At 72.1% G+C, this 57204-nt stretch carries 48 protein-coding genes and 1 riboswitch (2 of these 49 only partly in view); of the genes, 30 read left to right on the forward strand and 18 right to left on the reverse strand.

All coding sequences use genetic code 11. The annotated features are described in order from the left end of the window. The 5 genes in view from tsaB to AB0J57_RS24765 are tightly spaced (at most 43 nt apart) and all read left to right on the forward strand, a layout consistent with a single transcriptional unit that may run on beyond the window. A protein-coding gene (gene tsaB, locus AB0J57_RS24745; RefSeq protein ID WP_366130458.1) for a tRNA (adenosine(37)-N6)-threonylcarbamoyltransferase complex dimerization subunit type 1 TsaB crosses the window boundary here: on the forward strand, window positions 1–633 show its 3' portion. Its footprint begins 24 nt before the window's first position; the window shows 633 of its 657 coding nt (coding positions 25–657); the start codon falls outside the window, past its left edge; its stop codon occupies window positions 631–633. Between the two features lie 17 nt (window positions 634–650). Further along, complete coding sequence (rimI, locus tag AB0J57_RS24750; RefSeq protein ID WP_366130587.1) at window positions 651–1118, forward strand: ribosomal protein S18-alanine N-acetyltransferase; 468 nt, start codon at window positions 651–653, stop codon at window positions 1116–1118. Beyond that, the gene (gene tsaD / locus AB0J57_RS24755) at window positions 1111–2205 is read left to right on the forward strand and encodes a tRNA (adenosine(37)-N6)-threonylcarbamoyltransferase complex transferase subunit TsaD (protein WP_366130459.1); all 1095 of its coding nucleotides are present in this window, start codon (window positions 1111–1113) and stop codon (window positions 2203–2205) included. Before rimI ends, tsaD begins: the two co-directional genes overlap by 8 nt. Next, a complete protein-coding gene (locus AB0J57_RS24760) occupies window positions 2202–2462 on the forward strand; it encodes a hypothetical protein (protein WP_366130460.1) in 261 nt (86 codons plus the stop codon). The genes tsaD and AB0J57_RS24760 overlap by 4 nt, the downstream gene beginning before the upstream one ends. Before the next feature lie 43 nt (window positions 2463–2505). Continuing rightward, the gene (locus tag AB0J57_RS24765; protein ID WP_366130461.1) at window positions 2506–3135 is read left to right on the forward strand and encodes a hypothetical protein; all 630 of its coding nucleotides are present in this window, start codon (window positions 2506–2508) and stop codon (window positions 3133–3135) included. Window positions 3136–3234: 99 nt separating this feature from the next. Here the strand turns inward: AB0J57_RS24765 and AB0J57_RS24770 are convergent, their stop codons facing one another. Further along, a complete protein-coding gene (locus AB0J57_RS24770; protein WP_366130462.1) occupies window positions 3235–4419 on the reverse strand; it encodes a class I SAM-dependent methyltransferase in 1185 nt (394 codons plus the stop codon). Window positions 4420–4501: 82 nt separating this feature from the next. Between AB0J57_RS24770 and AB0J57_RS24775 the strand changes: the two genes are divergently transcribed. The 3 genes from AB0J57_RS24775 (at window position 4502) to groL (ending at window position 7742) form a co-directional block, all read left to right on the forward strand. After that, complete coding sequence (locus AB0J57_RS24775; RefSeq protein WP_366130463.1) at window positions 4502–5461, forward strand: polysaccharide deacetylase family protein; 960 nt, start codon at window positions 4502–4504, stop codon at window positions 5459–5461. A 228-nt stretch (window positions 5462–5689) separates the two neighbouring features. Next, window positions 5690–5998 (forward strand): co-chaperone GroES, encoded by a 309-nt coding sequence (groES, locus tag AB0J57_RS24780; RefSeq protein WP_010471835.1) that lies wholly within the window; start codon window positions 5690–5692, stop codon window positions 5996–5998. A gap of 115 nt (window positions 5999–6113) precedes the next feature. Continuing rightward, window positions 6114–7742 carry a chaperonin GroEL gene (gene groL, locus AB0J57_RS24785; RefSeq protein ID WP_366130464.1) on the forward strand — a complete coding sequence of 543 codons (1629 nt, stop codon included), beginning with the start codon at window positions 6114–6116 and terminating at the stop codon, window positions 7740–7742. Window positions 7743–7819: 77 nt separating this feature from the next. On the opposite strand, the gene AB0J57_RS24790 is transcribed toward groL, so the two are convergent. The 7 genes from AB0J57_RS24790 to AB0J57_RS24820 all read right to left on the reverse strand — a co-directional run bounded on the left by AB0J57_RS24790 (window position 7820) and on the right by AB0J57_RS24820 (window position 15241). After that, complete coding sequence (locus AB0J57_RS24790) at window positions 7820–8848, reverse strand: hydroxyacid dehydrogenase (RefSeq protein ID WP_366130465.1); 1029 nt, start codon at window positions 8846–8848, stop codon at window positions 7820–7822. A gap of 41 nt (window positions 8849–8889) precedes the next feature. Further along, on the reverse strand, window positions 8890–9810 hold the full coding sequence (locus AB0J57_RS24795) for a carbohydrate ABC transporter permease (protein WP_366130466.1): 921 nt from the start codon (window positions 9808–9810) through the stop codon (window positions 8890–8892). Further along, the gene (locus AB0J57_RS24800) at window positions 9807–10808 is read right to left on the reverse strand and encodes a sugar ABC transporter permease (RefSeq protein ID WP_366130467.1); all 1002 of its coding nucleotides are present in this window, start codon (window positions 10806–10808) and stop codon (window positions 9807–9809) included. Before AB0J57_RS24800 ends, AB0J57_RS24795 begins: the two co-directional genes overlap by 4 nt. A gap of 5 nt (window positions 10809–10813) precedes the next feature. After that, on the reverse strand, window positions 10814–12172 hold the full coding sequence (locus AB0J57_RS24805; RefSeq protein WP_366130468.1) for a sugar ABC transporter substrate-binding protein: 1359 nt from the start codon (window positions 12170–12172) through the stop codon (window positions 10814–10816). A 102-nt stretch (window positions 12173–12274) separates the two neighbouring features. After that, on the reverse strand, window positions 12275–13429 hold the full coding sequence (locus AB0J57_RS24810) for a substrate-binding domain-containing protein (protein ID WP_366130469.1): 1155 nt from the start codon (window positions 13427–13429) through the stop codon (window positions 12275–12277). 210 nt (window positions 13430–13639) lie between these two features. Then, on the reverse strand, window positions 13640–14413 hold the full coding sequence (locus AB0J57_RS24815; protein ID WP_366130470.1) for an SDR family oxidoreductase: 774 nt from the start codon (window positions 14411–14413) through the stop codon (window positions 13640–13642). Between the two features lie 156 nt (window positions 14414–14569). After that, window positions 14570–15241, reverse strand: coding sequence for an MOSC domain-containing protein (locus tag AB0J57_RS24820; protein ID WP_366130471.1), 672 nt, complete (start codon window positions 15239–15241; stop codon window positions 14570–14572). A gap of 79 nt (window positions 15242–15320) precedes the next feature. On the opposite strand from AB0J57_RS24820, the gene AB0J57_RS24825 reads away from it, so the two are divergent. Beyond that, complete coding sequence (locus tag AB0J57_RS24825) at window positions 15321–16214, forward strand: LysR family transcriptional regulator (protein WP_366130472.1); 894 nt, start codon at window positions 15321–15323, stop codon at window positions 16212–16214. A 137-nt stretch (window positions 16215–16351) separates the two neighbouring features. Here AB0J57_RS24825 and AB0J57_RS24830 read toward each other — a convergent pair whose 3' ends face one another. Beyond that, on the reverse strand, window positions 16352–16672 hold the full coding sequence (locus tag AB0J57_RS24830; RefSeq protein ID WP_366130473.1) for a WhiB family transcriptional regulator: 321 nt from the start codon (window positions 16670–16672) through the stop codon (window positions 16352–16354). A 390-nt stretch (window positions 16673–17062) separates the two neighbouring features. Here AB0J57_RS24830 and AB0J57_RS24835 point away from each other — a divergent pair, with 390 nt between their 5' ends. The 4 genes from AB0J57_RS24835 to AB0J57_RS24850 all read left to right on the forward strand — a co-directional run bounded on the left by AB0J57_RS24835 (window position 17063) and on the right by AB0J57_RS24850 (window position 21484). Then, on the forward strand, window positions 17063–17674 hold the full coding sequence (locus AB0J57_RS24835; RefSeq protein ID WP_003948568.1) for a response regulator transcription factor: 612 nt from the start codon (window positions 17063–17065) through the stop codon (window positions 17672–17674). Between the two features lie 233 nt (window positions 17675–17907). Continuing rightward, complete coding sequence (locus AB0J57_RS24840; protein ID WP_073753561.1) at window positions 17908–18495, forward strand: sigma-70 family RNA polymerase sigma factor; 588 nt, start codon at window positions 17908–17910, stop codon at window positions 18493–18495. 257 nt (window positions 18496–18752) lie between these two features. Next, window positions 18753–20255 (forward strand): IMP dehydrogenase, encoded by a 1503-nt coding sequence (guaB, locus tag AB0J57_RS24845; protein WP_366130474.1) that lies wholly within the window; start codon window positions 18753–18755, stop codon window positions 20253–20255. 104 nt (window positions 20256–20359) lie between these two features. Next, on the forward strand, window positions 20360–21484 hold the full coding sequence (locus AB0J57_RS24850) for a GuaB3 family IMP dehydrogenase-related protein (RefSeq protein WP_366130475.1): 1125 nt from the start codon (window positions 20360–20362) through the stop codon (window positions 21482–21484). A gap of 57 nt (window positions 21485–21541) precedes the next feature. Here the strand turns inward: AB0J57_RS24850 and AB0J57_RS24855 are convergent, their stop codons facing one another. Next, entirely contained in the window at window positions 21542–22783 is a 1242-nt protein-coding gene (locus AB0J57_RS24855; RefSeq protein ID WP_366130476.1) for a nucleotide sugar dehydrogenase, read from the reverse strand. A gap of 222 nt (window positions 22784–23005) precedes the next feature. On the opposite strand from AB0J57_RS24855, the gene AB0J57_RS24860 reads away from it, so the two are divergent. Beyond that, window positions 23006–24712 (forward strand): glycerol-3-phosphate dehydrogenase/oxidase, encoded by a 1707-nt coding sequence (locus AB0J57_RS24860; RefSeq protein ID WP_366130477.1) that lies wholly within the window; start codon window positions 23006–23008, stop codon window positions 24710–24712. Window positions 24713–24722: 10 nt separating this feature from the next. Here the strand turns inward: AB0J57_RS24860 and AB0J57_RS24865 are convergent, their stop codons facing one another. Next, entirely contained in the window at window positions 24723–25877 is a 1155-nt protein-coding gene (locus AB0J57_RS24865; RefSeq protein ID WP_366130478.1) for a serine hydrolase domain-containing protein, read from the reverse strand. A gap of 158 nt (window positions 25878–26035) precedes the next feature. Between AB0J57_RS24865 and AB0J57_RS24870 the strand changes: the two genes are divergently transcribed. From AB0J57_RS24870 to AB0J57_RS24895, 6 genes are all read left to right on the forward strand, one after another. After that, entirely contained in the window at window positions 26036–28660 is a 2625-nt protein-coding gene (locus AB0J57_RS24870; RefSeq protein WP_366130479.1) for a protein kinase, read from the forward strand. A gap of 138 nt (window positions 28661–28798) precedes the next feature. After that, window positions 28799–31348 carry a protein kinase gene (locus AB0J57_RS24875; protein WP_366130480.1) on the forward strand — a complete coding sequence of 850 codons (2550 nt, stop codon included), beginning with the start codon at window positions 28799–28801 and terminating at the stop codon, window positions 31346–31348. Window positions 31349–31442: 94 nt separating this feature from the next. Then, window positions 31443–33167, forward strand: coding sequence for a protein kinase (locus AB0J57_RS24880; protein WP_366130481.1), 1725 nt, complete (start codon window positions 31443–31445; stop codon window positions 33165–33167). Window positions 33168–33195: 28 nt separating this feature from the next. Then, a complete protein-coding gene (locus AB0J57_RS24885) occupies window positions 33196–35058 on the forward strand; it encodes a protein kinase (protein ID WP_366130482.1) in 1863 nt (620 codons plus the stop codon). A gap of 103 nt (window positions 35059–35161) precedes the next feature. After that, a complete protein-coding gene (locus AB0J57_RS24890) occupies window positions 35162–36823 on the forward strand; it encodes a succinic semialdehyde dehydrogenase (protein WP_366130483.1) in 1662 nt (553 codons plus the stop codon). 40 nt (window positions 36824–36863) lie between these two features. Then, entirely contained in the window at window positions 36864–38672 is a 1809-nt protein-coding gene (locus AB0J57_RS24895) for a GMC family oxidoreductase (protein ID WP_366130484.1), read from the forward strand. A 102-nt stretch (window positions 38673–38774) separates the two neighbouring features. Here AB0J57_RS24895 and AB0J57_RS24900 read toward each other — a convergent pair whose 3' ends face one another. Continuing rightward, entirely contained in the window at window positions 38775–39908 is a 1134-nt protein-coding gene (locus AB0J57_RS24900) for an LPXTG cell wall anchor domain-containing protein (RefSeq protein WP_366130485.1), read from the reverse strand. A gap of 300 nt (window positions 39909–40208) precedes the next feature. Between AB0J57_RS24900 and AB0J57_RS24905 the strand changes: the two genes are divergently transcribed. Then, complete coding sequence (locus AB0J57_RS24905; RefSeq protein ID WP_366130486.1) at window positions 40209–41888, forward strand: peptidase; 1680 nt, start codon at window positions 40209–40211, stop codon at window positions 41886–41888. Window positions 41889–42439: 551 nt separating this feature from the next. On the opposite strand, the gene AB0J57_RS24910 is transcribed toward AB0J57_RS24905, so the two are convergent. After that, window positions 42440–42733, reverse strand: a complete 294-nt coding sequence (locus tag AB0J57_RS24910) for a chorismate mutase (protein ID WP_366130487.1) — start codon at window positions 42731–42733, stop codon at window positions 42440–42442. 315 nt (window positions 42734–43048) lie between these two features. On the opposite strand from AB0J57_RS24910, the gene guaA reads away from it, so the two are divergent. Continuing rightward, on the forward strand, window positions 43049–44632 hold the full coding sequence (guaA, locus tag AB0J57_RS24915) for a glutamine-hydrolyzing GMP synthase (RefSeq protein WP_366130488.1): 1584 nt from the start codon (window positions 43049–43051) through the stop codon (window positions 44630–44632). A gap of 38 nt (window positions 44633–44670) precedes the next feature. Here the strand turns inward: guaA and AB0J57_RS24920 are convergent, their stop codons facing one another. Next, entirely contained in the window at window positions 44671–45147 is a 477-nt protein-coding gene (locus AB0J57_RS24920; protein ID WP_366130489.1) for a cupin domain-containing protein, read from the reverse strand. Window positions 45148–45224: 77 nt separating this feature from the next. Between AB0J57_RS24920 and AB0J57_RS24925 the strand changes: the two genes are divergently transcribed. The 3 genes from AB0J57_RS24925 to AB0J57_RS24935 all read left to right on the forward strand — a co-directional run bounded on the left by AB0J57_RS24925 (window position 45225) and on the right by AB0J57_RS24935 (window position 48071). Beyond that, window positions 45225–46034: a class II aldolase/adducin family protein gene (locus AB0J57_RS24925; protein WP_366130490.1), complete on the forward strand. Its 810-nt coding sequence runs from the start codon at window positions 45225–45227 to the stop codon at window positions 46032–46034. Between the two features lie 151 nt (window positions 46035–46185). Further along, window positions 46186–47403 carry a hypothetical protein gene (locus tag AB0J57_RS24930; RefSeq protein WP_366130491.1) on the forward strand — a complete coding sequence of 406 codons (1218 nt, stop codon included), beginning with the start codon at window positions 46186–46188 and terminating at the stop codon, window positions 47401–47403. A gap of 149 nt (window positions 47404–47552) precedes the next feature. Then, window positions 47553–48071, forward strand: coding sequence for a DoxX family membrane protein (locus AB0J57_RS24935; RefSeq protein ID WP_366130492.1), 519 nt, complete (start codon window positions 47553–47555; stop codon window positions 48069–48071). Here AB0J57_RS24935 and AB0J57_RS24940 read toward each other — a convergent pair. Both AB0J57_RS24940 and AB0J57_RS24945 read right to left on the reverse strand, forming a co-directional pair. Next, window positions 47978–48322, reverse strand: a complete 345-nt coding sequence (locus AB0J57_RS24940) for a hypothetical protein (RefSeq protein ID WP_366130493.1) — start codon at window positions 48320–48322, stop codon at window positions 47978–47980. The genes AB0J57_RS24935 and AB0J57_RS24940 overlap by 94 nt on opposite strands. After that, window positions 48309–49610, reverse strand: a complete 1302-nt coding sequence (locus AB0J57_RS24945) for a PspC domain-containing protein (protein ID WP_366130494.1) — start codon at window positions 49608–49610, stop codon at window positions 48309–48311. Before AB0J57_RS24945 ends, AB0J57_RS24940 begins: the two co-directional genes overlap by 14 nt. A 175-nt stretch (window positions 49611–49785) precedes the next feature. Between AB0J57_RS24945 and AB0J57_RS24950 the strand changes: the two genes are divergently transcribed. The 3 genes from AB0J57_RS24950 to AB0J57_RS24960 all read left to right on the forward strand — a co-directional run bounded on the left by AB0J57_RS24950 (window position 49786) and on the right by AB0J57_RS24960 (window position 53096). Then, a complete protein-coding gene (locus AB0J57_RS24950; RefSeq protein WP_366130495.1) occupies window positions 49786–51060 on the forward strand; it encodes a PspC domain-containing protein in 1275 nt (424 codons plus the stop codon). Further along, window positions 51057–51752 carry a response regulator transcription factor gene (locus AB0J57_RS24955; protein ID WP_366130496.1) on the forward strand — a complete coding sequence of 232 codons (696 nt, stop codon included), beginning with the start codon at window positions 51057–51059 and terminating at the stop codon, window positions 51750–51752. The genes AB0J57_RS24950 and AB0J57_RS24955 overlap by 4 nt, the downstream gene beginning before the upstream one ends. Before the next feature lie 120 nt (window positions 51753–51872). Next, on the forward strand, window positions 51873–53096 hold the full coding sequence (locus AB0J57_RS24960; RefSeq protein WP_366130497.1) for an alpha/beta hydrolase-fold protein: 1224 nt from the start codon (window positions 51873–51875) through the stop codon (window positions 53094–53096). Between the two features lie 25 nt (window positions 53097–53121). Here the strand turns inward: AB0J57_RS24960 and AB0J57_RS24965 are convergent, their stop codons facing one another. Next, window positions 53122–54144 carry an NlpC/P60 family protein gene (locus AB0J57_RS24965; RefSeq protein ID WP_366130498.1) on the reverse strand — a complete coding sequence of 341 codons (1023 nt, stop codon included), beginning with the start codon at window positions 54142–54144 and terminating at the stop codon, window positions 53122–53124. A gap of 238 nt (window positions 54145–54382) precedes the next feature. Between AB0J57_RS24965 and AB0J57_RS24970 the strand changes: the two genes are divergently transcribed. Beyond that, window positions 54383–54736, forward strand: a complete 354-nt coding sequence (locus AB0J57_RS24970; protein WP_366130499.1) for a hypothetical protein — start codon at window positions 54383–54385, stop codon at window positions 54734–54736. 24 nt (window positions 54737–54760) lie between these two features. Here AB0J57_RS24970 and AB0J57_RS24975 read toward each other — a convergent pair whose 3' ends face one another. Next, complete coding sequence (locus tag AB0J57_RS24975; RefSeq protein WP_366130500.1) at window positions 54761–55966, reverse strand: C40 family peptidase; 1206 nt, start codon at window positions 55964–55966, stop codon at window positions 54761–54763. Next, a riboswitch (cyclic di-AMP (ydaO/yuaA leader) is annotated at window positions 55965–56132 on the reverse strand. Its footprint overlaps the gene before it by 2 nt. Window positions 56133–56364: 232 nt before the next feature. Here AB0J57_RS24975 and pcrA point away from each other — a divergent pair. Further along, on the forward strand, window positions 56365–57204 hold the 5' end (the start) of the coding sequence (gene pcrA, locus AB0J57_RS24980) for a DNA helicase PcrA (RefSeq protein WP_366130501.1). The gene runs 1623 nt beyond the window's last position; 840 of the gene's 2463 nt are visible here — the first part of the coding sequence; the start codon lies at window positions 56365–56367; its stop codon lies off the right edge, out of view.

The raw sequence follows: 57204 nt of genomic DNA on the forward strand, positions 1-57204 counted from the left end.
GCCACGCCCGCCGTCACCGTCGCCCTGCACGACGGGGAGTCCGTCCTCGCGCAGTCGAGTCAGGTCGACGCGCGCCGCCACGGGGAACTGCTGCTGCCCGCCGTGCACCGGGTGCTTCACGAAGCCGGTCTGAAGCTGGACGCCGTCACCGGCATCGTCGTCGGCGTCGGGCCCGGCCCGTACACCGGGCTCAGGGTCGGGCTGGTGACCGCGGCCACCTTCGCGTCGGCGCTCGGCGGCGTACCGGTGCACGGACTGTGCACGCTCGACGGACTCGCGTACGCCTCCGGGATCGAGGAGCCGTTCGTCGTGGCGACCGACGCGCGCCGCAAGGAGGTCTACTGGGCGCGGTACGACGACTGCCGCACCCGTGTGACCGACCCCGCCGTCGACCGGCCCGCCGACATCGCCGAACAGGTCGCCGGCCTCCCCGCCGTCGGCGCCGGCGCCCGCCTGTACGGCGAGGTGTTCCCGGACGCCCGCGGCCCCGAGCACCAGTCGGCCGCGGCGCTCGCGGCACTGGCGGCCGAGCGGCTGAAGGCGGGCGAGGCGTTCCTGGACCCGCGGCCGCTGTACCTGCGCCGCCCCGACGCCCAGGTGCCGAAAAACTACAAGGTGGTCACCCCCAAGTGACCCCCGTGCTGCGCGAGATGCGCTGGTGGGACATCGCGCCGGTGCTGGAGCTGGAACGGGAGCTGTTCCCCGACGACGCCTGGTCGGAGGGCATGTTCTGGTCCGAACTGGCCCACGCGCGCGGCCCCCAGGCCACCCGCCACTACGTGGTGGCCGAAGCCGGCGGCAGACTGGTCGGGTACGCGGGGCTGGCGGCGGCCGGCGGGCTCGGCGACGTCCAGACGATCGCCGTCGCCCGCGACCAGTGGGGCACCGGGCTCGGCGCCCGGCTGCTGGCCGACCTGCTCCAGCACGCCACCGCCTTCGAGTGCGACGAGGTCCTGCTCGAAGTGCGGGTCGACAACACCCGCGCCCAGAAGCTGTACGAGCGCTTCGGCTTCGAACCGATCGGCTTCCGCCGCGGCTACTACCAGCCGGGCAACATCGACGCGCTGGTCATGCGCCTGAACGTACACAACGTACAAGGAACTGAGAGTGATGGCTGACGAACCCCTCGTCCTCGGCATCGAGACCTCCTGCGACGAGACCGGAGTCGGCATCGTCCGGGGCACGACCCTGCTCGCGGACGCCGTCGCGTCGAGCGTGGACACGCATGCCCGGTTCGGCGGTGTCGTGCCCGAGATCGCCTCGCGCGCGCACCTGGAGGCGATGGTCCCGACCATCGAGCGCGCGCTCGATCAGGCCGGGGTCTCCGCCCGCGACCTGGACGGCATCGCCGTCACCGCCGGCCCCGGCCTCGCGGGGGCGCTCCTGGTGGGCGTGTCGGCGGCGAAGGCGTACGCGTTCGCGCTGGACAAGCCGCTGTACGGGGTGAACCACCTGGCCTCGCACATCTGCGTCGACCAACTGGAGCACGGGCCGCTGCCCGAGCCGACGATGGCGCTGCTGGTCTCCGGCGGACACTCCTCCCTGCTGCTCGCCCCGGACATCACCTCCGACGTCCGCCCCATGGGCTCGACGATCGACGACGCGGCGGGTGAGGCGTTCGACAAGATCGCGCGCGTGCTGGACCTGGGCTTCCCGGGCGGGCCGGTGATCGACCGGCTGGCGAAGGAGGGGGACCCGTCCGCCATCGCGTTCCCGCGCGGGCTGAGCGGGCCGAGGGACCCCGCGTACGACTTCTCCTTCTCGGGCCTGAAGACGGCCGTGGCCCGCTGGATCGAGGCCAAGCGCGCGGCGGGCGAGGAGGTCCCGGTACGGGACGTGGCGGCGTCCTTCCAGGAGGCGGTCGTCGACGTCCTGACCCGCAAGGCGGTGCGGGCCTGCAAGGACGAGGGCGTCGACCACCTGATGATCGGCGGCGGCGTGGCCGCCAACTCGCGGCTGCGGGCACTAGCGGAGGAGCGGTGCGAGCGGGCCGGCATCCGGCTGCGCGTGCCGCGCCCCAAGCTGTGCACCGACAACGGCGCGATGGTCGCGGCCCTCGGCGCCGAGATGGTGGCCCGCAACCGGCCGGCCTCGGACCTGGAGCTGTCGGCGGACTCCTCCCTGCCGGTCACCGACCCGCACGTGCCCGGGAACCACGACCACGACCACGTGCACGAGATCAGCAAGGACAACCTCTACTCATGACCGTGGTCACCCTCATGTGGGAGGCCCGCGCGGCGGAGGGCCGGGGCGCCGAACTCCTGGAGTGGGCACGCGCCCAGCCGCTGCCCACCGAGCCGGTCCGCCGGGAGACCTTCACGGCCCCCGGCGACCGGGTTCTGGTCCTGACCTGGTGGCAGGCCCCCTGCGACGCGGCCCTCCCCGAACTCCCCGAACCCGCCGCCGACCTGGTCACCCGCCCGGTGCACCGCTGGCGGTTCGAGTCGCACGGGACGGCCTGAGACGCGATCGTGACGCCCCCTCATGGGGGGCTAGCCTCGGACCATGCCGTCTCCGACCATGCCCAGCCGTAAGCTCCTGCCTCCGCCTCCGCCGCCCGTGCACCTTCGGACCTGGCCCGGGCGTGAGGCACTGCTCGCCGACCGGACGATGGCGATCCGCGAGCTGAACCGGCGGATGCTGGGCGGCGGGCGGCTGACGCTCTTCCTGCTGACGCTGGCCGGACTCCAGGTGGGGTGGGCCTTCATCGGCGGGGCGATCGTGTCGCTCGACGGTCTGACGGACCCGCTCGTCGCCATCGCCGCCGGCCTCGCCGCCTGCCTGGGACTGGCCGCCATGGTGCCGCTGGTGATCGTCGTCGTGCTCGGGATCCGCCAGGACGGCACGCTGCGCGCCCGGCTGCTGGAGTGGGCGGCCCTGGACCCGTCCCCGGTCCACGACGCCCGCTTCCGGGCGCCCGGGATGAGCCTGGCGTGGCTGCTGTCGGCGTTCGTGCTGTGCGCGGCCGGGCTGGGGCTGGCGTTCGCCGTCCCGGCGCTGGCCCGCCCCGGTGACACGACGTACCCGGAGGTCGCCTACGCCATGGGCGCGGGCCTCATCCTGTGGGTGCACGGCCTGATCGGCGCCGCCAAGGCGGTCGCCCACCGCCGCCTGGTGCTGCGGCTGGCCGCCTAGGGAGTGTCCGGCGGATCATGGTGACATCGGAACCGGGTGCGCACGCCGCAGATGCGCGTGCCGGGGCACGCGGCCCAAACATGATCCACCCGACACGACCTAGACCGGCTGCCCGATCAGCATCGTCGGTGCCCCCGCCACGCGGGTCAGGAAGACCGTGGCCGCGTTCGGGCCCTTCGGTTTCACCTTGCGGCGCAGTTCCTCCGGTTCGACCGCCGAGCCGCGCTTCTTCACCGTCAGGGTGCCGACCTCGCGGTCGCGCAGCAGGGCCTTCAGCTTCTTGAGGTTGAAGGGCAGCTCGTCGGTGATCTCGTACGCGGTGGCGTACGCGGTGGGGCGCAGGTCGTCCGCCGTGATGTACGCGATCGTCTCGTCGACCAGGCCGCCGCCGAGGTCGTCCGCGACCTCCGCGACCAGGTGCGCGCGGATCACGGCGCCGTCGGGCTCGTACAGGAAGCGGCCGACGGGGCGGACCGGCGGGTCGGGCAGGCCCCGGCCGGTGAGGCTGTGCGGGCCGGGCAGGAGGGTCGCGGTGACCGCGCCGGGGCGGGTGCCGAACCACAGCACCGCCTCCTTCACGTCGCCGCCGTCGGAGACCCACTCGGCCTCCGCCTCCGGCGGGACGGTCTCGTGCGGGATGCCCGGGGCGATCTTCAGCGCGGCGTGCGGGGCCTTGCGCGCCGCGTCGATGGCCCAGGACAGGGGCGGGGAGTACGCCTCCGGGTCGAAGATCCGGCCACCGCTCCGGCCACCGCGCCGCGCCGGGTCGACGAAGACCGCGTCGTACGGGGAGGTGTCGACCTCCGTGACGTCCGCGCAGCGCACCTCGATCAGGCCGGCCAGGCCCAGGGCGGCGGCGTTGGCGCGGGCGGCCTCGGCCGTCAGCGGGTCGCGGTCGACGGCCAGGACGCGGATGCCGGCGCGGGCGAGCGCGATGGCGTCGCCGCCGATCCCGCTGCACAGGTCGGCGACGCCGCGCACGCCGAGTTCCTTGAAACGGGCCGCCCGGTACTCCGCGACGGGCTTGCGGGTGGACTGCTCGACGCCGCCGGGCGTGAAGTACATGCGGTGCGCGTCCTGCTCGCCGAACTTCGCCACCGCCCGCTGCCGCAGCCGCGCCTGCCCGATCGCCGCCGTGACGAGGTCGGCCGGGTGCTCGCGGCGCAGCCTGGAGGCGACGGCCAGCTCCTGGGCGGGGGTGTAGTCGCGCAGGGCGGCGAGCAGGGTCTGGCCCTCGTCGGTGAGGAGCGCGGAGAAGGCGGCGAGATCGGTCACCCGGCCCATTGTGGGCCAGGCGGGGGATGGTGCGCGTCAGGCGGCGGTGTCGGCCGGTGGTGGAGGCGGTGCGCTGACAGGATGCGGCGCCATGCAGCTAGTACGACAAAAAGGTCAAAGGGTAAGCAAGCGGGCTCGGATCCTGCTGGGCGCGCTGCTGGTCGCGGCGCTCGGCTCCGCCTGTGCGGGGGAAACCGGCGACGGCGGGCCGGCGGCCGGTGCGGGCGCCGGTGCCGGAGGCCAGGCCGAGCCCGCCGCCGGGCAGCAGCCCCAGCGGCCCCCCGCCGCGTCCGACGCCCTCAATGCGTACGTGGAGAAGGCCCGGCGCGCCCAGGCCGCCCGTGCCCTCGCCGCCAAGAGGTGGGGCCTCAAGGCCACCCCCCTGGCCGCGCCCCCGCCCCCGGCGCCCGGCGACAAGCCGCACATCACCTTCCGCCAGGGCTTCGGAGTCGGTGACCCGACCCTGCCACCGGTCTTCACCACCGTCCCGACCACGGAACGGGTCGTGTTCCTCACGATCGACGACGGCGCGGAGAAGGACCCGCGCCTGCTGCGCATGATGGCCGAACTGGGCATCCCCTACAGCGCCTTCCTCAGCGACTACCTGGTCAAGGAGGACTACGGCTACTTCAAGCGGATGCAGGACCTGGGCGTGGCCCTGCACAACCACACCCTCAACCACCGCTACATGCCCGCCCTTTCGTACGCGGAGCAGAAGCACGAGATCTGCGGCCAGCAGGCCAACATCGAGAAGCGGTACGGCAAACGCCCCACCCTCTTCCGCCCGCCCTACGGCAACTACAACGCCGACACGCTGCGGGCCGCCCAGTCGTGCGGCGTCAGGGCCGTACCCCTGTGGGCGGCCGAAGCCTTCCCCGACCACATGGAGTGGCGCGAATGGGACCGGGACCTGCATCCCGGCGACATCATCCTCACGCACTTCCGGGGCCGGGAGGACTGGAACGGCACCATGCCGGACATGATCCGGCAGGTGATGGACGTCGTCACGGCCAAGGGGTACGCGGTGGCCAGGCTGGAGGACTACGTCTGACCCCGCCCCCGACTGCCTCCCGGAAGCCGGGCCGGCGCCACGGCCGGGCGATGAATTGGCACTCCGCTTGACCGAGTGCTAATCGCGGTCATAGTCTCGGCTCTGGCACTCCCCACTGGAGAGTGCCAACACAGCGACGGGCAGGTCCGGCACCCGCGACGACGGATCCACCTGGTCGCCACCTCAGACAGTTAACCCCGTGAGATCTCCGAAGGGGGAGGTCGGATCGTGACGACCACCAGCTCCAAGGTTGCCATCAAGCCGCTCGAGGACCGCATCGTGGTCCAGCCGCTCGACGCCGAGCAGACCACCGCCTCTGGCCTGGTCATCCCGGACACCGCCAAGGAGAAGCCCCAGGAGGGCGTCGTCCTGGCCGTTGGCCCGGGCCGCTTCGAGAACGGCGAGCGTCTGCCGCTCGACGTCAAGACCGGCGACATCGTGCTGTACAGCAAGTACGGCGGCACCGAGGTGAAGTACAGCGGCGAGGAGTACCTCGTCCTCTCGGCTCGCGACGTGCTCGCGATCGTCGAGAAGTAAGTCACCGCAGAGATTGCTTTTGAGCTGCGCCCCTGGCCCCCGCTGATGACACATTGCCGGGCGGCGAGGGGCGCGGTTCGTTAACCCGAGTTTCCGAGAGGGCTGAATCGCTCCCATGGCGAAGATCCTGAAGTTCGACGAGGACGCCCGTCGCGCCCTTGAGCGCGGCGTCAACAAGCTTGCCGACACGGTCAAGGTGACGATCGGCCCCAAGGGCCGCAACGTCGTCATCGACAAGAAGTTCGGCGCGCCGACCATCACCAACGACGGTGTCACCATCGCCCGCGAGGTCGAGGTCGAGGACCCGTACGAGAACCTCGGCGCCCAGCTCGTGAAGGAGGTGGCGACCAAGACCAACGACATCGCGGGTGACGGCACCACCACCGCCACGGTCCTGGCCCAGGCCCTGGTCCGCGAGGGTCTGCGCAACGTCGCCGCGGGCGCCTCCCCGGCCGCCCTCAAGAAGGGCATCGACGCCGCGGTCAAGGCCGTCTCCGACGAGCTGCTCGCCTCGGCCCGCCCGATCGACGACAAGGCCGACATCGCCGCCGTCGCCGCGCTCTCCGCCCAGGACCAGCAGGTCGGCGAGCTCATCGCCGAGGCCATGGACAAGGTCGGCAAGGACGGTGTCATCACCGTCGAGGAGTCCAACACCTTCGGCCTGGAGCTGGACTTCACCGAGGGCATGGCCTTCGACAAGGGCTACCTGTCCCCGTACATGGTCACCGACCAGGAGCGTATGGAGGCCGTCCTCGACGACCCGTACATCCTGATCCACCAGGGCAAGATCTCCGCGATCACCGACCTGCTCCCGCTGCTGGAGAAGGTCATCCAGGCCGGCTCCTCCAAGCCGCTCCTGATCATCGCCGAGGACGTCGAGGGCGAGGCCCTGTCGACCCTGGTCGTCAACAAGATCCGCGGCACGTTCAACGCCGTCGCGGTCAAGGCCCCCGGCTTCGGCGACCGCCGCAAGGCGATGCTCGGCGACATGGCCGCCCTCACCGGCGCCACCGTCATCGCCGAGGAGGTCGGCCTCAAGCTCGACCAGGCCGGTCTGGACGTGCTGGGCACCGCCCGCCGCGTCACCGTCACCAAGGACGACACCACGATCGTCGACGGCGGTGGCAAGTCCGAGGACGTGACCGGCCGCGTCGCGCAGATCAAGGCCGAGATCGAGACCACGGACTCCGACTGGGACCGCGAGAAGCTCCAGGAGCGCCTCGCGAAGCTGGCCGGCGGCGTGTGCGTGATCAAGGTCGGCGCCGCCACCGAGGTGGAGCTGAAGGAGAAGAAGCACCGCCTGGAGGACGCCATCTCCGCGACCCGCGCCGCGGTCGAGGAGGGCATCGTCTCCGGTGGTGGCTCCGCGCTCGTCCACGCCGTCAAGGTGCTGGACGGCAACCTCGGCAAGGAGGGCGACGAGGCCACCGGTGTCGCGGTCGTCCGCCGCGCCGCCGTCGAGCCGCTGCGCTGGATCGCCGAGAACGCCGGCCTGGAGGGCTACGTCATCACCTCCAAGGTCGCGGAGCTCGACAAGGGCCAGGGCTTCAACGCCGCCACCGGCGAGTACGGCGACCTGGTCAAGGCCGGCGTCATCGACCCGGTCAAGGTCACCCGCTCTGCCCTGGAGAACGCCGCCTCCATCGCCTCCCTGCTGCTCACGACCGAGACCCTGGTCGTCGAGAAGAAGGAAGAGGAGCCGGCGGACGCGGGCCACGGCCACGGTCACGGCCACGCCCACTGACGTCTTCTGACGCCTGCTGAGCGTTTCGAGGCCCGGTGCCCCCGTCGCGGGGGCACCGGGCCTCGGTGTTTCCCGTGCTACGCGGAACGGTTCAGCTCCCACGGCCGCACCGGATCCGCGAACGGCGCGCCCCTCCCGTACCGCTCCAGCTCGTCCAGCGCATGGTCCGCCATCCGGTGCAGCTCGTTGCCGAGCGAGCCCGCGATGTGCGGGGTGAGCAGGACGTTGGGGAGGGTGTAGAGCGGGGAGTCGGGGGGCGGGAGTTCGGGGTCGGTGACGTCGAGTACGGCGTTGAGGCGGCCCGAGGTGAGGTGCGCGAGCAGGGCCGTCTCGTCGATGAGCGAGCCGCGCGAGGTGTTGATGAGCGTCGCGCCGTCCGGCATGAGGGCGAGCTGCGGGGCGCCGATCATGTGGTGCGTGGACGGCAGTTGGGGGGCGTGCACGGAGACGATGTCGGCGCGGGCGCACAGTTCGTCGAGCGTGGCCGGGACGGCGCCGAGCCCCGCGGCCTCGTCGGGGGTGACGTACGGGTCGTACAGCAGGACCTGTACGTCGAAGGGGCGCAGCAGCTCCATCACGCGGCGCCCGATGCGGGAGGCGCCCACGATGCCGACCGTGCGGCGGTGGTTGCCGCTGTCGGCCAGCTCGGTCAGCCAGTCGTGGTCGGCGCGCAGCTCGGCGTACCGCTGTGCGGCGCGCAGGACGCGTTTGCCGGCCAGCAGGATGGTGGCGAGCGTGTACTCCGCGACGGGCAGGGCGTTGGCCGCGGCGGCCGAGGCCACCGTGATGCCGCGCTCCCAGCAGGCGTCGGTGACGTGGTGCTTGACCGATCCGGCGGCGTGGACGACGGCGCGCAGGCGTGGGGCCCGGTCCAGGACGGCTGCGGTGAGCGGCGTGGCGCCCCAGCAGGTGAACAGCACCTCGGCCTCCGCGAGCGCGGCAGCGACGGGGGGCGGGGGCGCGGCCAGGTCGTGGGCGACCAGGTGCGGGTCGGTACGCGCGAGGGCGGTGAGGCGGGCGCGGTGGGCGTCGGTGAGCAGGCGGCCGGCGATGCCCGGGGCCATCGCCAGGAGGACGGCGGGCCGATTGTCAGTGGTGTGGTGCATGGTGGAACGTGAGCTCCTCAACGGCGGCACGGGCGGCGGCCTCACTTGACGCTGCCGGCGGTCAGACCGGCCTTCCAGTGGCGCTGGAGCGAGACGAAGGCGACGACGAGGGGGACGACGGCGAGCAGGGAGCCGGTGACGACGAGGGGGTAGAAGTCCGGTTCGGCGTGGGCGTTGCTGTTCCATGCGTACAGGCCGAGGCTCAGGGGGAAGAGCCGCTGGTCCGAGAGCATCACCAGGGGGAGGAAGAAGTTGTTCCAGATGGCGGTGAACTGGAAGAGGAAGACGGTCACGAAGCCGGGCATGATCATGCGCAGCCCGATCGACCAGAAGGCGCGCAGTTCGCCCGCCCCGTCGATACGGGCGGCCTCCAGGGCCTCGTCGGGGATGTAGCCGGCGCTGAAGACCCGGGCGAGGTAGACGCCGAACGGGTTGACCAGGACGGGGATGAGCACGGCCCAGTAGGTGTTGACGACGCCGGTCTTGCTGGCGAGCAGGTACATGGGCAGGGCGAGCGCGGTGGTGGGGACCAGCACGCCCATCAGGACGACGCCGAAGAGCTTCTCCTTGCCCCGGAAGTCGTACTTGTCGAAGGCGTAGCCCGCGGCGACGCAGATCAGCGAGCAGGCCAGCGCCCCGCCGCCCGCGTACAGCAGGCTGTTGAGGTACCAGCGGAAGTACACCCCGTCGCCGTACTCGGCGAGCCGGGTGAGGTTGCCCGCGAGGTCGAAGCCCTCGAAGGAGAAGGCGTTCCCGGCCAGCAGCCCGCCCGCGTCCTTGGTGGCGGCGGTGACCAGCCAGACGAGGGGGAAGAGCATGTAGGCGGCGGACAGGAGCAGGGCCCCGTTGACGGCGGCCCGGGACAGCCATCGGCTCGGCGGCCGGTGGGCGCGTGCGTTCCTTGCGGCCGGGGGCGCGGTGATCCGCGTCGCGGACGGCGGGGTGGTGACGGTCGCGCTCATGTGCGCTTCTCCTTCCGGCGGCCGGTGAGGCGGGTGACGGCGAAGGACAGCAGCGCGGCGGTGAGTGCGAGGAGGACGGAGGCGGCGGCCGCGAGTCCGTAGTCGTTGCGGTCGAAGGCCGCGGTGTACGCGTACATGTTCGGCGTCCAGGTGGAGGTGACGGCGGAGCCCGTGCCCTTGTTGAGGATCAGCGGCTCGGTGAAGAGCTGGAGTGAGCCGATGACGGTGAACAGCGTGACCATCGCCAAGGAGGCGCGGATCAGCGGGAGTTTGATGCTGAACGCGGTGCGCCAGGCGCCGGCCCCGTCGACCGTGGCGGCTTCGAGGACGGAGCGGTCGATGGCCTGGAGGGCCGCGTAGAAGATGACCATGTTGTAGCCGAGCCATTCCCACAGCGCGATGTTGACCACGGAGGGGAGGGCGCCTTCGGGTGAGAAGAAGTCGAAGCCGATGCCGCCGGACTCCATGGCCTTGACGACCGGGCTGAGCTGGGGCGTGTAGAGGTACACCCAGATCAGCGCGGCGATGATGCCGGGTACGGCGTGCGGCAGGAACAGCGCGAGCTGGAAGAAGCGGCGGGCGCGGGCGAGCGCCGAGTCGAGCAGCAGGGCGAGGCCGAGGGCTCCGGCGAGCAGGAGCGGAATGTAGAGCAGGCAGTATCCGAGCAGGACGCCGAATCCCTCGCGGAAGGCCCGGTCGCCCAGCGCCGCCAGGTAGTTGTCGAGGCCGCTGAAGACGGTCTCGGTGCCGCCGAAGCCCAGCCCCGACTGCTTCTCGGTGAACAGGCTGAGCCAGACCGCGTATCCGATCGGCACCACCATCACCGCGGTGAACAGGACGAAGAAGGGGGTGAGGAGCACGGCGGCGGCGCCGGTACGGGCCCGGGCCCCGGTGCGAGGACTGCTGGCGGGGCCGGGGCCGGTGGGGCCGGTGGGGCCGGCGGGGGTGACGGGGGCGGCGGTGGCGGCGGTGGCGGCGCGGGTGACGCGGGCCTTCATCGGTGTCAGCCCTCGACCTTCAGCCCGCGCTTCATCAGCTCGGCGACGGTCGCGTCGTGTCCGGTCCGCACGGCGTCGGCGAGGGTGGTGCCACCGTTCGCGACCTTGCCGAGCTGGTCCTTGATGGCGAGGTTGGTGGTGCCGGTGGTGGGTCCCCAGGCCCAGTTCGGCTTGATGGAGGCGCCGGCCTGCTCGAAGAGCCGGTAGATGTCCTGGCCGCCGTAGAAACCGGCGTCGAAGGCCTTCTTGGCGACGGGGCGCAGAGCGGTGGCGGCCGGGAAGGCGCTGGAGGTGCCGGAGGCGATCCGGGCCCTGACGCCCTCCTCGGTGGTGGCCATCCAGGTGGCGAACTCGACCGCCGCCCGGGCCTTCTCGCTGTCCTTGGTCACGGCGAAGGTCGAGCCGCCGAGCATGCCGCTGGCGGGCTTGCCGTCCCAGCTCGGCATCGGGGCGACGGCCCACTTGCCGCTCTGCTCGGGCAGGGTGCCCTTGAGGACGCCCGCGCCCCAGGAGGCGCCGAGGTAGCCGATGGTCGTGCCGTTCTTCAGGGAGCTGGTCCACTCGGGGCTGAAGGAGGCGTTGTTGCGGACCAGGTCGGCGTCGAGGAGTCCCTGCCAGTAGGCGGTGACCTTGTTGGTGGCGGCGTCGGTGGTGTCGACCTTCCAGGTGTCGCCCTCGGCCTTGAACCACTGGGCGCCGGCCTGCCAGACCATCGCCTCGAAGCTGGTCGGGTCGTCGGGGAAGAAGGTGGCGATACGGGCCTTGGCGTCGGCCTTCTTCACCTTCTCGGCCGCCACCTTGAACTCGTCCCAGGTCTTGGGGACTTCGACGCCGTACTTCGCGAAGAGGTCCTTGCGGTAGTAGAAGGCCTGCGGCGCGGCGTCGAAGGGGACGGCCCAGTTCTTGCCGCCGAGGGTGGTGAGTTCGAGGGCCTGCGGCAGCAGTTTGCTTCTGACGTCCTCGGGCAGGTGGGCGCCGATGTCCTGGAGCGAGCCCTGGCTGACGAACTCGGGGAGCGACGGGTACTCGATGGAGACCAGGTCGGGGGCGTTGCCCGCCTTCACGGCGTTGGAGATCTTGGCGTACCCGCCGGCGTTGCCGGAGGGGATCTCCTCGAACTTCACGTGGATGTTCTTGTGCGAGGCGTTGAACGCGTCGACGACCTCCTTGGATCCCTTGGCCCAGCCCCAGAAGGTGATGGTCACCGGCTTGCCGTCGGCCGCGGGGCCTGACGGGTCGTCACCGCTGTCGGCGCCGCACCCCGTGAGGACGGCCAGGGCGGTGAGGGAGGCGACGGTGGCGGCTATGGCGGGGGACGTTCTGCTCCAACTGCGGCTGACGCTGCGGCTCATGCTGCGGCTCATGGCGGGGCTCCTGAACGAACGGCGACACGGAAGGTGTGGCCGTGATGATTGAGCCACTCATGAGCGAAGTCAAGAGCGAAAGATTGTTTGATCGAAAATAGATCAGGCCGGTTTCGGTTCGCCGGCCCCGCACGAGGCCCGCACCCGCAGCCTCGGCAGCAGCGTCACATGCCGCCGGGGATCGTCCTCGGGCCGCTCCCCGGCCGGGGCACCGGTGCCCTCCGCCGCCACCTGGGCGAGCCGCTCCACCAGCAGCTCCGTGGCCAGCCGGCCCACCTGGCGCTTCGGCGGGGCGACCGCCGTCAGCGGGGTGTCGGCGAGCGCGGCGATCTCGTCGTCGTACGCGATCACCGCCAGGTCGCCGGGTACCCGTACCCCCAGCTCGGCGAGGCGCTGCACCATTTCGATGGCGGCCACGTCGTTGTGCACCAGGGCCGCGGTCGCCGCGCCCGACGCGACCGCCGAGTGCAGCGCCCGGACCGCCGCCTCGAACCCCTCCGGGTCCAGTTCGGACGGCACCGAGTCGATCACCGGGCCGGGCTCGCCCAGCCCCAGGGCGCCCAGCGCCTCCGCGTACCCGGACCGCACCGCCAGCGCGGTCGGGCTGTCCGTGCGGGCCACCAGCAGCGGCGCCCGGTGCCCCAGCCCCACCAGGTGGCGCACGGCCAGGACGACCCCGTGCCGGTGGTCGGAGGACACCCGGTCCAGCGCGTCCAGGGCCGAACCGGGCGTGGCGCGCCGCTCCAGCAGTACGGCCGGCACCGGCAGCTCGGCGATCCAGTCGCCGTGCTCGGCCTGGTCGCCCGGCGCCCGCCAGCCCGGCGCGACCAGCAGCCCTTCCGCGCCCGCGGCCAGCAGGCCCTCGGTGCGGGCCCGGTCGTCCTCCGGCCGGTAGTCGGAGATCCGCAGGATCAGCCGCGCCCCAGCCCTGGCCGCCGCCTCGCGCGCGCCACGGATCACCTCGGCGAAGTAGTACGTGGCCGACGGGGCGAGCAGGCCCAGCACCGGACCGCTGCCCGGCGCCGCGGCAGTTGGCTCGCCGCCCGGGCGCCGCTCGGGCCCGTTCTGTCCCCCCGGCCACGAGACCTGGCCGTGCACCCGGTCCAGCAGCCCCTTGGAGGCGAGGGCCTCCACGTCCCGGCGCGCGGTCACGGGGGAGACGCCGAGCTGCGCGGCCAGGTCCGAGACCCGCGCCGTGCCGCGCTCCCGTACCAGGGCCAGCAGACGGTCGTGACGTTCAACAGCACTCTCGCGCACGGCGGAAGTCCCCCTCGAAGTGTGGTGGCTCGGTCGAGCGGTGCCCGTCGTCAGACCCTAATCCACCCGGGAGCCCGATCTGATCGAACGGCGGGAGTTTCGATCATTCGTTCCGAAGTTATTGACGTTCGATCGTCACGGCGTCCATGATTCCGGAACTACTCCGGACCGATTCCGGACGCGCGAGACGGGCCGTAGTAGCCCGGGGGTCTACTGCGGCCCGTACTTACGGCCCGCGCGCGAGCTCACACCGCCGAGCAGCCCGCGCGGCACCAGCTTCGCCACACCCATCAGCGCCTTGTAGCGGGGGTCCGGAATCGACAGCGTCTTGCCCCGCGCCAGATCCGCCAGCGCCTCCGCCACCAGCTTGTCGGCGTCCAGCCACATCCAGCCGGGGATGTTGTCGGTCCCCATCCCGGCCCGCTCGTGGAACTCCGTACGCACGAAGCCCGGGCACAGCGCCATCAGCCGCACCCCGCTGCCCGCCAGATCGCGCGCCGCGCCCTGCGTGAACTGCACGACCCACGCCTTCGACGCCCCGTACGTGCCGCGCGGCACGAACGCGGCCACCGAGGCGACGTTCACCACGCCGCCCCGCCCACGGTCCCGCATCGACGCCGATGCGGCCGACGTCAGCCGCAGCACCGCCTCGCAGTGCACCTTCAGCATCCGCAGCTCGTCGGCCATGGACACATCCAGGAACCGGCCCTTGTTGCCGAACCCGGCGTTGTTGATCAGCAGGTCCACCGGCCGCTTGGGGTCGGACAGCCGGGCCTCCACGGCCGCGATGCCGTCCTCCTCGGCCAGGTCGGCAGCAAGGACCTCCGCCTCGATCCCGTGCCTGTCGTGCAGCTCGGTCGCCTGTTCCCGAAGCCGCTTCACATCCCGGGCCACCAGCACCACGTCGCGGCCGTCCGCCGCCAGCCGCCGCGCGAAGGCGGCCCCGATCCCCGCCGTCGCGCCCGTAATCAGTGCAGTCGTCATACGCGGCACGTTAGTGCCCCGCGCGGACATCACGGTGCCCGGTCCCGTGGGGCTGTGGACGATCCGCCGTACATATACGGAGTATCAGGATCCGCCGCCCGTCAGGCGCGCCCTATCAGGCGCTGTCCTGCCAGGCACCGTCCCGTCAGGTGCGGCTCAGCGGGCGTGAGTCGCCTGTGCGGTATAGGCGAGCGCGGCCTCGCGTACCTCCGGGTCCAGCGCCTCGCCCGCCGCGAGTGTGCGCGGCAGCAGCTCCCGCCGGAGCGTGAAAGCCCGGTAGGCGAACTCGACGGTCACCTCGTGGTCCGGCCGGTGCACCACCTCGATCGCGTCGCCCGCCCGGATCTCGCCCGGCTCGACGACCCTGAGGTACGGGCCCGGCGCGGCGCGCTGGGTGAACCGCCTGACCCAGCCCTTCTCGCCCAGCCAGCCCGCGAACGTACGGCACGGAACGCGCCCGGACGCCACCTCGAGGACCGCCGACCCGATCCGCCAGCGCTCGCCGATGAGGGCGGCGTTGACGTCGAACCCCGTGGTGGTGAGGTTCTCCCCGAACGAGCCGTTGGCGAGGGGGCGCCCCAACTCGCCCTCCCAGTAGTCCAGGTCCTCGCGCGCGAACGCGTACACCGCCTGGTGGGTCCCGCCGTGGAAGCGCAGTTCGCAGACCGCGTCCCCGGCCACACCGCTCCCGCCCTCGCCCTTCGGCCCCGGATCGCTCACCCGCACGGGTCCCTCGGCCGGCCGCTTGTCGATGCCGGTGGTGCCGCTCGGGGAGGAGGTGTACTCGACGGCCTTCGGCCGCCCCACATTGACGGTGAGAACTCGCATGGCGACACGCTAACCGAGCCGCCTCAAAGCATCGCGCGGATATTTCGCGTCGGCTCCAAGCGCCGCTTATATTCGAAGGGTGATTGAAGCCCGTCATCTGCGCGTCCTCCGCGCCGTCGCCACCACCGGCTCCTTCTCCGCGGCCGCGCGCGAACTGGGCTGCACCCAGCCCGCCGTCAGCCAGCAGATGAAGGCTCTCGAATCGTCCGCCGGCACGCCGCTGCTGATCCGTACCGGCCGCGAGATGCGCCTCACGCAGGCCGGCGAGGCGCTCGTACGCCACGCCTCCGGCATCCTCGCGGGCCTCACCGCCGCCGAGGAGGAGATCGCCGCCATCGCGGGCCTGCGCGCCGGCCGGGTCCGGCTGGTCTCCTTCCCGAGCGGCAGCTCCACCCTCGTCCCCACCGCCCTCGCCGCACTCCGCGCGGCCCACCCCGGCACCCGGGTGTCCCTCGTCGAGGCAGAACCGCCCCGCTCGGTCGAGATGCTCCGCGACGGCGACTGCGACGTGGCCCTCGCCTTCCGCTACCGCCCGGCCGTCGCGGAGTGGGACGACCTCGTCGTACGCCCGCTCCTCGCCGACCGCCTGGTCGGACTGGTTCCGGAGGGCCACCGGCTCGCGGACGAGGAGGCGGTGGCGATCGGCGACCTGGCCGAGGAGTCGTGGATCGCGGGCTGCCCGCGCTGCCGCCGCCAGCTCGTGGACGTGTGCGAGGGCGCCGGTTTCACCCCGCGCATCGACTTCGCGACCGACGACTACCCGGCGGTGATCGGCCTGGTCGGCGCGGGACTCGGTGTCGCGGTCCTGCCCGAGCTGGCCATCCGCTCAGTACGTCCCCGGGGCGCCTGCACGGTGGTGGTGGAGCCTGCCGTCGAGCGGGAGATCGTCGCCCTCACCCTCCCGGACCTGGCCAAGGTCCCGGCGGTCGCCGCCACGCTCGACCAGCTCACGCGCGCGGCCGCCCTGGTGTAGGGCACGTATGGCGTAAGGCGCACATGTCGAAGGGGCGGCCAGGGGCGGCCGCCCCTGTGGGGCCTTGCAGGGGTGGTGACAGGAACTTGAGAGTCGTAGAAGACGTAGAAGATGAAAGTCGAAGAAGAAACGTTCCTTCAGGCGCTGGCGGAAGTCCCCGACGAGGCCGTGATGAGACGGTTGCGGGCTCGTCCCATGAGCTCCTCGCGCTCGTCCTCGGTGAGGCCGCCCCATACGCCGTAGGGCTCCCGCACGGCCAGTGCGTGGGCCGCGCACTCCGCGCGGACCGGGCACCGCATGCAGACCTCTTTCGCCGAGTTCTCGCGCGCACTCCGCGCCGCGCCGCGCTCCCCCTCGGGGTGGAAGAAGAGCGAACTGTCGACCCCCCGGCAGGCCGCGAGCAACTGCCAGTCCCACAGGTCGGCGTTGGGTCCGGGAAGGCGGGAGAAATCTGCCATGGCGCATGTCCCCTTGGTTCCGGTACTGAGCTGGTGAGTGGGCTGATACAGCCACGACCGTACAACTACTGTCTAAGTAGATGTAAATATGACTCATTGCGAATCTAGCCATAGACACCGACAAAGTGAAGGAAAAGCCGCTAAATGGGGCATAGCTCTGGGTGAAGGAACGGTGACCTGCGTCGCTCTCCTCCGTACGCGCTCCCTCACGTAGAGTGCCGAAGGGGGAGGGCGAACCCGTAACTCTTTCGAGTGACCGTCGTTGAGAGTGCGGAGGCGGTTGAAAGAACAAGCGCTCGGGCAGGTGTCCGGGAGCGTCAACCGCACAGGTGACGAAACGTAACCAGCCTGGAGGCTCAAGGTGACGCGCACTAGCTGCGGAGGACGGCCATGACATCCGTCCTCGTCTGCGACGACTCCCCGCTTGCCCGAGAAGCGCTCCGCCGCGCCGTCGCGACGGTGCCCGGCGTCGAGCGCGTGACGACCGCGGCCAACGGCGAGGAAGTCCTCCGCCGCTGGGGCGCGGACCGCTCGGACCTGATTCTGATGGACGTACGCATGCCCGGTCTGGGCGGCGTGGAGACCGTCCGCCGGTTGCTCTCCGCGGACCCCGGCGCCCGCATCATCATGCTCACCGTCGCCGAGGACCTGGACGGCGTGGCGCTCGCCGTCGCCGCCGGCGCCCGTGGGTACCTGCACAAGGACGCCTCGCGCGCCGAGCTGCGGGCCACGGTCACCCAGGCGCTCGCCGACCCGACCTGGCGGCTCGCCCCGCGCCGGCTGCGCTCGGCCGAGATGGGCGCCGCGCCCACCCTCACCGCGCGTGAGATCCAGGTGCTGGAGGGCATGAGCCACGGCCGTTCCAACGCGGAGATCGGCCGGGAGCTCTTCCTCTCCGAGGACACGGTGAAGACGCACGCCAGAAGGCTGTTCAAGAAGCTGGGCGCATCGGACCGGGCGCACGCCGTCGCGCTCGGGTTCCGCTGGGGCCTGGTGCGCTAGCACGTGACCGTATCGATCCCCGTCCGCCGCGCGGCGGACGGGGCGGCGGAGGCCCGATATCTGTTTCCGGCTCGATGCCGCATCCTTGAAGGGTGGAGTTCCTCGGGGACGAGTCGATCGAGCGGGAGGGGAGGGCGCAGGAGATGAGTTCCGGCGCACCTGCTCATAACGCTTCGGTGCACAACAGTGGACGCGGTGCCGCGAACGAGCGGACGCCAAGGCACCATGGACCGATGCGCGACGACGAGGCGGCCCATGCCCACGGGGCCATCGGTGCACTCGTACACCGTGCGGTCGAAGGCGACGAGCAGGCCACGCACGATCTCCTGGCCCATGTCCACCCACTGGCCCTGCGCTACTGCCGTACGCGGCTCAACCGCCTGCCCGGTGACGCGCGCCACTTCGTCGAGGACCTCGCCCAGGAGGTCTGCGTCGCCGTCCTGATGGCCCTCCCGCGCTACAAGGACACCGGACGCCCCTTCGAGGCCTTCGTCTTCGCCATCGCCGGCCACAAGGTCGCCGACCTCCAGCGGGCCGCCATGCGGCACCCCGGCTCCACCGCGGTGCCCTCCGACGAGATGCCCGAACGGCCAGACGACTCCCTCGGCCCCGAGGAACGGGCGCTGCTCAGCGACGACGCCGAGTGGGCCAAGCGCCTGCTCGCCAACCTCCCGGAGAACCAGCGCGAACTGCTGGTGCTACGGGTCGCGGTGGGCCTGACCGCCGAGGAGACCGGCCAGATGCTGGGCATGTCCCCGGGGGCGGTACGGGTCGCACAGCACCGCGCGCTCAGCCGGCTGCGGGCCCTCGCCGAGCAGTGAGCCGCGCACGGAACCGCGCGGACGGGCCGTGATCGGCACAGGCGGGCCGTGAGCCGCGCGGGCGGGGCCGTGAGCCGCGCGGGCGGGACCGTGAGCCACGTGGGCGGGGCCGTGAACCGCGCGCCCGGGCACGTATGGGTGCGTCCGTACGTGTGAACGTACAAACCTTCCGGGTGATCTTGCTCGTGGAATGAGACACGGCCGCGGGCCGTTAGCATGGACATCCGCACCGATCAAGGCCATTTGGGGAAGGTGTCATGACTGCCAACGTCGACGGAGTGCCCGAGAAATTCGCGACACTCGGGCTGACCTACGACGACGTGCTGCTGCTGCCGGGTGCATCCGAGGTGCTCCCCAACGCGGTCGACACCTCGTCCCGCATCTCCCGCAATGTCCGGGTGAACATCCCGCTGCTCTCGGCGGCGATGGACAAGGTGACCGAGTCCCGCATGGCGATCGCCATGGCCCGGCTGGGCGGCGTCGGCGTGCTGCACCGCAACCTCTCCGTCGAGGACCAGGTCAACCAGGTCGACCTCGTGAAGCGGTCCGAGTCCGGCATGGTCACCGACCCCATCACGGTGCACCCGGAGGCGACGCTCGCCGAGGCGGACGCCCTGTGCGCCAAGTTCCGCATCAGCGGCGTCCCGGTCACCGACCCGGCCGGCAAGCTGCTGGGCATCGTCACCAACCGTGACATGGCCTTCGAGACCGACCGCAGCCAGCAGGTGCGCGACGTCATGACGCCGATGCCGCTGGTCACCGGCAAGGTCGGCATCTCCGGCGTGGACGCCATGGAGCTGCTGCGCCGCCACAAGATCGAGAAGCTGCCGCTCGTCGACGACGCGGGCATCCTCAAGGGCCTCATCACGGTCAAGGACTTCGTCAAGGCCGAGAAGTACCCGCACGCCGCGAAGGACGCCGAGGGCCGCCTCCTCGTCGGTGCCGCCGTCGGTGCCAGCCCCGAGGCGCTGGAGCGCGCCCAGGCGCTCGCCGAGGCCGGGGTGGACTTCCTGGTCGTCGACACCTCGCACGGCCACAACAGCAACGCCCTGAGCTGGATGTCGAAGATCAAGTCGAGCGTGAGCGTCGATGTGATCGGCGGCAACGTCGCCACCCGCGACGGCGCCCAGGCGCTCATCGACGCCGGTGTCGACGGCATCAAGGTCGGCGTGGGCCCGGGCTCGATCTGCACCACCCGCGTGGTCGCCGGTATCGGTGTCCCGCAGGTCACCGCCATCTACGAGGCCTCCCTCGCCGCCCGCCCCGCCGGCATCCCGCTGATCGGCGACGGCGGCCTGCAGTACTCCGGCGACATCGGCAAGGCGCTGGCCGCCGGCGCCGACACCGTGATGCTGGGCAGCCTCCTCGCCGGCTGTGAGGAGTCCCCGGGTGAGCTGCTGTTCATCAACGGCAAGCAGTTCAAGTCGTACCGCGGCATGGGCTCGCTCGGCGCCATGCAGTCCCGCGGCCAGGGCAGGTCGTACTCCAAGGACCGCTACTTCCAGGCCGACGTCGCCACCGACGACAAGCTCGTCCCCGAGGGCGTCGAGGGCCAGGTGCCCTACCGCGGCCCGCTGTCCAATGTGCTGCACCAGCTCGTCGGCGGTCTGCGCCAGACCATGGGCTATGTGGGCGCCGCCACCATCGAGGAGATGGAGTCCAAGGGCCGGTTCGTCCGGATCACGTCGGCGGGCCTCAAGGAGAGCCACCCGCACGACATCCAGATGACCGTCGAGGCGCCGAACTACAGCAGGAAGTAGTCCACGCGCGCGTGGGGGCGGTTCCGGCATACGGCCGGAACCGCCCCCTACGCGCGTGTCGGGGATACTGGTAGGCGCAGACGTAGAGGGAAAGGCCACACATCGTGACTGAGATCGAGATCGGGCGCGGCAAGCGCGGCCGCAGGGCGTACGCGTTCGACGACATCGCCGTCGTACCGAGCCGGCGCACCCGGGACCCGAAGGAGGTCTCGATCGCCTGGCAGATCGACGCCTACCGCTTCGAGCTGCCGTTCCTGGCCGCTCCCATGGACTCGGTGGTCTCCCCGCAGACCGCGATCCGCATCGGCCAGCTCGGCGGCCTCGGCGTCCTGAACCTCGAGGGCCTGTGGACGCGGTACGAGGACCCGCAGCCGCTGCTCGACGAGATCGCCGAGCTGGACGAGGCGAACGCCACCCGCCGTCTGCAGGAGATCTACGCCGCCCCGATCCAGGAGGAGCTGATCGGGCAGCGCATCAAGGAGGTGCGCGACTCGGGCGTGGTCACCGCGGCCGCGCTCTCCCCGCAGCGCACCGCCCAGTTCTCCAAGGCCGTCGTCGACGCCGGTGTGGACATCTTCGTCATCCGCGGTACGACCGTCTCCGCCGAGCACGTGTCGGGCGCGGCCGAGCCGCTGAACCTGAAGCAGTTCATCTACGAGCTCGACGTCCCCGTCATCGTCGGCGGCTGCGCCACCTACACCGCCGCCCTGCACCTGATGCGCACGGGCGCCGCGGGCGTGCTGGTGGGCTTCGGCGGCGGGGCCGCGCACACCACCCGTAACGTGCTGGGCATCCAGGTCCCGATGGCGACCGCCGTCGCGGACGTCGCGGCCGCGCGCCGGGACTACATGGACGAGTCCGGCGGCCGGTACGTCCACGTCATCGCGGACGGCGGCGTCGGCTGGTCCGGTGACCTGCCCAAGGCGATCGCCTGTGGCGCCGACTCGGTGATGATCGGCTCCCCGCTCGCGCGGGCGACCGACGCGCCGGGCAAGGGCCACCACTGGGGCATGGAGGCCGTCCACGAGGACGTGCCGCGCGGCAAGCTCGTCGATCTGGGCATGGTCGGCACCACCGAGGAGATCCTGACCGGTCCGTCGCACTCGCCGGACGGGTCGATGAACTTCTTCGGCGCGCTGCGCCGGGCGATGGCGACGACGGGCTACAGCGAGCTCAAGGAGTTCCAGCGCGTCGAGGTCACGGTCGCGGACGCCCAGCACAAGCGCTGACCCTCCGTCTTCCTGATCAGGGGCCCGCACCGGACGCCGGTGCGGGCCCCTTCGGCGTCACAGGCGGTGTGCCGCGCCCGCCGGGGTGACCCCGCGGGTGTCCAGGAGGAGCTGGGCCTTCACCGCCAGCCCCTGGAGGTCGTACGTCCGGTGGTGCTGGAGCAGGACCGTCAGGTCGGCCGCGGCGGCCGCCTCGTACAGGGAGTCCGCCCGGGGGACGGGCAGGTCGCGCACGCGCCAGTCGGCGACGTACGGGTCGTGGTAGCTGACGACCGCGCCCATGTCCATCAGACGGCGGGCGATCTCGGTCGCGGGGGAGGCCTCCCGGTCGGCCAGGTCGGGCTTGTAGGTGACGCCGAGCAGGAGGACGCGGGCGCCGCGCGCGGACTTGCCGTGCTCGTTGAGGAGCGTGGCGCAGCGCTGGATGACGTACTGCGGCATGCGTTCGTTGACCTGGCCGGCCAGTTCCACCAGGCGCAGCGGGCGGTGGGGGCCGATCGTGTCGACGGGGACGCCGTGGCCGCCGACGCCGGGCCCGGGGCGGAAGGCCTGAAACCCGAAGGGTTTCGTCTCGGCGCACCGGATGACGTCCCACAGGTCGACGCCGAGTTCGTGGCAGAGCACCGCCATTTCGTTGACCAGGGCGATGTTGACGTGGCGGAAGTTGGTTTCCAGCACCTTGACGGTCTCGGCCTCGCGCAGGCCACGGGCCCGTACGACCTTGTCGGTGAGGCGGCCGTAGAAGGCGGCGGCCGACTCCGTGCAGGCGGGGGTGAGGCCGCCGATGACCTTGGGGATGTGGGCGAAGCCGTGGGCGCGATTGCCGGGGTCGAGGCGGCCGGGGGAGTACGCGAGGTGGAAGTCACGGCCGGCCCTGAGGCCCGAACCGGCTTCGAGCAGCGGGCGCAGCACGTCCTCGGTGGTGCCGGGATACACGGGCGATTCGAGCAGGACGGTGGTGTGGGGGCGCAGCCGGGTGGCGAGCGCGCGGGCAGCGTCGGCGACGGCGGTCAGGTCCGGTGTGCGGTCGGCGCCGGCGGGGGTGGGGGTGCAGATGACGGCGGTACGGACCCGGCCGAGTTCGGCGGGGTCGGTGGTCGGCCGGAAGCCCCCCGAGAGCATCCGGCGGATCTCCGAGGCGGTGAGTGAGCCGTCGACCGGTGGCCGGCCGGCCGCCAGCTCCGCCACGGGACGTGGGTCGGTGTCGTAGCCGATGGTGTCGATACCGGCGGCTGTGGCGGCTTGGGCGAGGGGCAGGCCGAGGTGGCCGAGGCCGATGACGGCGAGGTCTGCGGGCATGGGTGATGCCGTCCTTCCCAGTAGCCGGAGTGGACGAGGCACGCAAGTCCTGTGGACAGAACGAGCGGTATGCAATGTCAGACTAGGCGTAAATATGACCGTTATGCGGCATTGCGAGCTGTGGTTCGGCCGAGTGTTGTCCACAGGCGGTGGCTGAAGTCGGGGGCCCGGGACAGAATCGAGTCTGTGAGCCCGACCACACGGGGGCGACGGGAGGCAGCGGTGAGGACAGCGACACTGGGACCCGCCGAGCGCGCCGAGGCGCTGGCGGCCATGGCCGATCGCGAACTGGACGTGCTGGTCGTGGGCGCCGGAGTGGTGGGCGCCGGGACGGCTCTCGACGCGGCGACCCGCGGACTGGCGACCGGACTGGTCGAGGCCCGCGACTGGGCGTCGGGCACCTCCAGCCGGTCCAGCAAGCTCATCCACGGCGGGCTGCGCTATCTGGAGATGCTGGACTTCGCTCTGGTCCGGGAAGCGCTGAAGGAGCGCGGACTGCTGCTGGAGCGGCTCGCCCCGCACCTGGTGAAACCGGTGCCGTTCCTCTACCCGCTCCAGCACAAGGGCTGGGAGCGGCTCTACGCCGGCACGGGCGTCGCGCTGTACGACGCGATGTCCGTCTCCTCCGGCCACGGGCGCGGCCTGCCCGTGCACCGGCACCTGTCACGGCGCCAGGCGCTGCGGGTGGCGCCCGCGCTGAGGAAGGACGCGCTGGTCGGGGCGTTGCAGTACTACGACGCGCAGATGGACGACGCCCGTTTCGTGGCGACGCTCGTGCGGACGGCCGCGAGCTACGGCGCGCACGTCGCCAGCCGGGCACGGGTGATCGGCTTCCTGCGCGAGGGCGAACGGGTCGTCGGCGCCAGGGTGCAGGACGTGGAGGCGGGCGGCGAGTACGAGGTCCGGGCCAAACAGGTCGTCAACGCGACCGGGGTGTGGACGGACGACACCCAGGCCCTGATCGGGGAGCGGGGGCAGTTCCACGTACGGGCGTCGAAGGGCATCCATCTGGTCGTGCCCAAGGACCGGATCCACTCCAGTACCGGTCTGATCCTGCGCACGGAGAAATCGGTGCTGTTCGTCATCCCGTGGGGCCGCCACTGGATCGTGGGGACCACCGACACCGACTGGGACCTGGACAAGGCCCACCCGGCGGCGTCGAGCGCCGACATCGACTACCTGCTGGAGCATGTGAACAGCGTGCTTGCGGTGCCGCTCACCCGGGACGACGTGCAGGGGGTGTACGCCGGGCTGCGGCCGCTGCTGGCCGGCGAGTCCGACGCGACGAGCAAACTGTCGCGCGAGCACACCGTGGCCCACCCGGTGCCGGGCCTCGTCGTCGTGGCGGGCGGCAAGTACACGACGTACCGGGTGATGGCGAAGGACGCGGTGGACGAGGCGGTGCACGGCCTCGACACGCGCGTGGCGTCCTGCGTCACCGAGGACGTGCCGCTGCTGGGCGCCGAGGGATACCGGGCACTGTGGAACGCGCGCGCCCGCATCGCCGCCCGGACGGGGCTTCACGTGGCGCGCGTGGAGCACCTGTTGAACCGGTACGGCTCCCTGGCGGAGGAGCTGCTGGAGATGATCGTCGCCGATCCGAAGCTCGGCGAACCGCTGGGCGGCGCCGAGGACTACCTGCGGGCCGAGATCGTCTACGGCGCGTCGCACGAGGGCGCCCGGCACCTGGACGACGTGCTGACCCGGCGGACCCGCATCTCGATCGAGACGTTCGACCGGGGCACCCGCAGCGCGCGGGAGTGCGCCGAGCTGATGGCGCCGGTCCTGGGCTGGGACGAACGGCACATCGAGAAGGAGGTGGAGCACTACGAGAAGCGGGTGGAGGCGGAGCGGGAGTCGCAGCGACAGCCGGACGACCTGACGGCGGACGCGGCACGGCTCGGCGCGCCGGACATCGTGCCGCTCTGACCGTGCGGCGCTAGGAGGCGCGCGGTGCGGCGGGCTTCGCCGGCTCGTGGCCGCGCCGGCTGTCGGCGCCGCGGCAGAACTCGGCTTCGAGGAGCGCGGGTTCGAGCGTCTTGAGGGTGCTGCGGGGGACGGCGTCCGTATTGACCCGGAAGGTGACGGTGCGTCGGCCGTCACGGCTGGTGGCGGTGCGGACGTAGCTGCCGGTGATGTGGCCGTTGTGGCCCCACACCGTGGTGCCGCAGGACAGGGTGCGGCGGTAGATGCCCATGCCGTAGGGGCCGCTCGCCGACCGGGTGCTGAGCAGCTCGCGGAGCTGGGCTACGGGGAGGAGACGGCCGGAGAGGAGGGCGGCATAGAAGCGGTTCAGATCGTCGAGGGTGCTGATCAGCTCGCCCGCCGCGTCGGCGGTGCGCGGGTCGAGCGCGGTGACGTCCCGGCCGGCGGCGTCATACGCCCGGCCGTGCGGGGAGGGCAGGGCTGACCGGGTGCCGGGGAAGGACGTGCCGGTGAGGCGAAGGGGCCTGATGATGCGTCGGCGGGCCTCGGCCGCGTAGGGCTGGTCGGTGATCCGTTCGATGACGAGGCCGAGCAGGACGTAGTTGGTGTTGGAGTAGGCGTAACGGCCGACGGGTCCCAGGGGCCGGGTCAGCGCCCGCCGGACGGCTTCACGCGCGGTGGTCCGTGCCGTGGGTGACGGGTGGGTGCCGTTGCCCGGCGACGGGTGGGTGCCGGCCGTGGGTGACCGGGGGGTGGTGTCCTTCGTGTAGTCGGGCAGGCCGCTGGTGTGGGTGAGCAGGGCGCGCAGCGTGACGCGTCGGCCGGCGTCACCGGGGAGCAGGCCCGGCAGGTGGCGGCCCACGGGGTCGTCGAGGTGCAGCTTGCCCTCGGCGGCGAGTTGGAGGATGACCGTCGCGACGAACGTCTTAGTGATGCTGCCCGCGCGGAAGCGGTCGGCGCGCCCGATGCCGTGACCGGCCGTCTGGAACCGCGTCGCGGCGGGCGAAGCGGACAGCATCGCCGCGGCCGGGGCGTTGCCCTCGGAGACGAGCCGTGGCAGAACGGTGGAGGGAGGGGTGGGGGAGGGTCCCCCCGACAGCGGGCCGGTGCCCAGCACGAGCAGGGCGGTGACCAGCGGAGCGGCGAGCCGCGCGCGGGGCAGTGGCATCCTGGCGTCCCTTCTTCGGGGCTCATCCTGACGGACGGAGGACCCGGGAGATTCGCCGGTCCCGGAGTGAGAGACAATGGACGCTCTTCCAGGGCGGGTTACCGCATCGCGCGGAAGCGGCAGGCGCGGGCGAGGATCAGGGATCGCAGAGGGGACGCATGTCGGGAGCGGAGCAGTCGCGGGACGCGGCTCGGGAACCTCAGCGGGACGCGGCAACGCCGGGCGTCGGCGCGGACGGGCCGGACACGGAACCGGGCGCCGAGCCGGCCGGGGACGCACCCGTCACGTCGGGCACCGAGCCGGGCAAGGACGCGACCATGAAGCTGGGCGCGGGCCGCCCCAAGGCGGAGGCCGGCGAGTCCGGCGGCCCCTCGGGCAAGGAGGCGGACGGTACCGTTCCCGCTCCCCGGTCGGGCAAGGACAAGGGCGTGAAGCGGGACACGGACCGGCAAGGCGACGCCGCCGGCGCGGGTGACGGCGTGTCGGGCAAGGCGACGCCGTCGTCCACCGACACGTCCGGCGCGGGCCGTTCGGTCCCGGCGGCGCGCTCGGAGGCGGCCGGGGACGTCAAGGGTTCGAAGGGTTCGTCGAAGGACCCGGAGGCCTCCCAGGGGTCCACGGACCCCAAGGGCTCCACGGACCTCAAGAAGGCCACGGACCCCAAGGTCGCCCAGGCGGCCCAGGGCCTCTCCAAGGAGGCCAAGAACTCCACGTCAGCCGACGCCTCCAAGGAGCCCAAGGAGCCCAAGGAGCCCAAGGAGCCCAAGGACGGCAAGGAGCCCAAGGGCTCCACGGCGCCCAAGGACAGCGGCAAGCCGGCCGGAAGGGCCGCGGTGGCCGCGGCCTCGGAGGCCGCCGCGAAGCCGGCTGCCGGGGGCGGTGCCGGTGGCGGGCGCGGCGACGGCCCGGCCGGCGCGGCGTCAGTGGCGGCGCGCCCCACCAGCGAAGGGCGGCTGCTCGCGGGGCGGTACCGGCTCGGCGGCGTCCTGGGACGCGGCGGCATGGGCACCGTCTGGCGGGCGGTCGACGAGACGCTCGGACGCACCGTCGCCGTCAAGGAGCTGCGCTTCCCCAGCAGCATCGACGAGGACGAGAAGCGCCGCCTCATCACGCGTACCCTCCGCGAGGCCAAGGCGATCGCCCGGATCCGCAACAACGGCGCCGTGACGGTCTACGACGTCGTCGACGAGGACGACCGCCCCTGGATCGTCATGGAGCTGATCGAGGGCAAGTCGCTCGCCGACGCGGTACGTGAGGACGGCGTCCTCACGCCCAAGCGTGCCGCCGAGGTGGGCCTGGCCATCCTCGACGTGCTGCGTTCCGCGCACCGCGAGGGCATCCTGCACCGGGACGTGAAGCCGTCCAACGTCCTCATCGCGGACGACGGCCGGGTCGTCCTCACGGACTTCGGCATCGCGCAGGTCGAGGGCGACCCGTCCATCACCTCGACCGGCATGCTCGTCGGCGCGCCCTCGTACATCTCGCCGGAGCGGGCCCGTGGCCACAAGCCCGGCCCGGCGGCGGACATGTGGTCGCTGGGCGGGCTGCTGTACGCGTGCGTGGAGGGCTGCCCGCCGTACGACAAGGGTTCCGCCATCGCGACCCTGACCGCCGTGATGACCGAGCAGCTCGATCCGCCGAAGAACGCGGGCCCGCTGGAGGAGGTCATCTACGGCCTGCTCCACAAGGACCCGGCCAAGCGGCTCGACGACGCGGGCGCCCGTGCGCTGCTCAACGACGTGATCCACGCGCCTGACGAGCCCGTCGCCCCGCCGGCCGAGCCGTCGCCGGAGGTCACGCGGATCGTGCCCCTGCTGCCGCTGCCCGGGGAGGGGCCCACCGCCAAGCCCAGGGAGATGGCGGACGCGGCGGCGGAGCGGATGCGCGGCGCGCTGCGTTCCGTACGCAACGCCGCGGCGACCGCCAAGGCGGAGCCCGGACCCACGTCGGGGCCGGCGTCCACCGGGCGTTCCGGCCCGCCGGCTCCCGTGCGGGCGCCGCTCACCGATGTGGTGCCGCGCCGCACGCTGGTGATCGTCGCGGTGGTCGTCGCGCTGGCCGTGATCGCCACCGTGCTCGCGTTCGCCCTGAGCGGCGACGAGCCGGGCGCCAAGGGCCAGGGCACGCCCGGCGGCGACCGCACGGCGTCGGCCGGCTCCACGGCCGCCCCGGGTGCCACCGGCGGCAACAACGACAAGCCCGACGGCGAGCAGGGCAAGGAACAGGGTGGCGGCGCACAGCCCGGCACCGGAGGCGGGAACGGCAGCGGTGGCGTGAAGCCGTCCGGCGGTACGGGGGCCGGCCCGGGCAACGGTGCCGGGTCGCTGCCGGCCGGGTACGCCATGGTCAGCAACGACCGGTTCCACTTCACCATGGCCATGCCGTCGAACTTCCGCATGACGGCCATAGCGGGACAGAACTCGGGCGGCATATTCAGCGTGAGCGGCGGGTTCCCGCGCGTCCAGGTCGACTTCACCAACAGCCCCGGGGACGATGCCGCCGCTGCCTGGGGAGCCGCCTGGGTCGGCCTCAAGGCCAGTGTCAGTGGCTACAAGCATCATGGAATCGACAAGGTCGACTACAAGGGTTATCCGACGGTCGCGGACTGGCAGTTCGAGCGCGACCAGAACGGCGAGCGGGTACGGGTGCTCAACCGTGGCTTCAAGGTCGACGCGAAGCGCGGTTACTCGATCATGATCACCTGCAAGTCCAGTGAGTGGAACGGTGCGGAGTGCAAGACGCTGCGGGATACGGCGTTCGCGACGTTCAGCCCCAAGGACTGACCAAGGCCCCGTATCGTGAGAGCTCGTAGACCGTACGCAGCCGGAAACAGCGGGTAACTGCACGCGAGACGACCAGAATTGACGGTTTCGTACGGTCTGTGAAGCCGGGGGACAGCGCGCTCGTGGGGAGGCGGCGTCGTGGACGACTACGCGGGAAGGGTGCTCGCCGACCGCTACCGCCTGCCCTTGCCGCCCTCCGACGAGTACGAGCTCATCGAGACGCGCGCCTTCGACACGTACAGCGGCCAGGAAGTACTGGTCCGGCAGTTGCCGTTGCCGGAGGTCGTCGACGCCGAGTTCGTCGACGCCGAGTTCGTGGAGGGCGAGGCGCCTGCCGGGCCGGGCGGGCCGACCGGTCCGGGCGGGCACGCCAGGACGCGCGTGCCGCCGCACAGAGCGCCGGCCGGCCGTGCCGTCCGCCGGTCCTCCGACCCGGCGGTACGGCGGGCCATCGAGGCCGCGCAGGCCGCGGCGCAGATCCCGGACCATCCACGGCTCGACCAGGTCTTCGACGTCTTCGCCGAGGCCGGGTCGCTGTGGATAGTGAGTGAGCTGGTGGCGGCCCGGCCGCTCGCGGCACTGCTCGCCGAGAAGCCGCTGAACCCGTACCGGGCGGCCGAGATCGGCTCCGACGTGCTCACCGCGCTGCGCGCGCTCCACGCGCACGGGTGGGTCCACCGGAACATCACCGTCCGTACGGTGCTGGTGTGCGACGACGGGCGGGTCGTGCTGACCGGGCTCGCGGCAGGCGCCGCGGAGGAGGCCCTGTGCGGATACGCCCCGGTGCCGGACCCGGACGCCGACGACGACTTCCCGCACGCGCCGGGCGCCGCGGAACCCACTCCCGGTCCCACTCCCGGTCCCGCCCCCGCCCCGCTCCCCGCCCTCGCGCCCGGGTACGAGCTGGCCTCGCCCACGCTCCCGCAGCCGCCCGCCCGCCCCGAACCGGCCCCGCCGGACGACCGCGCGGCCCGATCCGGCGCCATCGCCGCCTACCGCGCCGGGACGCGTGCCGCCACCCGCGCCGGCGAGACGGGCGCCGCCATCCCCCTGCCGCCCCCGCCGAAGGGCCCCGCGGCCCCGGCGGGCGGCACCCCGGCCGACTACGAGCCGCAGTGGTGGTCGCAGGCCGCCGACCTCGACGACGATGACGACGACACGGGTGAGGGCGAGGCACCGCGGCGCGCCCTGCTGACCGGCATCTGGAACGACGGCCCCGGCTCGGGCCGCGGCTCCGGTTCCGTTCCGGCGGGCGGCGGCGTCTCCCCGTACGGCACCCGGGACGCACTCCGCGCCGACGCCCAGCGCGGCGCCCGCACCCCCGCCCCCGCGCACGCGGAACCGCCCGCCGAACCGGGCGGCACCCGGCCCGCCGCCCCCAGGTACCGGGGCCCGGCCACGCCCCTGGCCGCCGAGCGCGCCCGCCAGGCCCGGATCGCCGTCGTCGGAGCCGTGACGGAGCGCTGGGCGCCCGAACAGGCCGGGCCGGTCCACGAGACCTGGCAGTTGGCGCCGCCCATCGGCCCCGCCACCGACCTGTGGGCGCTCGGCGCGCTGCTCTACCGGGCGGTCCAGGGCCACGCCCCGTACCCCGAGGAGAACGCCGCCGAGCTGGTCCAGCTCGTGTGCGCGGAGCCGCCCGCGTTCGCCGAGGAGTGCGGCCCGCTGCGCCCGGTCGTCGAGTCGCTGCTGCGCCAGGACCCGACCGAGCGGCCGGACTTCGAGGAGCTGCGCGGCTGGCTGCGCTCGCTCATCCGGTCGGCGCCGGAGCCCGACGCGGGCAACGGCATCGTGCCGATGCCGTCCGAAGACGGCACCCGTCTGCCCGTCGTACGCCGCCGGGGCGAGCTGGTGCGCAGACGCCGACCCGGAGGGGCCGGCGCCGGCCACGGGCGCCACCGCCACAGCAAGAAGGCGAGGCCCGCCAAGAGCCCTGGTACCGCCCGCGCCCCGCGCGCCCTCGGCCGTACCCTCCTGCTCGCCATACTGCTCGCGCTCGCCGCCGCCATCGCGTACGCCGTGCTGTTCATGCCCAAGGCGGAGCCGCAGGACCGGGGGCAGGCCCCCCAGTCCCCGCAGCAGTCCCAACAGCCGCAGCAACCACAGCAGCCCCAGCAGCCGGGCCAGTCCGACGATCCGCAGCAGCCTCCGCAGCAACAGCCCAGCCCGGGCGGCCAGGCGCCCTCCACCAACACCGTCACGCCCGGTTCGTCCGGCGCGACGAATCCCGGCATGGCGGCCGGTTACACGGTGCGTGACGACCCGGAGGGCTTCCGCATCGGTGTGGACAAGAGCTGGCGGCGCAGCCCCATCAACGACGTGGGCCAGGTCCGCTACACCGGCGGTGACTTCACCCTGATCGTCGTTCCCGGCCGGGACACCGTCCAGGCGGGCGGCAGCGACCCCCTGGAGTACCAGCGCACCAAGGAGCGCGAGCTCCAGCCCTGGCGGGACTCCAGTTGGGCGACCGCCACCGGACTGCGCCGGATAGACGTGGGCCGACAGGTCATGGCGGAGGGCCAGTTCACCTGGACGGATGTCAACGGCCAGGAGGTGTACGTCCGGAACCTGGCGCTTGTCGTGGGCGACCGGTACCACGTCATCCAGGTCATCGGCCCGGAGAGCCAACGCGACAAGGTGTCCGAAATCTACCAACAGGCCGTCAAGGTCTACCGCTCCACGCGATGATGCGGATCACGGAGCGGTCTCCTTGGCAACCCCGAGGTTTCGGCCACGGCACAACCCTCCGTAACCTGGCCTCCGAAGGAACGAGCGGGGGACAGTGGAACACTCTCAAGGCATGGGCGCGGGACTCGTACTCGCCGGGCGCTACCGGCTGAGCGAGGTCATCGGCCGCGGCGGCATGGGCAAGGTCTGGCGCGCCCACGACGAAGTGCTGCACCGTACCGTCGCCGTGAAGGAGCTCACGGCCGGCAAATACGTCTCGGAGGCCGACCGGGCCGTTCTGCACGCCCGTACGCAGAAGGAGGCGCGCGCCGCCGCCCGCATCTCCCACCCCGGCGTGGTCACCGTCCATGACGTGCTGGAGCACGACGACCGCCCCTGGATCGTGATGCAGTACGTCGACGGGCCCTCGCTCGCCGACGCCGCGAAGGCGGCTGAAAATCGCCGTATCGACGCGTGCGAGGCGGCCCGTATCGGACTGCACGTCCTGGGCGCGCTGCGCGCCGCCCACGCCGCCGGAGTGCTGCACCGGGACGTCAAGCCGGGCAACGTGCTGCTCGCCCACGACGGCCGCGTGCTGCTCACCGACTTCGGGATCGCCGCCATCGAGGGCGACTCCACCATCACGCGTACCGGGGAACTCGTCGGCTCCATCGACTACCTGGCTCCCGAGCGGGTACGGGGCGGCGACCCGGGCCCCGCCTCCGACCTCTGGTCGCTCGGCGCCACGCTCTACACCGCCGTCGAGGGCACCTCGCCCTTCCACCGCACCTCGCCGCTGAGCGTCATGCAGGCCGTGGTGACCGAGGAGCCGCCCCCCGCCGAGCACGCGGGCGCCCTCGGGCCCGTCATCATCGCGCTGCTGCGCAAGGACCCGGCGGACCGCCCGGACGCCACCGAGGCCGAACGCATGCTGCTGGAGGCGATGGAGGGCCGCACCCCGGCCGCCGCGCAGGCGTACGTTCCGACGCGGTCGATCAGCCGCGAGGAGCTGGCGGCCGTGACCGTGACGCTTCCTGAGTCCGAGCAGGACCACGCTCCCGCGACAGCCACGTCCACAGCCGGCTCCCGCGCCTCCGCGATCGCCCCGACGCCTGCGCTCTCCGGTGCCTCCCGTACCTCCGGTACCTCCGAGCGCCCGCACCCCGAAGGGGACAGCCCCCCGGACCGGCAGACCCCCGGCGAGGGGCGGACGGGCGCCGCCGGCAACCCGTCACCTCGCCGCCGCCGTTGGCGTACGGCCGCCCTCGTGACCGTCCTCGCGGCGGTCGTGGGCGCCGCCGCGGGTTTCGCCGTCATGCGGTACGGGAACGACGACACGACCCGCGACACCACCGCCGACCGGAACGGGCCGGCACCGCAGACCGTCCCGGATGGCTGGGAGCGGGTCGAGGACCCGTCAGGTTTCAGCCTTCTCGTACCGGAGGGCTGGAAGCGCCGGACAGAAGGCGGTCAGATCGACTACACCCCCGACAACGGCCGTCACCTCATCCGTATCAGCGTCGACGCCTCACCCGACTTCGAAAATCCCTGCCTTCACATGCTCGATATCGAGAAAGGGCTGAAGAAGAGGCTTCCCCAGTATGAGCGGAAGGAGCTGCACGCGAACACGTTCCGTGATCAACTGGAATCCTGTCTGTGGGAGTTCTCCTGGGTCGAGAAGAGCGCGAACGCGGGCGAGCGGCGCGCGATCGACCAGGTGTACTACGCGGACGACGGAACCGAGTACGCGCTGTACATGTCCGCTCCCGAGGCCGACTGGCCGGTGACACGGGAGCAGTTCGACATCATGCTGCGCGGCTGGCGTCCCGCCGAGGAGTGACCCTCGGCGCGAGCAGAGGGGATGTGCCGTGTCCGGATCAGGGCAGCAACGGCGGATCGTCGGACGCTACCGGCTGGATGCCCGGCTCGGGCGAGGAGGCATGGGCACGGTCTGGCGTGCGTACGACGAGCTGCTCGGCCGTCGCGTCGCCGTCAAGGAGCTCCATGTCGACGTGGGAACCGCCGTGTACCCCACCCTCCGCGAGGCGCGTGCCATCGCGCGCGTGCACCATCCGCACATCGTCTGCGTCCATGACGTGGTCGAGGAGGACGGCGTCCCGTACATCGTCATGGAGCTGGTCGAGGGGCTCTCGCTCGCCGAGCGGATCGCGGCACAGGGCCCGCTCGACGCCCGCGAGGCGGCACGCATCGGCCTGGCGCTGCTGAGCGCACTGCGCGCCGCGCACGCGCTGGGCGTACTGCACCGGGACCTGAAACCCGCCAACGTCCTGCTGGAGGAGGGCACCGGGCGGGTCGTCCTCACCGACTTCGGTATCGCGCAGCTCGCCGGATCGACGACGATCACGGAGGCGGGGATGTTCGTCGGCTCGCCCGAGTACACCGCTCCGGAGCGGATGCAGGGCGCGCAGGCCGGTCCGGAGACGGACCTGTGGTCGCTCGGGGCGCTGCTGTGCGCGACGCTGACCGGCCAGTCGCCGTTCCACCGGGACTCGTTGGGCGGGGTGCTGCACGCGGTCGTGGAGGAGGACTTCAGACCGCCCGCCGCGGCGGGGCCCCTCCTGCCCGTCGTACGCGGCCTGTTGCAGCGGGACCCGGCGCGGCGGATGGGCGCGGCCGAGGCGGAGCGGCTGCTGCGCGCGTACGCGGAGGCAGGGCGGCCGCGCGGGTACGAGGGGCGCGGGTACGAGGGACGGGCCCAGGAGGCGGCCCCGGTGTCGTACACCGGCAGGGCGACCGGCGCCGCCGGACCGTACGCCGACACCGTCCCGCCCCGCGAGGACGCTGCCCGGTCCGTGCCCTCCGACGCCGTCCCGGACCGCTCCCGCCGCCACGGCAGGGCCCGTGGCCGGGCGCAGCGCGGCCAGGCCGCCGGTCAGGCGCCCGCCCCCACCGACGCCCGCGCCGACGCCCCCGCCGACCGGGTCCCGCCGCGCGGGGACGCCGTGGACGCCGTGGGCGCCGTGGCCGCCGTGCCCCCGCGCGGCGACCGCCCGGCCCGGCGCCGCCTCCGTACGCCGCTGGTGGCCGCCGTGCTGCTCGTGGCCCTCGCCGGGGCGGGCGCGGCGGGCGTGCTGTTACTGCGGGGCGACGGCCTCGGAGGCGGGGGCGGCGGAGGCGGCGACCACCCGACGGCCACCGTCTCGCCGTCCCGGGACACGCCCACCGCCCCGAACACACCAGGCGCGGCAGCAGGCACCGGCACCAGTCCGGGCACCGGCACCGGCGCCGGTAGTGGCCCCGGCCCCGCCCCCACCCACGCCCGCGTGCCAACCGGATACCGATCAGTTTCCGATCCGCGTGGCTTCTCGCTGACCGTGCCCAAGGGGTACGTCCGTTCCACCGACGGCAGGCGCGTCTATTACATGTCGCCCGACAAGGCGTTCCGGATCGGCATCCGCACCCAGTCCCCGGAGGCCGACGGGCCCCTCGGGATCATGCGCCGCGCCCACGCGAACGGCCCGGAGACCTACGTCGGCTACCGCGCCGCCAAGGTGACGCCGACGACGCACAACGGGCTGCCGGCCGCGCTGTGGGAGTTCACCTGGAACGGCTTCTCCGGCTCGGAAGGGGCGCGGCGCACGTTCGACCTGTGCTGGGACGAGGGCGGGCGGACGTACGACGTGTGGGTCTCGGCGCCGCCGGCCCGGCTCGACGAGCTGAAGCGTCACTTCGACACCGTTCTGGATTCGTTCCGGGTATCGCACTCCTGATCAGGGCTTATTTGCCAGCGAACGCTGGCACGGTGTGAGCGCCCCGTGAAAAGCTGTTACCGGCGGGTACCGCACGGGCGTCTTCCGGAATACCCTCGCCCCCATGACGGACACCACGGACACGACGGGGACGCCGGGAACGCCGGAGACGACGGCTCCGCAGCCCCCCGCCACGCCTCTCGGCACGAACCCGGTAGCCCCTGCCCCGGCCGGCGCCCGCACCGCCGCCGACGTGGTCACACCCGAAGTGGTCGCCCAGCTCACCCGTGGCGTCGTCGGCTCCGGCCGGACCGCCAACCACACCCCGTTCACCGGGGAGCGGCTGGCCGAGCTGCCCGAGTCGACCCCCGAGGACGTCGCCGAGGCGTTCGCCAGCGCCCGCGCCGCACAGCCCGTGTGGGCCGCGACGCCGGTACGCGCGCGTGCCGCCGTCCTCCTCCGCTTCCACGACCTGGTGCTGGAACGGCAGGCCGAGGTCCTCGACCTCATCCAGCTCGAAACGGGCAAGGCCCGGCTGCACGCCCACGAAGAGGTCCAGGCCGTCGCCGTCGCCGCCCGCCACTACGGCCGCCGCGCGGCCGCGTACCTCAAGCCGAAGCGCCACACGGGCGTCGTACCGACCCTCACCAAGGTCACCGAACTGCGCCAGCCGCGTGGCGTCGTCGGGCAGATAGCCCCCTGGAACTACCCGCTCGAACTCTCCGTCGGCGACGCGCTGCCCGCGTTCGTCGCCGGCAACGCGGTCGTCATGAAGCCCGACACCGAGACCGCGCTCACCGCCCTGTGGGCCCGCGACCTCCTCATCGAGGCCGGGCTGCCCGCGGAGGTCTTCCAGGTCGTCCTCGGTGACGGCCCGGTCGTCGGCCCCGAGGTCGTCAAGCACGCCGACTACGTCTCCTTCACCGGCTCCACCCGCACCGGCCGCGAGGTCGCCCAGGGCGCGGCCGCCCGCCTCGTCGGCGTCTCCCTCGAACTCGGCGGCAAGAACGCCATGCTGGTCCTGCACGACGCGGACGTCGAGAAGGCCGCCGCCGGTGCCGTGCGCGCCTGCTTCTCCTCGGCCGGCCAGCTCTGCATCTCCATCGAGCGGCTGTACGTCCACGAGTCGGTCGCCGACGAGTTCGTCGAGCGCTTCGCCGCCCGCACCAAGGCCATGCGCCTCGGCAGCTCCCTCGCGTACGGCGCCGACATGGGCTCCCTGGTCGGCGAGCGGCAGCTCGAAACGGTCACCCGGCACGTCGAGGAGGCCGTCGCCAAGGGCGCCAAGGTCGTCGCGGGCGGCGTCGCCCGCCCCGACATCGGCCCGCTCTTCTACGAGCCGACCATCCTGGAGGACGTCCAGGAGCCGATGGCGGTGTGCACCGAGGAGACCTTCGGCCCCGTCGTCTCCGTCTACCGCTTCACCGACGAGGACGAGGTCGTCGAGCGCGCCAACGCCACCGCGTACGGCCTGAACGCGTCCGTCTGGACCAAGGACGGCCGCCGCGGCCACGCCGTCGCCGCGAAGCTCCGCACCGGCACGGTCAACATCAACGAGGGCTACGCACCGGCGTACGGCAGCGTCCAGTCGCCGATGGGCGGCATGAAGGACTCGGGCCTCGGCCGCCGGCACGGCTCGGAGGGCATCCTCAAGTACACCGAGGCCCAGACCGTGGCGCAGCAGCGGCTGATCCCGCTCGCGCCCGCCTTCGGCATGGACGACGAGCAGTACGCGGCGTTCATGAGCCGAAGCCTGCGCCTGATGAAGGCGTTCCGCTTCCGCTAGACCCCTGCACCCTTCAGCCCTTTCGGTACGAGGAGAGCCCATGCCCCAGGTCCCCCCTGCCCAGAATCAGGAAGGCACCGACGACGCGTACGACTACGACGTCATCGTCGTCGGCTCCGGCTTCGGCGGCTCGGTCTCGGCCCTCCGCCTGACGGAGAAGGGCTACCGGGTCGGTGTCCTGGAGGCGGGCCGCCGCTTCACGCCGGACACGCTGCCCAAGAACTCCTGGGACGTGAAGAACTACCTCTGGGCCCCGGCCCTCGGCCTCTTCGGCATCCAGCGCATCCACCTGCTCGGCAACGTCATGGTCCTGGCGGGCGCCGGGGTGGGCGGCGGCTCCCTCAACTACGCCAACACCCTCTACGTACCGCCCGAGCCGTTCTTCCGGGACAAGCAGTGGGCGTCCATCACCGACTGGCAGGCGGAGCTGGCCCCGTACTACGACCAGGCCAAGCGGATGCTGGGCGTACGGCTCAACCCCACCATGACCCCCTCCGACGTCCACCTCAAGGCGACCGCCCAGGCGATGGGCGTCGGCGACACCTTCCACCTCGCGCCCGTCGGGGTCTTCTTCGGCGACGGCAAGGACGCCGACGGTACGGCCAAGGCCAAGCCCGGCCAGAAGGCCGACGACCCGTACTTCGGCGGCGCGGGCCCTTCCCGCCGCGCCTGCACCGAATGCGGCGAGTGCATGACCGGCTGCCGGCACGGCGCGAAGAACACCCTCACCGAGAACTACCTCCACCTCGCCGAGAAGGCCGGCGCCGTCATCCACCCCATGACCACGGTCACCGCCATCACCGAGGCCGCGTCCGGCGACGGCTACGTCGTCTCGACCGTCCCCACGCACCGCCGCCGCAAGGCCGCCCCGAAGACACTCCGCTGCCGGTACGTCGTCGTCGCGGCCGGCACGTACGGAACCCAGACGCTGCTGCACCGGATGAGGGACGAGGGGCAACTGCCCCGCATCTCCGCCCGCCTCGGCGAGCTGACCCGTACCAACTCCGAGGCCCTCGTCGGCTCCCAGACCACCGACCGCCGCTACCGCAAGCGGCACGGTCACAAGCGCGCGGACTTCACCCAGGGCGTCGCCATCACGTCGTCCATCCACCCGGACGCCGACACCCACATCGAACCGGTCCGCTACGGCAAGGGCTCCAACGCCATGGGGTCCCTGTCCATCCTCCAGGTCCCGTACTCGGAGCGCCGAATCAGGGCCTGGCTCGGCAACGTGGCCCGCCACCCGTGGCTGGCGCTGCGCGCGCTGTCCAACCGCCGGTGGTCGGAGCGGACCATCATCGGACTCGTCATGCAGTCCCTGGACAACTCCCTCACCACCTACCGCAAGCGCGACGGCCTCGGAAAGGGCCTCCTCACCGCGCGCCAGGGCCACGGTTCCCCCAACCCCAAGCAGATCGCCGAGGGCACCCGCGCGGCGAGCCTGCTCGCGGAGGAGATCAACGGCTTCGCCGGCTCCAACGTCGGCGAACTGATGGGTACCCCGCTCACCGCCCACTTCCTGGGCGGCTGCGTGATCGGCGCCACGGCCGAGGACGGCGTCATCGACCCGTACCACCGCCTCTACGGCCACCCGGGCATCTCGGTCGTCGACGGCGCGGCTGTCTCCGCCAACCTCGGCGTGAACCCCTCCCTCACCATCACCGCCCAGGCGGAACGCGCCATGTCCTTCTGGCCCAACAAGGGCGAGGACGACCCGCGCCCGCGACAGGGCACGGCGTACGAACGCCTCGCCCCGATCGCCCCCAAGTCCCCCACGGTCCCGGCGAACGCCTTCGGCGCCCTGAAGCTCCCGTTCCTCGGCATCCCGGCGGTCCCGCCCAAGCCTTGAGGCCCGCCTGAAGAGATGAGAGAGGCGCTGCACCCCCCTCCGAGTGCAGCGCCTCTCTTGCTATGCGGTGTCGCTATGCGGTGTTGCTATGTGGTGCGCGTGTTACGCGGTGGCACCGTTGCTACGGCGCTTCAGCGCGAAGACGACACCGGCACCGGCGACGATGGCGATACCACCGGCGATACCGATGGTCGGCAGCATCGAGTTGGAACCGGTCTCGGCCAGCTCACCCTCGACCTTGATCGGGGTCGAGCCGCCCTGCGGCTTCACGTCGGCAGGCTTCTTGTCGGACGGCTTGGCCTCGCCACCGTCACCACCGTTGCTGCCGGCGGCCAGGACCTGGAACTCGTACGCGTCGTAGTCCTCGTAGCACGCGTCGTCCTTGTCGTAGCCCGTGACGGCGAACGCGACGGCGGTGCCGGCGGGGGCGGCCTTGTCGATCGAGATGCGCATCTGGAGGGCGCGGTTCTCGTTCTTCTTCAGGTTGACGACGTCGAAGAAGAAGCCGATGTTCTGGCCGGACAGGTTGCCGCTGTCGCTCCACTGGCCGTTGGGCGCCTTGTACTGGACCTTGGCGTACTTCTCGACCAGGCGGTCGGTGTCGCCCTCCATGTCGTTCTCGTACGAGGCCCAGGTGGCGAGGAAGACTTCGCCGATGTCTTCCTTGCTGTTGTTCTTGACGTTGACCTGGAAGTTCTTCCAGCCGCTGCCGGCGACGATCTGGCCCGGAAGGCCGGAGAGCTTGACGTCGACGGCGGCCTCCTTGCAGATCTCCTCGTCGACGATCTCGTCCTCGTCCTCTTCGGCCGGCTCTTCCTCGTCCTTGCCGGTCTCGGTGCCCGGCTTGGAGCCGTCCTCGGTGCCGGCCTCGGTGCCGCCCGTGGTCTTGTCGTCCTCGGTCTTGGTGCCGTCCTCGGTCGCCGACCCGTCCTCGGTCTTCGTACCGTCTTCGGTCTTGGTGCCGTCCTCGGTCGTGGCGGCACCGTCGTCGGTCGCCGACCCGTCCTCGGTCTTCGTACCGTCCTCGGTCGTCGCGGCGCCGTCCTCGGTCTTGGTGCCGTCGTCCGTCGTGGTGGCGCCGTCGTTCGTGGTGCCCTCCGTCTCGCCCGTGGCGCCGGAGGTGGAGGTCGTGCTGGTGGTGCCGTCCGTCGCGTACGCGGCCGGAGCCGCCAGGAAGGCGGCAGGGGCTATGACGGCGGTCGCGGCGGCGACCGCCATGGCGCGGCGAAGCTTCATGAAGACCTCAGTGAAGTCCAGGCGTACCGCGAGACGCGGCACGGTGTCGTGGGGGCCGACCCGGCGTGGGGTGTCACGGGCGTGGCCGTTGTTTCCGCATGCATGACCTGTGACGGCAGGGGATGGTTGCACGCCAACTGACGAAAACCTTATGTGGGCTGCATCACACATTCCGCTTGTGTGCTCCTGGTGCCCGCCGTGCCCAATCCGTGATCTCCCGGCCGCGCAACCATTCGGCCCGCCCCGTGGTCGAACCCGTGTTCAGGCAATCACACCGCATGCCGCAACAGGGGTTCCTTGATGAGACGCCTTTCCTCCTCCCTCGCCGCCGCCGGGCTGCTCGCCGGTGTCGCGCTGAGCGCCGCCCCGGCCGCGTACTCCGCCGACGGCGCGGACGACGCCGCCACCCCGGTGTTCCTCCTCGGCGGCCCCGCCGAAGTGGGCCTGCGGCCCTACCCGGCCACCGGCGAGCCGCAGAGCGCGACCATCGACGTCACGGTGGAGAACCCCAGCGAGGACCAGGAGAACGGCGGCTTCGACGGCGAGTACACCGTCACCTTCGACCTGAGCGGTGTCGTGGGCGTCGCCGACGTCGGCTTCGGCCAGACCGGCAGCTCGGACTGCACGATCACCGGCACGACCGGTACCTGCACCGACCCCTTCGGCATCTCACCCGGCGTCAACAGCGTCGCCGAGCTGAAGATCACCGCCGCCAAGGGCAGCGCGCTCGGCGCCACCGGCGAGATCAAGGTCACTGGCAAGGCCGAGGGCGCGACCTTCACCTCGTACACGGCCGACGTGACCGTCGGCGGCCCCGACCTCGTGATGCACCCCCTGGACCTGAAGCACGAGGTCAAGCCGGGCGAGGTGCAGGACGCCCCGCTCACCTTCACCAACGCCGGCACGGCCGACGCCGACGGCGTACGCCTCACGCTGACGAACTCGCACGGGCTCGACTACACGCGGCGGTACGCCAACTGCGACTACACCGAGACCAAGGGCTCGACCAAGGTGGTCTGCGACTTCCCGGGCACGTTCGAGGCGGGTGCCACCTACACGCTGGCCGAGCCGATCGGGCTGAAGGCCGCCGGCCACGCCTACCTCGAGATCTTCACCCACCGCGTCGAGGAGCGCCGCGGCGTCCGCAAGGCCGCCAAGGGCGACGGTCCCGAGCTCACCCTGAAGAAGGCGCCGACCGCTCCCCGCGCGGCGGACCTCGACCCGCGGGACAACCAGCAGGAGTTCGACTTCCGCGCCAAGAACACCGCCGACTTCGCCGCGTACGGCGACACGCTCATCGCCGCGGCGGGCGAGACGGTCGAGGCGCGGGTCGGCTTCCGCAACAGCGGCCCCGCCTGGATCGCGCACCTCCGTTCCGGCGAGCCCGTCGCCACCGTGGACGTGACCATCCCGGCCGGTGCCACGGTCACCAAGAAGCCGGCCGGCTGTGAGCCGCGTACCGCCAAGGGCGAGTACCGCGAGAAGCCGCTCGGCGCGCCGCGCTACTTCTGCGACACGCCGATCCGGGTCTTCGAGGACGAGGACTTCGCGCTGCCCTTCGAGCTGAAGATCGACAGGGCCGTCCCGGACGCCAAGGGCGCGGTCACCGTGCGGAACACGTTCCTGAGCCACCCGAAGCTCGCGTTCGACCCGAAGGCCGCCAACAACACGGCCCAGCTCGTCCTGAACCCCAAGGACACCGGCACGACCAGCACGGGCGGCTCCACCAGCGGCGGTTCCACCACCACCGGCGGCACGGCCACGGGCGGTACGACCACCGGCGGCTCCACCACCACGGGCGGCACGTCCACCACGGGTACCACCGGCACCACCGGTGGCTCGACCCCCACCACCCACACCGGCGGCGGCCTCGCCGCCACCGGCTCGCTCGCCCTCCCGGTCGCGGCCGGCGCCGCCGCCCTGATCGCCGCGGGCGCCGCGACCTACGTCGTCGCCCGCCGCCGCGCCAACGCCTCGTAACGCCGGGAACAGGCGCCCAACACCAACAAGGGCCCCGCGGAAACGCTTCCGCAGGGCCCTTGGCCGTCAGCACCGGCGTCAGGGCAGCGCCGGTGCCGAGGCAGGCGGCGCCGGGGGGTAGCGCCGCTCGTGGCGGTGGTCGTGGGGCATGAGTCGTGTCCGGCGGTTCCGGGCGAGGTCCTGGCAAGGTGCTGGACCAGGTCCTGGGCAACCGGTGGTGTGGACCTTTGGCGGTGCTGTGGTGCGGGGGACCCGACTCGTGTGCATCGTGCTGGACGGCCGCGGTCGGCGCAACCGTTTGGACCGGATGCGGTCGGCTCCGGGCGTCCCCGGAGCCGACCGCCTTTTTCGGGTGACCGGGCTGCTGTCCCCTGCCGTCCGGTCACGCGCGCTGGGGCGAGGTCCCACGACGTACCCCATGAGGTACGCCACACGCCCCAGCGGAGCCACGCGTGGTTTCTTCGGCCCGCCCCTGGCTGACACGGACAACCGATCCAACGAAGCCCGGGGCGGTGCGGTCACGCGCCGTACGGGTGAGAGCGCGCCCGAACTCAGATGCGTCCCCTGCACAGCTCCAGCATCGTCATGGCCAGCGAGGTGCCCGGCTTGCCCAGCGCGTCCCTGTAGTGGGCGAGCACCTCCATCTCGCGCGCCAGGTTCACGCGCCGGCCGCCGGACGAGATCCGCGCCTCCTGGATGACGGCCGAGACGGCCATCCGTTCCTGGATGAGGCCGATGATCCGGTCGTCGAGCGCGTCGATGCGCTCACGCGCGCCCGTGATCACGTCGGCGGCCTCGTCGGTGCGGGCGCCGGTCCGGTCGGTGGCGTCAGTGGCGGTCTTCATGGCGGGGGCTCCTTTGGTGGTGGGGCCCGGGCCGGCGACCAGGTCCGGAGAAACGACAGGCGCCCCGGACCTTGTCGGCCCGGGGCGCCTGGGAAGTCGCTTGTCAGTGGCTCAAGCAGCACGACCATGGCAGCCGGACGGGCCCGGTGCCATAGGTAAAGACGAAGGTCGAGAGCTTGCGCATGCAGCCAGTATGGACCATCGGCCGAGCGGGGCGAGCCCGGGTTCGGATGGTGAGACAAAGGCCGCCCCCGCCGCGCCGGTAGAATCGACATACAGACTCCTCCCCGCTCCTCCCGCCGGAAGGCCGCCGTAGTGTCATCAGCGAATCCCGCTGCCGCGCCCGACGCCGTACTCGTCGTCGACTTCGGCGCGCAGTACGCCCAGCTCATCGCCCGCCGCGTCCGTGAGGCCCGGGTCTACAGCGAGATCGTCCCGTCCACCATGCCGGTGGCCGAGATGCTGGCCAAGAACCCGAAGGCGATCATCCTCTCCGGCGGCCCGTCCTCCGTGTACGAGGAGGGCGCCCCCCAGCTCGACCGTGAGATCTTCGAGGCCGGCGTTCCCGTCTTCGGCATGTGCTACGGCTTCCAGCTCATGGCCACGACCCTCGGCGGCACCGTCGACAACACCGGCGCGCGCGAGTACGGGCGTACGCCGCTGCACGTCAGCAAGACCTCCTCCACGCTGTTCGAGGGCACCCCGGCCGAGCAGCCGGTGTGGATGTCGCACGGCGACGCCTGCTCCGCCGCCCCCGAGGGGTTCACCGTCACCGCGTCCACGGACGTCGTGCCGGTCGCGGCCTTCGAGAACGACGAGAAGAAGCTGTACGGCGTGCAGTACCACCCCGAGGTGATGCACTCCACGCACGGCCAGCAGATCCTGGAGCACTTCCTCTACCGGGGCGCCGGGCTCAAGCCCGACTGGACCACCGGCAACGTCATCGAGGAGCAGATCGAGGCGATCCGCGCCCAGGTCGGCGAGAAGCGCGCCATCTGCGGTCTGTCCGGCGGCGTGGACTCCGCGGTGGCGGCCGCGCTCGTCCAGAAGGCCATCGGCTCCCAGCTCACCTGCGTGTACGTCGACCACGGGCTGATGCGCAAGGGCGAGACCGAGCAGGTCGAGAAGGACTTCGTGGCGGCGACCGGCGTCCAGCTCAAGGTCGTCGACGCGCAGGAGCGGTTCCTGAAGGCGCTCGCCGGGGTCTCCGACCCCGAGGAGAAGCGGAAGATCATCGGCCGCGAGTTCATCCGGGTCTTCGAGCAGGCTCAGGCCGAGATCGTCGCCGAGGCGCCGGACGACCACCCGGTCGAGTTCCTCGTCCAGGGCACGCTCTACCCCGACGTCGTCGAGTCGGGCGGCGGTACGGGCACGGCCAACATCAAGTCGCACCACAACGTGGGCGGGCTCCCCGAGGACCTCGAGTTCCGACTGATCGAGCCGCTGCGCCAACTGTTCAAGGACGAGGTCCGGATGGTCGGCCAGGAGCTGGGCCTGCCGGAGGAGATCGTCCAGCGCCAGCCCTTCCCCGGTCCGGGCCTCGGTATCCGGATCGTCGGCGAGGTGACCAAGGAGCGGCTCGACCTGCTGCGCGAGGCCGACGCCATCGCCCGCGAGGAGCTGACGGCCGCCGGTCTCGACAAGGACATCTGGCAGTGCCCGGTCGTGCTGCTCGCCGACGTCCGGTCGGTGGGCGTGCAGGGCGACGGCCGTACGTACGGGCACCCGATCGTGCTGCGGCCCGTCTCGTCCGAGGACGCGATGACGGCGGACTGGACGCGGATGCCGTACGACGTGCTGGCGAAGATCTCGACGCGGATCACCAACGAGGTGAAGGACGTCAACCGGGTCGTGCTCGACGTGACGTCGAAGCCGCCGGGCACCATCGAGTGGGAGTGACACCACCACGCGCCTGACCGCTTGACCGAAGCCGTCGCCTACTTCCTGTGGGCGGCGGCTTCGAGCGTGAAGTCCTCGTAGTGGAAGCCGGGCGCGACGACACAGGTGACCAGGACCGGCTCGTCCCCCGCGGGTTCGGCGGCCTGCCAGGTGCCGGCCGGGACGAGGAGCTGCGGCTGCTCGCCGGTCTCGACCGACGGGCCGAGCACCAGCTCCCAGGGCTCGGACGGGGCGTCGCCCTCGCCGCCCAGGGACAGGCGCAGCGGGCCGCCGCGGTGCCAGAGCCACAGCTCGTCGGAGCGCACCCGGTGCCAGCGGGACCTCTCGCCGGGGTGCAGCAGGAAATAGATGCCGGTCGCGTAGGTGCGGGGGCCGGGGTAGCCGTGCGGGGTGGTCGATCCGGTCGTCTTCCAGGTCTCCCGGAACCAGCCGCCCTCGATGTGGGGCTCCAGTTCGAGGAGGTCGACCAGGGGCGAGGGCGGGGTTCGGTCGTCGTCCGTCATACGGTCCGTCATGCGGTGCATTCTGCTCCAGCCGCCCCGTGGCTGCGATCTCTCTGGTCAGTTGTCGTGACCGGCGGTAACTTCCGGCCATGAGTGAAGCCGAAGCACATGTGCCGTCAGCACCTGCGCCGATACCCGTCGAGCGGCTGCACTTCGCGATGCCGCCCACGCACGCGTCCGTCGCCGACGAGCGGGCGTACCGCAAACAGCGGCTGGCGGGCGCGCTGCGCCTGTTCGCGCGGTTCGGGTACGAGGAGGGCGTCTCCGGGCACATCACCGCGCGGGACCCCGAATTCCCCGACTGCTTCTGGGTCAACCCCTTCGGCGAGCCGCTCGCCGGCCTCACCGCGTGGGACCTGATCCTCGTCAACGGCGACGGGCAGGTCGTCGAGGGCACCGAGCACGTGAATCAGGCGGCGTTCACCGTGCACGCCGAGGTGCACCGGGCGCGGCCGGACGTGGTGGCGGTGGCGCACACCCACTCCACGTACGGCCGGGCGCTGGCCGCGCTCGGGGAGCTGGTCGAGCCGATCACGCAGGAGGCGTGCGCGTTCTACGAGGACCACTGCCTGTACGACGCGTACACGGGCGTCGCGGTGGACGCCGCCGAGGGGCGGCGGATCGCGGCCGCGCTCGGTGGCCGCAAGGCGGTGATCCTGCGCAACCACGGGCTGCTGACGGTCGGCGACTCGGTCGACGCGGCGGCCTGGTGGTTCATCTCCATGGAGCGGTGCAGCCGGGTGCAGCTCGCCGCGCGGGCGGCCGGGAAGCCGGTGCCGATCGGGCACCGGGAGGCGGTCGCGACGCGTGAGCGGCTCGGCACCGATCTGGTGGCCTGGATCAACTACCAGCCGTTGTGGCGTCAGATCAGTCGCTCCGAGCCCGAACTCCTGTCGTAGGCGGTCAATTCGGCGGCGCGGTTTTCACCCGGGTGGGAGGTGTGGACAGGCCGCAGGCCGTGACTTTCATAGGAAAGAATTCCTTTTCCCTGTCGGGTGGTTGAGACGCCGGTTGAGACACGGAAGACACGAAGACACGGAAGGGGCCGCCATGGCGGTGCACGAGGCGGGGCGGTGCGGTGGTTGTACGCACGAGGCACGCGAGGAGCACCGGCGGGCGGTGGCCGCGTTCCGGGCCCGGCGCGACCGGCTGGCGCTGGGGGACGGTGTCCCGGACCTCCCCGGCGGCGCGGCGCGGCGGTGGGTTTCCGACCAGCTCGCCGAGCACGCCCGCACGGTCGCCGAGCGCGGCAGGGCACTCGGCGCGGCGTGGCCGCACGCGGTGTGGCGCGGCACGCTGTACGCGGTGTGGGGCACCGTCGCGGCGCTCGCGGGCGTCCTGCCGGCCGTGCACGCGGTGACCGCGCCGGACGGCGGCGGCTGGACCGGGGCGCGGACGGCGGGGCTGGTCGCCGCGATATGCATGGGCGCCCTGCTGACCGGTGCGGCACGCGTGCACCGGGCGTACGGCGGGCTGCTGGCGCCCCTGATCGGCGAGGACAACCGGCTGTCGACGTCCCGGGCGGTGGCCGCCGCGTGGGTGCTCCTCACGGTGTTCGCGGCGCTCCACCTCGCCCTCCAGGGCGCCGCCGGGGGCACGGTCCGGCTGGCGGGGGTTGCCCGGCTGCTGACGGTGCTCGCCCTGGTGTGCGCCGTGGTCGTCGCCGTACGCAAGATCGTGACCGTACGCCTCCTGGGGCAGCGGGTGCAGAAGGTGCGCGCCGAGCGGCCGCGCGCCGCCGACCTGCTGTGCGACGACGCCGGGCGCGCCGGCCTCGCGGACGCGCAGTACGTCCTGGTGTCGGCCTTCGCGGTGCTGTTCGCCGCCGCCCGGCTGGTCCGGCGCCCGGGCGAGCTGCCCCAGTTGCCGTGGGCGCTCGTCGCGCTGGTCGCCCTCTCCGCCGTCACCTACCTGGCCGCCAAGTGCGCCGAGGGCGTCCGCCCGGTCATCCTCTCCGTGGTGCGCGCCCCGGGCGCCGGCGCCCCGGACGCCCCGATCCGTACGGGCGACGACATCGAGATCCGGGGCGCCGGCTTCGTACCGCCGGGGGCCATGACCCCCGCCCACCTCACCCGCACGGTCGTGCGCATCGGACCCGTCCACGTCCACGTGCCGCTCGTGCCCGCCCCGGGAGGCTTCACCAATCCCACGGACACCACCCTCACCGTCCCCGTCCCGGCGGACGTGCCACCCGGCTGGACGGACGTCCAGGTCATCACCGCCTCCGGCGCGGTGACGAACCGCGTCGTCATCGACGTGTCCCCATGAGACGTGTCCTCATGAGACGTGTCCCATGTGTGTCCCCGTGACGGGCGGGCCGCCGCGCTGAACCGGCGCCCGGTCCGCCGCGTATCCATGGGCGGGGATGCCGGGGAGAATCGGCTCTGGGGACCGTTGTGTGGAGAGGCAGGCCGGCGATGACGCACACCTACCGGACGACAGCGACCTACGGGAACGCCGGCGAACCACGCGGCTGGAGGGCCACCGCCTCCCGGTACGCGCTGCTTCCGCTGCGGGTCTTCCTCGGCGTCACCTTCATCTACGCCGGACTCGACAAGATCACCGACGAGGGGTTCATGGCGTCCTCCGGGACCGGCTCGATCGGCGAGATGATGCGGTCCGTCCGGGACTCCTCCGCCGTCCCGTGGCTCGTCGACCTGGCGCTGAAGAACCCCGAAGGGTTCGGCTACGGCATCGCCTTCGGCGAGCTGGCCGTCGGCATCGGCACGCTCCTCGGCCTGCTGGCGCGGCTCGCCGCGGCGGGCGGGGCGCTCATCTCGCTCAGCCTGTGGCTGACCGTGAGCTGGCAGGCCGACCCGTACTACTACGGCAACGACCTCGCCTACCTGATGGCGTGGCTGCCGCTGGTGCTGGCCGGCGCCCCGCTGCTCTCGGTCGACGCGGCCCTCGCCGCGCGGCGGCGCCGGGCGCGGTAGCCGATCCAGCCGGCGACGCCCGCCAGGAGCAGCCCGGCGCACAGCAGTGGCAGCGCCGCGTACCAGGGCGTGTCCCAGGAGCCGGCCAGGTCGCCCGCGTACAGCGCCGCGATGGCCAGGCCCGTGGCGCCCAGGACCAGCCGGCCCGGGCGGAACTCATGACGCCACTCGCGGTGCTCGTCGGACACGGTCTTCTCGCGACCCGGCACCTGCTCATCACCACCCGGTACGGCCTGCTCACGACTCGGCACGGGAGACCTCCACCTGTCCGAGCCCGACCTCCAGGGTGAGGTCGAGCGTGCCTGCCGGGGCCGCGCCCCTGGGCGGGGCGATCGTGCGGGTGACCTCGCGGTCGGGGGCGACGTCCACGTCGTCGGCGGGCTCGGAGGGCAGCCGCAGATCGCCGAGCCCCACCTGGGCGCGCACCTTCACGGTCACGTTCCTCGGGACGACGACGTGGAGGCGGCCCGCGCCGACCTCGGCGGCGGTGCGCGCCGTCCGCTCCGCCGGAACGGCCAGGCGGGACAGGTCCAGGGTGCCGACGCCGGTGCCCAGCTCGTACCGGGGGCGCAGGTCCGCCGCCGTCGCCGGTTTCCAGTCCGTACGTATCCACTCCGTGTCGATCTGCCGGGGTATCAGGGACGCGCCCGCCAGCAGCACGGCCGTGACCACCGTCATGAACACCGTGCCGACGCCCGTCCGGCCCAGGAACGAACCGGCCACCAGACCGAGCGCGAACACCACCAGCGCGCACACCAGGCCGATCTGGAGGCAGACCCCCAGGGGCTGCGACCCCCAGGACAGTCCCGTGCCCAGCCCGCCGGCCACCAGGGCCAGCAGGAAGACCGGGCCGCCGATGGAGCGCGGGCCACGGGTGGCGGCCGCCACCCCGGCCCCGGCGTTCTTCGGAGGGCGCCGGAGGATCGCGTCCTCCACCCCCGCGCCGTCCTCGGGACCCCACAGATAGCCGAGCGGAACCGGCCCCGACGTACCGTCCTTGACGATCGGCTCCCGCCACCACGACGGGAACTCCGGCGGTGGCGGCGCCTTCGTCTCCGGGGGCGCCTCCGCCACCGTGTGCGCCGTCGCCGGGTCCGCCACCGCCTCGTGGCCCTCGACCAGCCGGCGCCGCCGCGACCAGACGGCCGCGCCGCTGACCGCGATGATCAGGAGCAGTGAGAAGGAGACCGTGCTGCCGCTGCCCAGCATCGACAGGAACAGGCCGCAGCCGACCAGCGCCATCAGCAGGGCGATCAGCGAGGCGCCGTCCACCCGGCCCGTCACCAGCCGCCGCGCCTCGTTCTCGTCCTCGTCGTCCGCCGCCATGAGCAGCCAGGCGAAGCCGTAGAAGACCAGGCCGAGGCCCCCGGTCACGGCCAGCACGCCGGTCACGACCCGGAATATCACCGGGTCGAGGTCGAAGTACCGCCCGAGTCCGCCGCAGACCCCCGCCACGACCTTGCGCCGCGGGGTGCGCCGCAGCGGCGGGTGAGGCGGTGCTTCATCGGCCTCGGCGGAAGCGGGGGTCGTACGCGTCATACGTCCATGGTGACGGCCCGTGAGCCCCGTCGGCACCTTCCGCGACCCTGGCCCGTCCCTGATATTGGCCCCAGGGGCCGCCGGGGTTCCGGGGCGGTTCCCGGGCCGGACATCTCAGGGTCGGATGAGGGGCGGCCCTGATGTCCGGCGCCGGCCGGCGTGTGACGATCGGGTCATGCCAGTCGCCGCCCGCCCGCCCGAGACGACCGACGAACCACCCGTGCGCAAGCTCTACCGCAGCGCCGACGGGCGGATGCTCGGCGGCGTCGCCCGAGGCCTGGCCGGGCACCTCGGGCTGCCCGTCATCTGGGTGCGCCTGGTCTTCCTCGCCCTCTTCATGGCCGACGGCCTCGGCGTGCTCGTCTACGCCGTCTTCTGGATCGTCGTCCCCCTGGGCGTCGGCGGCAGGTCCGCCGAACCGCGCTCGGTCTTCGAGACCACGCCCGACGGGCGGCGCCGGCTCCGCAAGCCCGACAAGGGCCAGATCGTCGCGCTCATCGCACTCACCGTCGGCGCGGTCGGCTTCGTCACCAGCGTCGACCTCGGCGGCAACGCCAACCGGTACGTGTGGCCGACCCTGCTCGTCGGCGTCGGCGTCGTCCTGGTGTGGCGGCAGGTGGACAACGCGCGGCGGGCGAGCTGGACCGAGCCCGGCCGGCGCAAGCGGCTCTTCCAGCTCGTACGGGGCCTGGCCGGGGTGGCGCTCGTCGGCATGGGCCTGACCGTCTTCATGGTGGTGCGCGGCTCGGCCGCCCAGCTCGGCACCGCGCTCACCGCCGCGATAGCCGTCCTCGCCGGGATGGCCCTGCTCGCCGGACCCTGGCTGGTGCGGATGTCGCAGGACCTGTCCGAGGAGCGCACCATGCGCATCCGCGCCCAGGAGCGGGCCGAGGTCGCCGCCCATGTGCACGACTCCGTCCTGCACACCCTCACCCTGATACAGCGCAACGCCGACGACCCAGGCGAGGTCCGCCGGCTCGCCCGCGCGCAGGAGCGCGAGCTGCGCAACTGGCTGTACCGGCCGGAGGGCACCGGCAAGGACGAGGACCAGGAGCCGGACACCCTGGCCGAGGCGGTCAAGAAGACCGCCGCCGAGGTCGAGGACAAGCACGGCGTGCCCCTGGAGGTCGTGGTCGTCGGCGACTGCCCGCTCGACGAGAGACTGGCCGCCCAGATGCAGGCCGCGCGCGAAGCCATGGTCAACGCCGCCAAGTACGGTGGCCAGGGAGGGGCGGTGCAGGTGTACGCGGAGGTGGAGGGCCGGACGGTCTTCGTGTCCGTACGGGACCGGGGCCCGGGCTTCGACCTCGATTCCGTACCCGCCGACCGGATGGGCGTACGAGAATCGATCATCGGCCGGATGCGGCGCAACGGCGGCACCGCGCGGCTGCGGTCGGTGCCGGGCGACGGCACCGAAGTGGAGCTGGAGATGGAGAGGGCGGACGGATGACCGAGGACACGACCACACAGGCGGATCCGGGGCGGCGGGTACGCGTCGTCCTGGTGGACGACCACCGGATGTTCCGCACCGGCGTCCAGGCCGAGATCGGCCGGACCGAGACGACGGGCGTCGAGGTGGTCGGCGAGGCCGCCGACGTCGACCAGGCGGTCGCCGTGATCACCGCGACCCGCCCCGAGGTGGTGCTCCTCGACGTCCACCTGCCGGGCGGCGGCGGCGTCGAGGTGCTGCGCCGCTGCGCGAGCCTGATGAGCGCCCCCGAGAACCCGGTGCGGTTCCTGGCCCTGTCCGTGTCGGACGCCGCCGAGGACGTCATCGGTGTCATCCGGGGCGGCGCGCGCGGGTACGTCACCAAGACGATCACGGGGACCGACCTGGTCGACTCGATCTTCCGCGTCCAGGAGGGCGACGCCGTGTTCTCGCCCCGGCTGGCCGGCTTCGTGCTGGACGCGTTCGCCTCGACGGACGCCCCGCCGGTCGACGAGGACCTGGACCGGCTCACGCAGCGGGAGCGGGAGGTGCTCCGGCTGATCGCGCGCGGATACGCGTACAAGGAGATCGCCAAGCAGCTCTTCATCTCGGTGAAGACGGTGGAGTCGCACGTCTCGGCGGTGCTGCGCAAGCTCCAGCTCTCCAACCGCCACGAGCTCACCCGCTGGGCGACGGCCCGCCGCCTGGTCTGACTCCGCCCGCCTGGTATGACCCCGGCTGGGGCCCGTCGGGCGCAGTCGGGAGGATTTGTGAGGTAACCGGTACATAGGAGCGGCAACCAGTACGGCACAGGTCCCCTCCTACTCACCGTGATGAGCCTGACAGGTACTCCCTTCTTCGTGACTGCGGTCGTGCTGGCCGTGATCGCCGTCCTGCTGCCCCTGGCGATGTGGAGCCGTGTGCGCGGCCCCGCCGTCGTCCGGGGTGCTCTGCGGCTGGGCATGGTGGCCTTCGCCCAGCTCACGGCGATCGTCGTGGTCTTCGTTGCGGTGAACAACGTCAACGGGCTGTACGACAGTTGGGACGACCTGCTGGGCACCAGCGACCACGTCGACTCCGCCATCGACCTCGGCCCCGACGGCCTGGGCGGCAAGCGCATCTCCGACCTGCCGAAGGTCAAGCAGACCTTCACCCGCGTCGACGACCCCACCATGGGCCCCGGCGTACAGAAGACGGTCCTGAAGGGCCAGATATCGGGTGTGAAGGCCGAGGTGTACGTGTGGCTCCCGCCGCAGTACGACGACCCCGCCTACAAGGACAAGAAGTTCCCCGTCGTGGAGCTGCTCTCGGGCTTCCCCGGCTCGCCGAAGTCCTGGTTCGTCGGCATGCACGTCACCAGGCAGGTGGAGCCGCTGATGCGCAACGGCACCGTCGAGCCGTTCATCCTCGTGGCGCCGCGCAGCCACCTCCTCGGCCACACCGACACCGGCTGCGCCAACGTACCCGGCAAGATCAACGCCGACACCTGGCTCAGCGTCGACGTGCGCAAGATGGTCACGGACAACTTCCGGGCCTCCGACAAGGCCGACGGCTGGGCGGTCGCCGGATTCTCGTCGGGCGCCCACTGCGCCACCAAGCTGACCATCGCCCACCCCGACCGCTACCGCTTCGGCGTCAGCATGTCCGGCTACAACGACCCGGCCGCCGAGCCGTCCTCGCTCACCGGCAAGGACCCCGAGCTGCGGCACGCGCACAACCCGCTCAACATGCTCAGGTCCGCCCCGGTCCCGCCCCGCGTCACGCTGCTGCTCACCGGCGACGGGGGCGACGGCTACCAGCAGGGCGTCGCGCTGCGGGAGGCCTCCAAGCCGCCGACGCGCGTGGACGTCCAGCAGGTCTACGGCGGTCACCGCGTCAGCACGTGGGTGCGCGAGGTGCCGTCGGTCTTCCAGTGGCTGACCCAGCAGTTCCGCACGGAGGCCGCCGGCGCGGGTGCCGGACAGGGCACGAGCCACGGCACGGGTACGGGGACGGGTGCCGCCTCCGGCGGCGGTGCGGGTACGGGTGCCGCCTCCGGTGCCGGTACGGGAGCCTGATCCCGGTATTCAGTGGGAATTTCCGTCACGCCACGCGCGTGGCGCCCGCCCACGGCATCTCGTCGATCGGCGCGATCCGCACCGGGGCGCCCGGGCGGGGGGCGTGGATCATCTTGCCGTCGCCGATGTAGAGACCGACGTGGCTCACGCCGGAGTAGAAGAACACGAGGTCGCCGGGGGCGAGCGCGGAGCGGGGCACGCGCCGGCCGGCGTCGATCTGGGTGTACGTGGTGCGGGGCAGCGACACCCCGGCGGAGCGCCAGGCGGCCTGGGTGAGCCCCGAGCAGTCGAAGGCCGACGGGCCGGTCGCTCCCCACACGTACGGCTTGCCCAAGGCGCCGTACGCGTACGAGACGGCCTGCGCCGCGCGCGGGTTGGGGGCCGGGACCGGGCCTCGCGGCGCGGTGCCCGGTGCGGTACGGGACGGGGCGTCGTACGCGGCGCGCTGGGCGGCGGTGAGCCGGGCGAGGAGCTTCTCGGCGGCGGCGATCCGGGACCGCACGGTGGCCTTGTGGCGGCCCAGTTCGGCCTGGCGGGCCGTGAGGTCGCGCTGCCGTCCGGCGGCCTCGGCGCGCAGCCGGGCCAGCTCGGTGACCTGGTTCCGGGCGGCGGTGACCGCCGTGGCCTGGCGGTCACCGACCCGTTCCGCGAGGGCGGCGCCCTCCAGGTACGTACCGGGGTCGGTGGAGAGCGCGAGCTGGGCGGCCGGGTCGAGGCCGCTGTTGCGGTACTGGGCGGTGGCTATGGAGCCGAGCGCGTTGCGGGCGGCGTTGAGCCGGTCGGTCCGGCGGGCGGCCTCGTCGCGCAGCGCGTCCAGTGCGGCCCGGGCCCGGTCCGTCTCCTCCTTGGCGCCGTTGTACTTCTCGGCGGCCTCCTCGGCCTCCTGGTACAGCCGGTCGACCCTCGCCTTCACCTGGGCGGGCGTGAGGTGGGGCTCGGCGTGCCCGGAACCCTCGAAGGCGGTGGCGGTGGCCGCCCCGGCGAGCGCGAGGGTGACGGCCGTGCGGCCGCTCAGAGGGTGCTGCCTGGGTTTCCGGTGCGCTGCCACGGGTACGGTCACTTCCCTTCGGGTGGAGCCTGGGGGCGCCTGGGGGAGGACGCTAAACCTGGGGGTCACGGCCGGGCGGTGGCATGACCGCAGTTGGCCGCAGGTGAGGGTTCAGGGAGCGGATCCGACAGAAGACACTCGCTCGGAATCCCACATTCCGTATCAGTCGTGACCGATGCGACGAATGAGGCAACCCTGACCGGCAGCCGGTGGTATTGCCCCGGCTAGGCTCCGCCCCATGGACGTACTCATCAATGTCTTCGTCGCGCTGCACATCATCGGTATCGCCGCCCTCCTGGGCGGCTTCATGACCCAGATGAAGGCGATGGGCGAGGGTACGGCGCGCTTCGGCCCGGCGATGCTGCACGGGGCCCTGACCATGCTCGTCACGGGCGTGATCCTGGTCGGCCTCAACCAGGCCGACGACCAGACCGTGAACAACATCAAGATCGGCGTGAAGCTGGCGATCCTGGTGGTCATCCTCGGCCTGGTCTACGTCAAGCGGGACGAGGAACGGGTCGACAAGGCGGTCTTCGGCGCCGTGGGCGGCCTGACGATGGCGAACATCTTCATCGCCACCGTCTGGACCTGACCCGGCTCGCAAGCGCCCGGCCTGTCAGGCCGGGCGCACGCTGCTGTGGATGGGCATGTAGTAGATGGACTCCTCGCGGACGTTGGCACCGGGCCTGGGGGCGTGGATCATCTTCCCGTCGCCCTTGTAGATGCCGACGTGGCTGATGTCGTCGTAGAAGAACACCAGGTCGCCGGGGCGCAGGTCCTCCGTGGCGACCCTCGTGCCGGCCTTCACCTGATCCCACGTCGTACGGGGCAGGTCGACGCCCGCCGCCCGCCACGCGGCCTGGGTGAGCCCGGAGCAGTCGTACGAGCTCGGGCCGGTCGCCCCCCACACGTACGGCTTGCCCATCTGTGCCTCCGCGAAGGCGAGGACCTTGCCGGCCTTCGCGGTGTAGCCGCCGTCCCCCTCCGGCTGCCGGTCCTCCTGCTGCCGCTCCTCGTGGCGTTTCCGGGCCTCTTCCGCCTCCGCCCGCGCCTTCTCCTCCGCCCGCGCCTTCTCCTCGGCCCGCGTCTTGTCCTCGGCCCGGCGGCGGGCCTCCTCCTCCCGCTCGCGCTCCAGCTCGGCCGGCCGCGCCCGCTCCTCGGCCGTCAACCGCGCCAGCAGCGCCCGCGCCTCGCTCAGTTGCCGCTGCACGGTCTGCTTGGTGGTACGGAGTGAGGCCTGCGAGGCGCTGAGCGACTCCAGTTGCCGCGTCGCCTCCGCCCGCTGCTCCGCGGCCTCGGCCTGCTGCGTCCGGTAATCGGTCAGTGTCTCGTGCTGCCGCTCGGTGAGCCGGTCCATGAGCTGCGCCTGGTCCACGAACGCCTGCGGGCTGTCCGAGAAGACCAGCGACGCGGTCGGGCCCAGCCCGCCGGAGCGGTACTGGGCGGCCGCGTAGCTGCCGAGGGTGCGGCGCGACTCGTTCAGCGCTTCCGTTCGCCGAGCGGCCTCGTCGAGCATCCCGCCGACCTCGCGCCGCTGCTGGTCCGTGGCCTCCTTGGCCTTGTTGTACTGCTGCGTCGCCGTGCCCGCCTGGCGGTAGAGGTCGTCGACCTTTCTCCGGACCTCCTCGGCCGTCGGGCCCCGGTCCGGGTCGCTCGCGGGCGCGGCCGGTGCGGCCGGCGCGGCGGTCGCGCTCTGTGACGACAGGAGCGTGACCGAGGCCAGGGCGGCGGCCGTCGTGACGCCGACGGCGGGGGAGTGGGCATGCAGGGTCTGCAAGGTGCGCGATGCGCGCGGCTTGCGATGCGACGCCAAGGCCGGCATCTCCTTCCGTGGACCGCCTACCGGGTTAGCTGTCAGGTTCGGGCGGAACGGAAGGTGCCCTACGGCCGTGCCCGAGGGGCTGCGGGCCGATTCACCTCGGTCGTACGTGATGGGTCCCCGGTTCCGAACTGCCATGAGAGCAGCACGAATTCGGCGTGGGCGATCCGATTGGCGTGGTTCGCCGATGAGAGAACGGACCGCTTGGGCGAGCACGCTAGCCAACCTGTGGTGGTGCTGTGAAGGATGATGTTCGATATGCCCGATACGTTTTCGTGACCTTGGCGTGATGTCGCCGACTCGGTACGGAGGGTGACGAATCGGGCCTGTTTCGGGTACGTCCACGGCTGTCGGCCGGTTCGTCCACGGCTGTCAGTGGGGCGGCCTAGACTCGATAGGCGATGAGCAGCCTCTTTGACGACAGCTTCCTGGCGGACCTCCGGAACCACACCTCCGAGGAGCCCCCGCCGCCGCCCGAGGACTCCGAGGGCCCCGGGGACGCCCCGGCCGCGGAGGAGGTCCCGCACGACCTCTTCGGGGACCGCTTCGACGTGCCCCCGCCGCGGGACACGCACTACCGCGACGGCGCCCCGCGCCCCGTCGTCGACCCCGCCGCGCTGCTGGAGGGGCTGAACGACCAGCAGCGCGCCGCCGTCGTGCACACCGGCTCGCCGCTGCTCATCGTCGCCGGTGCCGGATCCGGCAAGACCCGGGTGCTGACCCACCGCATCGCCCACCTGCTGGCCACCCGCCACGTCCACCCGGGCCAGATACTGGCGATCACCTTCACCAACAAGGCCGCCGGTGAGATGAAGGAGCGCGTCGAGCAGCTCGTCGGCCCGCGCGCCAACGCCATGTGGGTCATGACCTTCCACAGCGCGTGCGTCCGCATCCTGCGCCGCGAGTCGAAGAGGCTCGGCTTCACGTCGTCCTTCTCGATCTACGACGCCGCCGACTCCAAGCGGCTGATGTCGCTGGTCTGCCGCGACCTGGACCTCGACCCGAAGAAGTTCCCGCCGAAGTCCTTCAGCGCCAAGATCTCGAACCTGAAGAACGAGCTGATCGACGAGGAGACATTCGCCGACCAGGCCGCCGACGGATTCGAGAAGACCCTCGCCGAGGCGTACCGGATGTACCAGGCGCGGCTGCGCGAGGCCAACGCCCTGGACTTCGACGACATCATCATGACGACGGTCCACCTGCTCCAGGCGTTCCCGGACGTCGCCGAGCACTACCGCCGC

The organism is Streptomyces sp. NPDC049837 (genome assembly GCF_040674455.1).
GTDB lineage: Bacteria > Actinomycetota > Actinomycetes > Streptomycetales > Streptomycetaceae > Streptomyces.

Excerpts from the sequence above, each read along its gene's own strand:
- rimI (WP_366130587.1), top strand. The coding sequence starts at position 651 with ATGCGCTGGTGGGACATCGCGCCGGTGCTGGAGCTGGAACGGGAGCTG.
- tsaD (WP_366130459.1), top strand. The coding sequence starts at position 1,111 with ATGGCTGACGAACCCCTCGTCCTCGGCATCGAGACCTCCTGCGACGAG.
- AB0J57_RS24760 (WP_366130460.1), top strand. The coding sequence starts at position 2,202 with ATGACCGTGGTCACCCTCATGTGGGAGGCCCGCGCGGCGGAGGGCCGG.
- AB0J57_RS24765 (WP_366130461.1), top strand. The coding sequence starts at position 2,506 with ATGCCGTCTCCGACCATGCCCAGCCGTAAGCTCCTGCCTCCGCCTCCG.
- AB0J57_RS24770 (WP_366130462.1), bottom strand. The coding sequence starts at position 4,419 with ATGGGCCGGGTGACCGATCTCGCCGCCTTCTCCGCGCTCCTCACCGAC.
- AB0J57_RS24775 (WP_366130463.1), top strand. The coding sequence starts at position 4,502 with ATGCAGCTAGTACGACAAAAAGGTCAAAGGGTAAGCAAGCGGGCTCGG.
- groL (WP_366130464.1), top strand. The coding sequence starts at position 6,114 with ATGGCGAAGATCCTGAAGTTCGACGAGGACGCCCGTCGCGCCCTTGAG.
- AB0J57_RS24790 (WP_366130465.1), bottom strand. The coding sequence starts at position 8,848 with ATGCACCACACCACTGACAATCGGCCCGCCGTCCTCCTGGCGATGGCC.
- AB0J57_RS24795 (WP_366130466.1), bottom strand. The coding sequence starts at position 9,810 with ATGAGCGCGACCGTCACCACCCCGCCGTCCGCGACGCGGATCACCGCG.
- AB0J57_RS24800 (WP_366130467.1), bottom strand. The coding sequence starts at position 10,808 with ATGAAGGCCCGCGTCACCCGCGCCGCCACCGCCGCCACCGCCGCCCCC.
- AB0J57_RS24805 (WP_366130468.1), bottom strand. The coding sequence starts at position 12,172 with ATGAGCCGCAGCATGAGCCGCAGCGTCAGCCGCAGTTGGAGCAGAACG.
- AB0J57_RS24815 (WP_366130470.1), bottom strand. The coding sequence starts at position 14,413 with ATGACGACTGCACTGATTACGGGCGCGACGGCGGGGATCGGGGCCGCC.
- AB0J57_RS24820 (WP_366130471.1), bottom strand. The coding sequence starts at position 15,241 with ATGCGAGTTCTCACCGTCAATGTGGGGCGGCCGAAGGCCGTCGAGTAC.
- AB0J57_RS24830 (WP_366130473.1), bottom strand. The coding sequence starts at position 16,672 with ATGGCAGATTTCTCCCGCCTTCCCGGACCCAACGCCGACCTGTGGGAC.
- AB0J57_RS24835 (WP_003948568.1), top strand. The coding sequence starts at position 17,063 with ATGACATCCGTCCTCGTCTGCGACGACTCCCCGCTTGCCCGAGAAGCG.
- AB0J57_RS24840 (WP_073753561.1), top strand. The coding sequence starts at position 17,908 with ATGCGCGACGACGAGGCGGCCCATGCCCACGGGGCCATCGGTGCACTC.
- guaB (WP_366130474.1), top strand. The coding sequence starts at position 18,753 with ATGACTGCCAACGTCGACGGAGTGCCCGAGAAATTCGCGACACTCGGG.
- AB0J57_RS24855 (WP_366130476.1), bottom strand. The coding sequence starts at position 22,783 with ATGCCCGCAGACCTCGCCGTCATCGGCCTCGGCCACCTCGGCCTGCCC.
- AB0J57_RS24865 (WP_366130478.1), bottom strand. The coding sequence starts at position 25,877 with ATGCCACTGCCCCGCGCGCGGCTCGCCGCTCCGCTGGTCACCGCCCTG.
- AB0J57_RS24870 (WP_366130479.1), top strand. The coding sequence starts at position 26,036 with ATGTCGGGAGCGGAGCAGTCGCGGGACGCGGCTCGGGAACCTCAGCGG.
- AB0J57_RS24890 (WP_366130483.1), top strand. The coding sequence starts at position 35,162 with ATGACGGACACCACGGACACGACGGGGACGCCGGGAACGCCGGAGACG.
- AB0J57_RS24895 (WP_366130484.1), top strand. The coding sequence starts at position 36,864 with ATGCCCCAGGTCCCCCCTGCCCAGAATCAGGAAGGCACCGACGACGCG.
- AB0J57_RS24900 (WP_366130485.1), bottom strand. The coding sequence starts at position 39,908 with ATGAAGCTTCGCCGCGCCATGGCGGTCGCCGCCGCGACCGCCGTCATA.
- AB0J57_RS24905 (WP_366130486.1), top strand. The coding sequence starts at position 40,209 with ATGAGACGCCTTTCCTCCTCCCTCGCCGCCGCCGGGCTGCTCGCCGGT.
- AB0J57_RS24910 (WP_366130487.1), bottom strand. The coding sequence starts at position 42,733 with ATGAAGACCGCCACTGACGCCACCGACCGGACCGGCGCCCGCACCGAC.
- AB0J57_RS24920 (WP_366130489.1), bottom strand. The coding sequence starts at position 45,147 with ATGACGGACCGTATGACGGACGACGACCGAACCCCGCCCTCGCCCCTG.
- AB0J57_RS24925 (WP_366130490.1), top strand. The coding sequence starts at position 45,225 with ATGAGTGAAGCCGAAGCACATGTGCCGTCAGCACCTGCGCCGATACCC.
- AB0J57_RS24930 (WP_366130491.1), top strand. The coding sequence starts at position 46,186 with ATGGCGGTGCACGAGGCGGGGCGGTGCGGTGGTTGTACGCACGAGGCA.
- AB0J57_RS24935 (WP_366130492.1), top strand. The coding sequence starts at position 47,553 with ATGACGCACACCTACCGGACGACAGCGACCTACGGGAACGCCGGCGAA.
- AB0J57_RS24945 (WP_366130494.1), bottom strand. The coding sequence starts at position 49,610 with ATGACGCGTACGACCCCCGCTTCCGCCGAGGCCGATGAAGCACCGCCT.
- AB0J57_RS24950 (WP_366130495.1), top strand. The coding sequence starts at position 49,786 with ATGCCAGTCGCCGCCCGCCCGCCCGAGACGACCGACGAACCACCCGTG.
- AB0J57_RS24955 (WP_366130496.1), top strand. The coding sequence starts at position 51,057 with ATGACCGAGGACACGACCACACAGGCGGATCCGGGGCGGCGGGTACGC.
- AB0J57_RS24960 (WP_366130497.1), top strand. The coding sequence starts at position 51,873 with ATGAGCCTGACAGGTACTCCCTTCTTCGTGACTGCGGTCGTGCTGGCC.
- AB0J57_RS24970 (WP_366130499.1), top strand. The coding sequence starts at position 54,383 with ATGGACGTACTCATCAATGTCTTCGTCGCGCTGCACATCATCGGTATC.
- AB0J57_RS24975 (WP_366130500.1), bottom strand. The coding sequence starts at position 55,966 with ATGCCGGCCTTGGCGTCGCATCGCAAGCCGCGCGCATCGCGCACCTTG.